The organism is Mesorhizobium sp. A623 (assembly GCF_054489405.1).
Genome location: NZ_JBTMXB010000012.1, coordinates 112,523 through 165,592, shown reverse-complemented (window position 1 = coordinate 165,592; position 53,070 = coordinate 112,523). Strand labels below are relative to the sequence as shown.

The 53,070-nt window shown below is 62.7% G+C and carries 60 protein-coding genes and 1 tRNA gene (1 of these 61 running past the window's edge); 27 read left to right on the top strand and 34 right to left on the bottom strand.

The features are described from left to right. Positions 1-316: 316 nt before the first annotated feature. A complete protein-coding gene (gene rnk / locus ACX3P1_RS14945; RefSeq protein ID WP_459080372.1) occupies positions 317-697 on the bottom strand; it encodes a nucleoside diphosphate kinase regulator in 381 nt (126 codons plus the stop codon). A 366-nt stretch (positions 698-1,063) separates the two neighbouring features. On the opposite strand from rnk, the gene ACX3P1_RS14940 reads away from it, so the two are divergent. The 5 genes from ACX3P1_RS14940 to ACX3P1_RS14920 all read left to right on the top strand — a co-directional run bounded on the left by ACX3P1_RS14940 (position 1,064) and on the right by ACX3P1_RS14920 (position 3,088). Continuing rightward, complete coding sequence (locus tag ACX3P1_RS14940; RefSeq protein WP_459080383.1) at positions 1,064-1,687, top strand: glutathione S-transferase family protein; 624 nt, start codon at positions 1,064-1,066, stop codon at positions 1,685-1,687. Positions 1,688-1,816: 129 nt separating this feature from the next. Continuing rightward, the gene (locus ACX3P1_RS14935) at positions 1,817-2,086 is read left to right on the top strand and encodes a DUF2249 domain-containing protein (RefSeq protein ID WP_459080371.1); all 270 of its coding nucleotides are present in this window, start codon (positions 1,817-1,819) and stop codon (positions 2,084-2,086) included. Next, positions 2,079-2,321, top strand: coding sequence for a hypothetical protein (locus ACX3P1_RS14930; RefSeq protein WP_459080370.1), 243 nt, complete (start codon positions 2,079-2,081; stop codon positions 2,319-2,321). The genes ACX3P1_RS14935 and ACX3P1_RS14930 overlap by 8 nt, the downstream gene beginning before the upstream one ends. After that, the gene (locus ACX3P1_RS14925; RefSeq protein WP_459080369.1) at positions 2,315-2,554 is read left to right on the top strand and encodes a hypothetical protein; all 240 of its coding nucleotides are present in this window, start codon (positions 2,315-2,317) and stop codon (positions 2,552-2,554) included. The genes ACX3P1_RS14930 and ACX3P1_RS14925 overlap by 7 nt, the downstream gene beginning before the upstream one ends. A 186-nt stretch (positions 2,555-2,740) precedes the next feature. After that, complete coding sequence (locus ACX3P1_RS14920) at positions 2,741-3,088, top strand: carboxymuconolactone decarboxylase family protein (RefSeq protein ID WP_459080368.1); 348 nt, start codon at positions 2,741-2,743, stop codon at positions 3,086-3,088. A gap of 192 nt (positions 3,089-3,280) precedes the next feature. On the opposite strand, the gene nirK is transcribed toward ACX3P1_RS14920, so the two are convergent. Together nirK and ACX3P1_RS14910 are read right to left on the bottom strand one after the other, a co-directional pair. Then, the gene (gene nirK / locus ACX3P1_RS14915) at positions 3,281-4,399 is read right to left on the bottom strand and encodes a copper-containing nitrite reductase (RefSeq protein WP_459080367.1); all 1,119 of its coding nucleotides are present in this window, start codon (positions 4,397-4,399) and stop codon (positions 3,281-3,283) included. Positions 4,400-4,536: 137 nt separating this feature from the next. Continuing rightward, positions 4,537-5,238, bottom strand: coding sequence for a Crp/Fnr family transcriptional regulator (locus tag ACX3P1_RS14910; RefSeq protein WP_459080366.1), 702 nt, complete (start codon positions 5,236-5,238; stop codon positions 4,537-4,539). Between the two features lie 242 nt (positions 5,239-5,480). Here ACX3P1_RS14910 and ACX3P1_RS14905 point away from each other — a divergent pair, with 242 nt between their 5' ends. Further along, positions 5,481-6,137 (top strand): alternative oxidase, encoded by a 657-nt coding sequence (locus ACX3P1_RS14905; protein WP_459080365.1) that lies wholly within the window; start codon positions 5,481-5,483, stop codon positions 6,135-6,137. Between the two features lie 49 nt (positions 6,138-6,186). Here the strand turns inward: ACX3P1_RS14905 and ACX3P1_RS14900 are convergent, their stop codons facing one another. The 10 genes from ACX3P1_RS14900 to ACX3P1_RS14855 form a co-directional block, all read right to left on the bottom strand. Then, positions 6,187-7,275 carry a YeeE/YedE thiosulfate transporter family protein gene (locus ACX3P1_RS14900; protein WP_459080382.1) on the bottom strand — a complete coding sequence of 363 codons (1,089 nt, stop codon included), beginning with the start codon at positions 7,273-7,275 and terminating at the stop codon, positions 6,187-6,189. Positions 7,276-7,520: 245 nt separating this feature from the next. After that, positions 7,521-8,660, bottom strand: coding sequence for a c-type cytochrome (locus tag ACX3P1_RS14895; protein WP_459080364.1), 1,140 nt, complete (start codon positions 8,658-8,660; stop codon positions 7,521-7,523). Next, positions 8,644-9,918: a sulfite dehydrogenase gene (gene soxC, locus ACX3P1_RS14890; protein WP_459080363.1), complete on the bottom strand. Its 1,275-nt coding sequence runs from the start codon at positions 9,916-9,918 to the stop codon at positions 8,644-8,646. The genes ACX3P1_RS14895 and soxC overlap by 17 nt, the downstream gene beginning before the upstream one ends. Before the next feature lie 80 nt (positions 9,919-9,998). Continuing rightward, on the bottom strand, positions 9,999-11,690 hold the full coding sequence (soxB, locus tag ACX3P1_RS14885) for a thiosulfohydrolase SoxB (RefSeq protein ID WP_459080362.1): 1,692 nt from the start codon (positions 11,688-11,690) through the stop codon (positions 9,999-10,001). Between the two features lie 132 nt (positions 11,691-11,822). Then, positions 11,823-12,677, bottom strand: a complete 855-nt coding sequence (gene soxA / locus ACX3P1_RS14880) for a sulfur oxidation c-type cytochrome SoxA (RefSeq protein ID WP_459080361.1) — start codon at positions 12,675-12,677, stop codon at positions 11,823-11,825. A gap of 60 nt (positions 12,678-12,737) precedes the next feature. Further along, entirely contained in the window at positions 12,738-13,064 is a 327-nt protein-coding gene (soxZ, locus tag ACX3P1_RS14875) for a thiosulfate oxidation carrier complex protein SoxZ (RefSeq protein ID WP_459080360.1), read from the bottom strand. Between the two features lie 29 nt (positions 13,065-13,093). Further along, the gene (gene soxY / locus ACX3P1_RS14870) at positions 13,094-13,549 is read right to left on the bottom strand and encodes a thiosulfate oxidation carrier protein SoxY (RefSeq protein ID WP_459080359.1); all 456 of its coding nucleotides are present in this window, start codon (positions 13,547-13,549) and stop codon (positions 13,094-13,096) included. Positions 13,550-13,572: 23 nt separating this feature from the next. Beyond that, positions 13,573-14,034 (bottom strand): sulfur oxidation c-type cytochrome SoxX, encoded by a 462-nt coding sequence (gene soxX / locus ACX3P1_RS14865; RefSeq protein WP_459080358.1) that lies wholly within the window; start codon positions 14,032-14,034, stop codon positions 13,573-13,575. Between the two features lie 151 nt (positions 14,035-14,185). Continuing rightward, on the bottom strand, positions 14,186-14,770 hold the full coding sequence (locus ACX3P1_RS14860; protein ID WP_459080357.1) for a SoxW family protein: 585 nt from the start codon (positions 14,768-14,770) through the stop codon (positions 14,186-14,188). Between the two features lie 9 nt (positions 14,771-14,779). After that, positions 14,780-15,514: a cytochrome c biogenesis CcdA family protein gene (locus ACX3P1_RS14855; protein ID WP_459080356.1), complete on the bottom strand. Its 735-nt coding sequence runs from the start codon at positions 15,512-15,514 to the stop codon at positions 14,780-14,782. 114 nt (positions 15,515-15,628) lie between these two features. Between ACX3P1_RS14855 and ACX3P1_RS14850 the strand changes: the two genes are divergently transcribed. The 3 genes from ACX3P1_RS14850 to ACX3P1_RS14840 all read left to right on the top strand — a co-directional run bounded on the left by ACX3P1_RS14850 (position 15,629) and on the right by ACX3P1_RS14840 (position 17,588). Continuing rightward, a complete protein-coding gene (locus tag ACX3P1_RS14850; RefSeq protein WP_459080355.1) occupies positions 15,629-15,991 on the top strand; it encodes a transcriptional regulator in 363 nt (120 codons plus the stop codon). 60 nt (positions 15,992-16,051) lie between these two features. Beyond that, a complete protein-coding gene (locus ACX3P1_RS14845) occupies positions 16,052-16,402 on the top strand; it encodes an ArsR/SmtB family transcription factor (RefSeq protein ID WP_459080381.1) in 351 nt (116 codons plus the stop codon). Positions 16,403-16,490: 88 nt separating this feature from the next. Beyond that, positions 16,491-17,588 carry a YeeE/YedE family protein gene (locus ACX3P1_RS14840; protein ID WP_459080354.1) on the top strand — a complete coding sequence of 366 codons (1,098 nt, stop codon included), beginning with the start codon at positions 16,491-16,493 and terminating at the stop codon, positions 17,586-17,588. Between the two features lie 98 nt (positions 17,589-17,686). Here the strand turns inward: ACX3P1_RS14840 and ACX3P1_RS14835 are convergent, their stop codons facing one another. Further along, entirely contained in the window at positions 17,687-18,628 is a 942-nt protein-coding gene (locus ACX3P1_RS14835; protein WP_459080353.1) for an MBL fold metallo-hydrolase, read from the bottom strand. A gap of 129 nt (positions 18,629-18,757) precedes the next feature. Between ACX3P1_RS14835 and ACX3P1_RS14830 the strand changes: the two genes are divergently transcribed. After that, complete coding sequence (locus tag ACX3P1_RS14830; RefSeq protein WP_459080352.1) at positions 18,758-19,228, top strand: DUF302 domain-containing protein; 471 nt, start codon at positions 18,758-18,760, stop codon at positions 19,226-19,228. Between the two features lie 169 nt (positions 19,229-19,397). Here the strand turns inward: ACX3P1_RS14830 and ACX3P1_RS14825 are convergent, their stop codons facing one another. From ACX3P1_RS14825 to ACX3P1_RS14800, 6 genes are all read right to left on the bottom strand, one after another. Beyond that, entirely contained in the window at positions 19,398-19,685 is a 288-nt protein-coding gene (locus ACX3P1_RS14825; RefSeq protein ID WP_459080351.1) for a metal-sulfur cluster assembly factor, read from the bottom strand. Next, positions 19,682-20,218 carry a DUF2249 domain-containing protein gene (locus ACX3P1_RS14820; protein WP_459080350.1) on the bottom strand — a complete coding sequence of 179 codons (537 nt, stop codon included), beginning with the start codon at positions 20,216-20,218 and terminating at the stop codon, positions 19,682-19,684. Before ACX3P1_RS14820 ends, ACX3P1_RS14825 begins: the two co-directional genes overlap by 4 nt. A gap of 22 nt (positions 20,219-20,240) precedes the next feature. Further along, on the bottom strand, positions 20,241-21,596 hold the full coding sequence (locus ACX3P1_RS14815; protein ID WP_459080349.1) for a hypothetical protein: 1,356 nt from the start codon (positions 21,594-21,596) through the stop codon (positions 20,241-20,243). Positions 21,597-21,699: 103 nt separating this feature from the next. Further along, positions 21,700-21,942, bottom strand: coding sequence for a DUF2249 domain-containing protein (locus ACX3P1_RS14810; protein WP_459080348.1), 243 nt, complete (start codon positions 21,940-21,942; stop codon positions 21,700-21,702). Between the two features lie 241 nt (positions 21,943-22,183). Next, positions 22,184-23,857, bottom strand: a complete 1,674-nt coding sequence (ilvD, locus tag ACX3P1_RS14805; protein WP_459080347.1) for a dihydroxy-acid dehydratase — start codon at positions 23,855-23,857, stop codon at positions 22,184-22,186. 19 nt (positions 23,858-23,876) lie between these two features. Further along, complete coding sequence (locus ACX3P1_RS14800) at positions 23,877-24,248, bottom strand: DUF6522 family protein (RefSeq protein WP_459080346.1); 372 nt, start codon at positions 24,246-24,248, stop codon at positions 23,877-23,879. A gap of 125 nt (positions 24,249-24,373) precedes the next feature. On the opposite strand from ACX3P1_RS14800, the gene ACX3P1_RS14795 reads away from it, so the two are divergent. Both ACX3P1_RS14795 and ACX3P1_RS14790 read left to right on the top strand, forming a co-directional pair. Further along, positions 24,374-24,826 (top strand): hypothetical protein, encoded by a 453-nt coding sequence (locus ACX3P1_RS14795; RefSeq protein ID WP_459080345.1) that lies wholly within the window; start codon positions 24,374-24,376, stop codon positions 24,824-24,826. An 84-nt stretch (positions 24,827-24,910) separates the two neighbouring features. Next, positions 24,911-25,339 (top strand): RrF2 family transcriptional regulator, encoded by a 429-nt coding sequence (locus tag ACX3P1_RS14790; RefSeq protein WP_459080344.1) that lies wholly within the window; start codon positions 24,911-24,913, stop codon positions 25,337-25,339. Positions 25,340-25,372: 33 nt separating this feature from the next. On the opposite strand, the gene ACX3P1_RS14785 is transcribed toward ACX3P1_RS14790, so the two are convergent. Next, entirely contained in the window at positions 25,373-25,951 is a 579-nt protein-coding gene (locus tag ACX3P1_RS14785; protein WP_459080343.1) for an IMPACT family protein, read from the bottom strand. A 293-nt stretch (positions 25,952-26,244) separates the two neighbouring features. Between ACX3P1_RS14785 and ACX3P1_RS14780 the strand changes: the two genes are divergently transcribed. Continuing rightward, the gene (locus ACX3P1_RS14780) at positions 26,245-27,555 is read left to right on the top strand and encodes a hypothetical protein (RefSeq protein WP_459080342.1); all 1,311 of its coding nucleotides are present in this window, start codon (positions 26,245-26,247) and stop codon (positions 27,553-27,555) included. Positions 27,556-27,750: 195 nt separating this feature from the next. Here the strand turns inward: ACX3P1_RS14780 and ACX3P1_RS14775 are convergent. Continuing rightward, positions 27,751-27,824: transfer RNA gene (locus tag ACX3P1_RS14775), tRNA-Gly, on the bottom strand. 128 nt (positions 27,825-27,952) lie between these two features. Here ACX3P1_RS14775 and ACX3P1_RS14770 point away from each other — a divergent pair. Continuing rightward, complete coding sequence (locus ACX3P1_RS14770; RefSeq protein WP_459080341.1) at positions 27,953-28,216, top strand: DUF6460 domain-containing protein; 264 nt, start codon at positions 27,953-27,955, stop codon at positions 28,214-28,216. Positions 28,217-28,252: 36 nt separating this feature from the next. Then, positions 28,253-29,599: an MATE family efflux transporter gene (locus ACX3P1_RS14765; RefSeq protein ID WP_459080340.1), complete on the top strand. Its 1,347-nt coding sequence runs from the start codon at positions 28,253-28,255 to the stop codon at positions 29,597-29,599. A gap of 10 nt (positions 29,600-29,609) precedes the next feature. Here ACX3P1_RS14765 and ACX3P1_RS14760 read toward each other — a convergent pair whose 3' ends face one another. After that, positions 29,610-30,686, bottom strand: a complete 1,077-nt coding sequence (locus ACX3P1_RS14760) for a quinone-dependent dihydroorotate dehydrogenase (RefSeq protein ID WP_459080380.1) — start codon at positions 30,684-30,686, stop codon at positions 29,610-29,612. Next, entirely contained in the window at positions 30,683-31,033 is a 351-nt protein-coding gene (locus ACX3P1_RS14755) for a DUF952 domain-containing protein (protein WP_459080339.1), read from the bottom strand. Before ACX3P1_RS14755 ends, ACX3P1_RS14760 begins: the two co-directional genes overlap by 4 nt. Before the next feature lie 110 nt (positions 31,034-31,143). Here ACX3P1_RS14755 and ACX3P1_RS14750 point away from each other — a divergent pair, with 110 nt between their 5' ends. Continuing rightward, positions 31,144-31,578, top strand: coding sequence for a hypothetical protein (locus ACX3P1_RS14750; protein ID WP_459080338.1), 435 nt, complete (start codon positions 31,144-31,146; stop codon positions 31,576-31,578). Positions 31,579-31,587: 9 nt separating this feature from the next. Here ACX3P1_RS14750 and ACX3P1_RS14745 read toward each other — a convergent pair whose 3' ends face one another. Further along, positions 31,588-32,754 (bottom strand): pyridoxal phosphate-dependent aminotransferase, encoded by a 1,167-nt coding sequence (locus ACX3P1_RS14745; protein ID WP_459080337.1) that lies wholly within the window; start codon positions 32,752-32,754, stop codon positions 31,588-31,590. Positions 32,755-32,832: 78 nt separating this feature from the next. Continuing rightward, a complete protein-coding gene (gene mscL / locus ACX3P1_RS14740; RefSeq protein WP_459080336.1) occupies positions 32,833-33,255 on the bottom strand; it encodes a large conductance mechanosensitive channel protein MscL in 423 nt (140 codons plus the stop codon). A 385-nt stretch (positions 33,256-33,640) separates the two neighbouring features. Between mscL and ACX3P1_RS14735 the strand changes: the two genes are divergently transcribed. From ACX3P1_RS14735 to ACX3P1_RS14720, 4 genes are all read left to right on the top strand, one after another. Next, the gene (locus ACX3P1_RS14735; protein ID WP_459080335.1) at positions 33,641-34,468 is read left to right on the top strand and encodes a ferredoxin--NADP reductase; all 828 of its coding nucleotides are present in this window, start codon (positions 33,641-33,643) and stop codon (positions 34,466-34,468) included. 79 nt (positions 34,469-34,547) lie between these two features. Beyond that, on the top strand, positions 34,548-34,835 hold the full coding sequence (locus ACX3P1_RS14730; RefSeq protein ID WP_459080334.1) for a hypothetical protein: 288 nt from the start codon (positions 34,548-34,550) through the stop codon (positions 34,833-34,835). 141 nt (positions 34,836-34,976) lie between these two features. Beyond that, positions 34,977-35,711 carry an SDR family oxidoreductase gene (locus tag ACX3P1_RS14725; RefSeq protein WP_459080333.1) on the top strand — a complete coding sequence of 245 codons (735 nt, stop codon included), beginning with the start codon at positions 34,977-34,979 and terminating at the stop codon, positions 35,709-35,711. Between the two features lie 13 nt (positions 35,712-35,724). Then, on the top strand, positions 35,725-36,570 hold the full coding sequence (locus ACX3P1_RS14720; RefSeq protein WP_459080332.1) for a fumarylacetoacetate hydrolase family protein: 846 nt from the start codon (positions 35,725-35,727) through the stop codon (positions 36,568-36,570). 284 nt (positions 36,571-36,854) lie between these two features. On the opposite strand, the gene ACX3P1_RS14715 is transcribed toward ACX3P1_RS14720, so the two are convergent. The 6 genes from ACX3P1_RS14715 to ACX3P1_RS14690 all read right to left on the bottom strand — a co-directional run bounded on the left by ACX3P1_RS14715 (position 36,855) and on the right by ACX3P1_RS14690 (position 43,128). Further along, positions 36,855-37,853 carry an ABC transporter ATP-binding protein gene (locus ACX3P1_RS14715; protein WP_459080331.1) on the bottom strand — a complete coding sequence of 333 codons (999 nt, stop codon included), beginning with the start codon at positions 37,851-37,853 and terminating at the stop codon, positions 36,855-36,857. A gap of 10 nt (positions 37,854-37,863) precedes the next feature. Then, entirely contained in the window at positions 37,864-38,925 is a 1,062-nt protein-coding gene (locus ACX3P1_RS14710; protein WP_459080330.1) for a Gfo/Idh/MocA family protein, read from the bottom strand. Further along, positions 38,922-39,761, bottom strand: a complete 840-nt coding sequence (locus ACX3P1_RS14705) for a carbohydrate ABC transporter permease (RefSeq protein ID WP_459080329.1) — start codon at positions 39,759-39,761, stop codon at positions 38,922-38,924. The genes ACX3P1_RS14710 and ACX3P1_RS14705 overlap by 4 nt, the downstream gene beginning before the upstream one ends. Before the next feature lie 10 nt (positions 39,762-39,771). After that, positions 39,772-40,701 (bottom strand): carbohydrate ABC transporter permease, encoded by a 930-nt coding sequence (locus tag ACX3P1_RS14700; protein WP_459080328.1) that lies wholly within the window; start codon positions 40,699-40,701, stop codon positions 39,772-39,774. A gap of 205 nt (positions 40,702-40,906) precedes the next feature. Then, entirely contained in the window at positions 40,907-42,166 is a 1,260-nt protein-coding gene (locus ACX3P1_RS14695) for an ABC transporter substrate-binding protein (RefSeq protein WP_459080327.1), read from the bottom strand. A 56-nt stretch (positions 42,167-42,222) separates the two neighbouring features. Next, on the bottom strand, positions 42,223-43,128 hold the full coding sequence (locus ACX3P1_RS14690; RefSeq protein WP_459080326.1) for an N-acetylmuramic acid 6-phosphate etherase: 906 nt from the start codon (positions 43,126-43,128) through the stop codon (positions 42,223-42,225). 198 nt (positions 43,129-43,326) lie between these two features. Here ACX3P1_RS14690 and ACX3P1_RS14685 point away from each other — a divergent pair, with 198 nt between their 5' ends. The 4 genes from ACX3P1_RS14685 to nagA are packed head-to-tail and all read left to right on the top strand — an operon-like array spanning position 43,327 to position 47,171. Beyond that, on the top strand, positions 43,327-44,205 hold the full coding sequence (locus ACX3P1_RS14685; RefSeq protein ID WP_459080325.1) for a glucosamine kinase nucleotide-binding domain-containing protein: 879 nt from the start codon (positions 43,327-43,329) through the stop codon (positions 44,203-44,205). Next, positions 44,198-44,983 (top strand): GntR family transcriptional regulator, encoded by a 786-nt coding sequence (locus ACX3P1_RS14680; protein WP_459080324.1) that lies wholly within the window; start codon positions 44,198-44,200, stop codon positions 44,981-44,983. Before ACX3P1_RS14685 ends, ACX3P1_RS14680 begins: the two co-directional genes overlap by 8 nt. Continuing rightward, positions 44,980-46,011: an SIS domain-containing protein gene (locus ACX3P1_RS14675; protein WP_459080323.1), complete on the top strand. Its 1,032-nt coding sequence runs from the start codon at positions 44,980-44,982 to the stop codon at positions 46,009-46,011. Before ACX3P1_RS14680 ends, ACX3P1_RS14675 begins: the two co-directional genes overlap by 4 nt. Beyond that, positions 46,008-47,171 carry an N-acetylglucosamine-6-phosphate deacetylase gene (nagA, locus tag ACX3P1_RS14670; protein ID WP_459080322.1) on the top strand — a complete coding sequence of 388 codons (1,164 nt, stop codon included), beginning with the start codon at positions 46,008-46,010 and terminating at the stop codon, positions 47,169-47,171. Before ACX3P1_RS14675 ends, nagA begins: the two co-directional genes overlap by 4 nt. A 4-nt stretch (positions 47,172-47,175) precedes the next feature. On the opposite strand, the gene rpe is transcribed toward nagA, so the two are convergent. Both rpe and ACX3P1_RS14660 read right to left on the bottom strand, forming a co-directional pair. Next, complete coding sequence (gene rpe, locus ACX3P1_RS14665; RefSeq protein WP_459080321.1) at positions 47,176-47,847, bottom strand: ribulose-phosphate 3-epimerase; 672 nt, start codon at positions 47,845-47,847, stop codon at positions 47,176-47,178. A 99-nt stretch (positions 47,848-47,946) separates the two neighbouring features. After that, entirely contained in the window at positions 47,947-48,654 is a 708-nt protein-coding gene (locus ACX3P1_RS14660) for a GntR family transcriptional regulator (protein WP_459080320.1), read from the bottom strand. A gap of 153 nt (positions 48,655-48,807) precedes the next feature. On the opposite strand from ACX3P1_RS14660, the gene ACX3P1_RS14655 reads away from it, so the two are divergent. The 3 genes from ACX3P1_RS14655 to ACX3P1_RS14645 form a co-directional block, all read left to right on the top strand. Next, positions 48,808-50,166, top strand: a complete 1,359-nt coding sequence (locus ACX3P1_RS14655) for a glutamine synthetase family protein (RefSeq protein WP_459080319.1) — start codon at positions 48,808-48,810, stop codon at positions 50,164-50,166. A gap of 1 nt (position 50,167) precedes the next feature. Further along, a complete protein-coding gene (locus tag ACX3P1_RS14650) occupies positions 50,168-51,472 on the top strand; it encodes an NAD(P)/FAD-dependent oxidoreductase (RefSeq protein WP_459080318.1) in 1,305 nt (434 codons plus the stop codon). Between the two features lie 84 nt (positions 51,473-51,556). Continuing rightward, on the top strand, positions 51,557-53,070 hold the 5' portion of the coding sequence (locus ACX3P1_RS14645; protein WP_459080317.1) for an AI-2E family transporter. Its footprint extends 463 nt past the window's final position; 1,514 of the gene's 1,977 nt are visible here — the first part of the coding sequence; it begins with the start codon at positions 51,557-51,559; the stop codon falls past the right edge of the window.

Below are 53,070 nucleotides of genomic sequence, written 5' to 3'. Positions count from 1 at the left end.
AACCAGCGACGCCCACACTCGAACTTCGGCGGCAGGAAGCCCGACGAAGTCTATGCTATGGCGGAAATGACGGAGCAGTTGGCGGCGTAGAAACAACCCGATCCACCTTAGCCAAGCCGCCCGCCAAACTGTCTCAGCAGGCGGGTCCACCTCAATCAAGAGCGACAAGACCGACCATGTAGTGGCTCACAAAGGTGGAGCCTTAACGCTGTCCGGCAGCGCTCTCGGACAGCGTCCGCCTCGGCCTTGATCGGCCGAGCCAGTGGCGTCACCGTGATCGCGGCCACGGCCTTCAATCCGGAGTTTCTTCGGCAGCTTAACCGACGGAGACGACGGTCAGGCGGTGGGATCGCTGGTCGTTGGCGACCCAGTCGATGGATTGTCCGGGGCGAAGACCCAGCAGCGCCGTGCCGATCGGCGTTAAAATGGAGACCTTGCCCTCCGCGATGTCGGCTTCGGCCGGATAGACCAGCGTCACCCGGCGCTTGTGGCCGTCATCGGGTTCGTATTCCAGCGGGGTGCCCATCTGGATGGTATCGGCCGGGATCGCCGATGCCTCGACGACTTCCGCGCGCTCGAGTTCGGAGAGCAGTTCGTCGGCCAGTTCGGGCTTCTTGTCCAGCAGGCCATTGGCGAGCAGGGTCAGGCGGTCATGGTCTGTCTTGCTGACGAGAATAGTGGGTTTGTTTGCAATCATATTCTTTACCCTGCCCGTTTATTCCAAAGGTCGGCATCAAACCGCCTGATCTTCCCTCGCCCAGGAAAGGGGGCAAGGTCAAGGCCGCCGACACCCCGAGCCGTTACCGGCAGTTCGGGGTCGCCCGAAGTCTGGGCTTAACGGGCGGCTTGTCAAGCGATCAGGGCGGGATCGATGGCAAGTGCTCGCCTGAAGATTCCAGTGTTGACATCAGCGAGGCGTCGGAGCCATCTCATGGCGCTCAAGGGTCGGCCTTCGACCCATGCTCGCCCGGCGGACGGATCGCACCTCGCAGCAACAGGCTCACGATCCAACCTCCGTTTAGCAGGGCGACTTGCCGTGGCGTCCTCCAAACCGGTTCAACCCATCAAGCTTTACCGCGCCGAATTGTCGGGCCATTCGCACCGGGTGCAATTGTTCCTCGGCCTGCTCGGTCTGCCCTACACGCTGATCGACGTCGACCTCGCCCATGGTGCCCACAAGCGCCCGGATTTTCTCGCGAAGAACCCGCTCGGCCAGGTTCCGGTGATCGAGGACGGCGATGCCTGCCTCTACGATTCCAACGCGATCCTGACCTATCTGGCCAAGAAATACGATGACGGGCACTGGCTTCCCGCCGATCCGGTTTCGGCGGCCCGCATCCAGCAATGGCTGTCGCTGGCCGCCGGCCAGATCGCCAACGGTCCGGCGGCGGCGCGCATGGTCACCGTTTTCGGAGCGTCAATCGATCACGAGAAGGCCAAGGCGCTGGCCAACCATGTGCTGAAAGTGCTCGACGCTGAACTGGCCCATCGCAATTTCACCGTCGGCGACACACCGACGATCGCCGACGGCGCCGGCTACAGCTACATCGCCAAGGCGCCCGAGGGCGGGGTTTCACTCGAACCGTATCCTTCCGTCAGAGCGTGGCTCAAACGTATAGAAGACCTTCCCGGCTTCGTCCCGTTCAAGGAAACGAAGGCGGGGCTGCTGGCCAGTCAGGCAAGCTGACACCGTGACGGATCAGGCGGCCCAGAGCGACTCGTCCGCCGGCGCTGCTGGGGCAGGAAATGGCGCTTTTCGCCTTGAATCGCCTCGCCCTTAAAGATACATAAATAATGTATCTTTAAGGGCGAGGCGATGATGGAATGGATTCCCGCAGATGAGCGCGTGATCGACGTCAGGCAAATCGATCCGCGACACCGCCACATGGTCATTCTCCAGTTGTTCGAGCATCTGCCGGACGGAGGAACCCTGCAGCTCATAGCCGACCACGATCCAAAACCTTTGCGGTTCCAGCTTGAGACGAAGCACGCGGCGCATTGCCTGTGGGCCTATCTGGAAGAGGGACCGGATGTCTGGCACGTTCGACTTCGCAACAGGCGTGCGAGGGAGACGTCGGATGCGTAGCGCGCTTGCCTCCGCTGCGGCCGCAATGTGGCGGACACTGGACATGCCGCGAGCGATCTTCGCCCCGGTGCGCCACGGGTTCGAACCGTCGCACCCCGAGCAACTCGAGGCGCTCTTGAGGGTCGCCGGCCAATCTCTTGGCGAATGCCTTTCATGGGTGCTCACCGCCATCGAACGGGCCGAGCGTCCCGATATTCATGTCTCCGATGCGGAGGAAAGGAAGCTGTCATGCTGACCAATTCGCATGATTTCGCCAAGCCGGCCGGTGAAGCCGAACGCACATATCTGGAAGCCCTCATTCGAGCAGACTATGACCGGTGCCGCGTCGGCGAGACATTCGACGATATGAAGGGGAGAATGGCGTTCTCGCGGGAGGATCGGGGCCTTTATCGCGACTGGATGGCCATCGCGGTGGCGCGGGCAGAGGCGGAGCGCATCGCCGAACCAGCATTGATCACCGCTGAATGATCGAGTTGCCGGAGACGGAAAAGACTGTCCGGCCGAGATGTCGTCACCGACAACTTGCCGCCTGCATCCCAGCATGCAGGCTTGGTGGCATAGCACCGCATGATCTTGGTGATCTGCGGTAACGGCCGACGCCAAGCGCCGCATGGCCCCGAACTATTCATGGCGCCTTGAAAAGGAGAAATACAAATGTCCGAAGGAATGTATCCGACCGCTACCGCGGAATTTGCCAAGAAGCGCCGCGCGCTTGCGCCGGATACCGAGGCGGCGTTCCAGGCGTTCAGCCAGAAAGTCTTTGCCGAAGGGGCGCTGTCGGTAAAGGTCAAGCAACTCATCGCGGTTGCCGTGGCGCATGTCACGCAATGCCCCTATTGCATCAAGGGACACACCAAGGCCGCCTTGCGCCATGGCGCCAGCGAGCAGGAATTGATGGAAGCGATCTGGATCGCGGCCGAAATGCGGGCAGGGGGTGCCTATGCCCATTCCGCGCTTGCGCTTGAGGAAATGGAAAAAGCGGCGGCACCGAAGGGCGCCTGAGCGCCAGGGTTCACCGAAACCGTCGCAACGGGCGGCACCACTGCCTCTTTCGCGGTTTTGGCCACAGCACCGATGGCCAGTGCCATTGCGGCTGTGCCGCCGCCGCCATTATCGGCAATCGCATGGTTTTGCCCTCAAAAGAACGGCCCGCCGAAATCGACGGGCCGCCATTCGTCTTCGAGCTTTGGCCCGTCAGAGGGAGGCGATCGGGGATGGCGCGCTCACCTGCGCCATCAGGTCGTTGTCCCACTCGCCTTCCACCATGATGTGCGCGGTGGCGCCGAGTTCGGCCGCCTCGATGAGGTTGTGGTTGACATAGGCATAGACGCCCGGCTGCCGGAAAGTGTAGAGCGCCGCTCCCGCAGAGCCGCCGCGCACGAACCAGGTTTCGAGGTCCTTGGCCGGCGGGTTGTGGAACTTGCCCAACTCCCACACATGGTCGCCATGGCCGCCGATCAGGTGCGGGCGGGTGTCGCGGTTGGCCTGCGCATGGACGAACAGGACCGTCTCCCCGACATTGGCCTTGAGCGCGTTGTCGCCGGTCAGCGCACCGACCTTGCCATTGAACACGACATGGGTCGGGATCAGGCCGCGCATCACTTTGAGCGTGTCGTCATAACTCTCGCCAAGCGATGCGTAGTCCTTGAACTTGCCGTTCTCGTCACGCGGGATGTAGAACTCGTTCTCGCCGATGTAGAAGATGCGGTCGTAGTGCAGCGGCTTGCCGTTTTCATCCTTCAACCCCTCGCGCGGCAGCACCATGATGGTGCCGCTCATGCCCGTCACCACATGCCAGGGGATCATGCCGGCCGGCGCGCAGTGATAGACGAAGGCGCCGGCGCGCGTCGCCTTGAAACGCAAAGTCGCCTGTTCGCCGGGATTGACCTCCGTCAGCGCGGCACCACCCAGAGCGCCGGTGGCGGCATGGAAGTCGACATTGTGCGGCATTTCGTTGGTTTCGGGATTGACCAACGTCAGTTCCACATAGTCGCCTTCGTGCACCACCATCATCGGCGCCGGGATCGAGCCATTGTAGGTCATGGCCTGCATGGTCGTTCCCTCGTCGTCGATGATCATGGGCTGTTCCTTCACGGTCAACTGGAATTCGACGATCTTGGGGCCGTCGATAGCGACCTGCCGGTGCGCGTGCACGAAGGGCGGCTTGACCAGCATTATGCGTTCGTGGGGCAGGGTGCTGATATCCGCTATCGGGGGCCGTGCGTTTGCGGGCGTTGCCGCCACCGCCGTCAGGAGGGCCGCCGTGGCCGCTCCGGTCATCGTTCCAAACAGGGCTTCGCGTCTCGTCAACATTTCCACTCTCCTTCGTGGCCTTTGTTGACGCCAGTCCTAAACCGATGCCTGGCGGAATCTTTGCTGCCGGACAAAATTTCGATTCTTCGCCAGGCGGCGGCGCGCCGCCGCACCCCAGGTGAGATGACGAGCCCCGGCTAGGTCACATCCTCCTTGATCTCTTCCAGGACATCGGGCCGGTGGATGACGATATATCGGTGCGTGCTCGAAACGATGCCGTCCTTTTCCCAGGCGCTAAGCGTTCGGCTGACCGTATGCAGCGTCGTTCCCGCCAGTTCGGCAAAATCCTGCCGCGACAGCGGGAAGCAGATTTCGATCCCCTGGGCAGTGCGTCGTCCGGCCTGTTTTGCCAGACGCGTCAACGTATGGGCGATACGGCGCTCGACGGTTTCCGTGGAAAGCTCGCGCAACCTTGTCTGTGTTTCCTGATAACGCGTTCCCAGCACCGCAACCGCGTTTATCGCGATCTGCACATGCTTGCCCATCAACTGCTGAATGGTATGCGTGGACCAGGAAAACAGGTGGGTGTCTTCGACGGCGCTTACCGTGCCGGGATAGGCCGCAATTCCCGCGAGAGCGGCATAGCCCGCCAACTCGCCCGGTCCCAGATAACGCAGCGCGACCTGGCTGCCGTCCGGGGCGGTCTGGACCGCGCGCAGGCGCCCGACAATGACGACGTGGAAACTGTCAACCGCATCGCCCTGGTGGTAAAGCACCGTTCTCTTGGCAATGCGCTTGCGGACGGCCAGGCGGCAGGCCTCCTCGATGGCCTCCATCGGCAGCGAGCGGAAGATTTCGGTACCCGCCAATATGTTCAGGTCCGTTTGTCCGCCCACCATCGCCTGTGTTTCCGATCTCCTGTTCATCCGACGTGGCGGTCACGCGGCCGGCGGGTCTTGCAGCGCTTGCGCAGTTTAATCAGCATATCTTGTTTTGCCGCAAAACCAGATACGCTGCGGCAGCCTAGAACGGCTCGCGACCGGTGCCTTCCACAGATATTGCTGCGGAATTCATTGTCGGCCTTTGTCAGCGATCGATCTGATTATAATGTGAGAGACGCCATAGGATGTTGTTGCGAGCCATGTTGACCATAGACAAGACAGATCTGTCGCGCCACCACGTCCCGCGGACGGTTTCCGATCGCATCGCCTATCGTCTGGTCGGCATGGTCCAGTTCGTTGCCGGCGCGTTGTTTGGCCGGCGTTATCGCCACCGTACGATCGTGCTTGAGACGATTGCGGCGGTTCCCGGCATGGTGGCGGCAACGCTGCTTCATCTCAAATGCCTGCGTCTCATGATCGACGATCGCGGCTGGATTCGCGCCTTGCTGAACGAGGCCGAGACCCAGCGGGCGCATTTGATGGTGTTCGTGGCAATCGACCGCCCGAACGTGTTCGAGCGTTTTGTCGTGCTGATCGCGCAAGGGCTTTTCTACAATGCCCACTTTCTGCTCTATCTTTTTTCCCCGCGCACCGGCCACCGCATTGCCGGATACTTCGCCGAAGATGCCGTGCGTGGTTACGGACAATATCTCGATGAAATCCAGGATGGCCGGCAGGACAACCCGCCGGCGCCGGCATTGGCGATTGCCTATTGGAACCTGCCGCCCGACGCGCGGTTGAGCGATGCCATTGCTGCGATCCGGGAAGACGAAGCCCTGCACAGGGACATCAACCACAGCTTCGCCGATGCCTTGGACGGCGGGGACAATCTCCCCGGGCCGCCGTCTCTCAGCTGAAATTCTCGTCGTGGCGACCTTGGGTTGTCAGGCGGGCGCTGCGCCGCCGCTACTCGGCCGGTACCGCTGCTCCTCCAACGGTGGCGGCCTTGTTGACGCGGCCGTCGACCAGACGGTCGGCGAGCGCCGCGCCGGCCATCATCGCGGCAAGCGCCAGAAGAGAGGTGGCGGCAAGCACCGCGCCGCCGGTGAAGCCTGCGCCGATGGTGCAGCCGACCGCGAGAATGCCGCCAAATCCCATCAGCACCGAGCCTGCCGCATAGCGCAGGATCGACGGCGCGCCGGGTTCGGCGAAGGTGACGATCCGGAACTCTCGAAACAGGATCGCCGCCAGGAAAGCGCCGACCAGCGTTCCCGCCAGCAGGCCCTGATCGAGCCCGAAGCCCGACGCCGCGTCGGTTGCCAGGCTCGCGCTGGTCGCCAGCGGTCGGATGAAGGACAGGCTTTCGGCCTGGATAGGCTCGAACACCTGTAGCGAAAGCTGATAGGTGAAGTACCAGCCGCCCACCACCGTCAGGCCGACTCCGACGCCGCCCGCAACGCGCCACAGGGCAGGCCGCGCCTTGAGGGTGACAGCCAGCGCGACAATGGCGAGGACGCCGCCGATCGCCACGCCCGCGCGCTGGTCGAGACCGCCAAGGGCCAGCAGGTCGTTACCGCCGATCAGCCCGGTTCTGGCGAGAGACGAGAGCCAGTCGCGCAGCGGCACGAGAATGCCGTCATAGGTCGCCCAACTGACAAGGCCGGTGACGAGGATGCAGAATACGGCGCGCAGATTGCCCGAAGCACCAAGCACCAGCAGGCGCGACACGCAGCCGCGCGTCAGCGCCATGCCGACGCCGAAGACGAGGCCCCCGGCAAGCGCGCCCGACAAGCTCTGCGGCGTGCCGAAGAAGCGCGTGTCGACGGCGGAGAGCACGCCGCCATAGAGCAGAAACTGCACGCCGAGGATCGCAGCGGCGAAGCCGGCCGACCAGACGGCGAGCGCCTTCAAGTCGCGGCCGCGCGTGATGTCGAGAACGGCCGAGCGGGTGCAGAAAGCGCTGCGCTGGGCGAAAAAGCCGAAGAGAAGCCCAAGTACGGCACCGCCTATGGCCGCGGCCTGCGTTTCGCCAAAGGCGTCGATAAGCGGGACCATATCCACGGCAATCTCCTACGTTCCGACGCAGGATAGTCATGGCTGGCGTGCCGGGGCAGGTATGGATTTTCGAAATACGCGCCACGGCGATAAAGATAATGCCGATCCTGCCTATTTCGTGGAACGGGCTCCTATCGGCGGCGAGTTTTGGAATTTCGTTCCCGCGCGAAGCGGGCGCAAGCCCGCCCGGCTTTGCTCAAAATGAACGAGCGGACACCAATGCCGTCGCGGACCCAGCCTCGGACCTATTCGATCCCTGCGCTCGGCTTCTTGTCGTCGCCTTCCTGGACTTCCGGGGTAACATCCAGCACCTCGGCGTGCATGGTGATCCTGGCCCCCCCCGGAACGCAGTCCGTCATGCAGGGATTGTTTTTATTGGCGAGATATTCCGGTTCCTCGGCGCGATCATCGGCGATGAAATTCTGCTTGTTGGGCATCTCGATCGTACCGAAATTGGCTTTCGACAACTCGAAATCCTCATCCGTCACGATGTCGTTGAGATAGAGCACATAGGCCGTCAGCGCATAGACGTCGTCGTCCGACAGCGAGCGCGCATTGCCGAACGGCATGGCGCGGCGGATGTAGTCGTAAACCGTCGAAAGATACGGCCAGTAGGAGCCCACGCTCTTGACCGGGCGGTCGTCCTTCAAAGAACCCTGGCCGCCCGCCAGCGCCGGCCAGCGGCCGACCGCCTCGCCGAAATCACCGTGGCACGACGAACAATTCTCGTCGAAAAGCTTTTCGCCCTGGGTCACGGTGCCGTGGCCTTCCGGCAGGCCAACGCCATCCGGGCGCACGTCGATGTCCCAGGCGGCGATCTCGCCGGCGGTGGCGACGCGGCCGAGATGATAGGTTAATCCGGCGCCTTCGCCGGCTGGCGTCGCGACTACGGCGGGCTTGCCGGGTTCGGCCTCGACGCTCGCCTCTTTCGGTTCCGCCGGCGTCGTTTCAGTCTTCTTGTCCTCGGGCTTCGGCGCTGTCTCGCCCGCATCGGCCGGCTTCGAGAAGGTTGCGACATAGGCGATCACATTGTCGATGTCGGCCTGTTTTTTCAGCCCGGCGAAGGACATTTTCGTCCCCTTCACCATGCCCTTCGGGTCGTCGAGAAACTGGGCCAGCGTTTCCGCGTTCCACACCAGCCCGCCCGCGCCGGCCTTCTCCATGGCCGACGAATAGCGGTAGCCTTCGGCGGTGCCGGCCATGCGGCCGATCAGGTCGTTAAGCTCCGGCCCGACGCGGTGTTTCGCGCTTTCGCCGACGGCGTGGCAGGCTTTGCACCTTTTGAACACCTGCTCGCCGGCGGCCGGATCGCCGGCGAAAGCCGTTCCGGCCAGGCAGAACGCCGCCAGCGCGGCAGCGAGCGCGCTTTCAGGAAATCTCGACATTTTCGGCCGCTCCGTTCTTGTCCACGTACCAGGTCTGAATGCCGTTGTTGTGATAGATGGAGTTGGCGCCGCGCACTGCCCTGAGTTGCTGTTTTGTAGGCTGGACAAAGCCCTTCTCATCCATCGCGCGCGACTGCAGGAACATGTCGGACCCGTCCCAATCCATCTCATAATAGAAGCGGTGCAGCGCCATCGGCAGGCTCGGCCCGTCGATGCGGGCCGGCTTCCAGTTGCGGCCGCCATCGGTCGAGACGTCGACGCGCGCGACCGTGCCATTGCCCGACCAGGCAAGCCCCGACAGCACCAGCCGCCCCTTGCCATGGGTAATCGGCGCTTGCGGGCTGGGATTGGTGATGACCGACTTCACGTCCATCCCCCAGGTGAAATGCCGCGCCTTTCCGTTGGCCAGAAGGTCGGTGTATTTCGAGGTTTCCTCGCGCTGCTCCCAGGGTTCGTCGCCGACTTCCAGCCGGCGCAGCCATTTCACCCACATATTGCCTTCGAAGCCCGGTACCACCAGCCGCACCGGATAGCCCTGCTCGACGCGCAGCGCCTCGCCGTTCATGGCGAAGGCCACCATGCAGTCGTCCAGCGCCTTTTCCATGGGGATCGAGCGCGTCATGGCAGCCGAATCCCCGCCCTCGGCCAGCACCCATCTGCCAGCAGCCTTGACACCGGCCTCGGCCAGAATGTCCTTCAGGAGCACGCCGGTATATAGCACGCAATGCACCATGCCGTGCGTGAACTGGCAGCCGTTCAACTGCGCGCCGCGCCACTCCATGCCGGAATTGGCGGCGCATTCGAGGAAGTAGATCTTGTTCACGCGCGGGAAGCGCCGCAAATCGTCCATGGTGAAGACCAGCGGCTTTTCGACCAGCCCGTTGATCATCAGCCGGTGCTTTGCCGGATCGACCACCGCCGCGCCGCCGTGGTGGCGCTCGAAGCAGAGCCCGTTCGGGGTGATGATGCCGTCGAGCTTGTGCAGGGGCGTGAAATTGACCGAGGAGATCGGATCGGCCGTCAGCCAGGGCACGTTGCGGCGCACCGCATCCTTCTCGAAGGGCGAAGGCATGCCGTAGGGATGCGCGTCCACCCCGTCGCCGGAATAGCGGTTCCAGTCCTGGATTTGCGTGATCGCCGGATCGTCGGCGGCTAGCGCTCGGCCGGACGCCAGCCCCCCCGCAAGCGCCGCCCCGCCGGCCAGCCCGGCTTTCAGGAAGCCGCGCCGCGACTGCCCGCTCCCGCTCCGCTCCGCCATCGCCGCCTCCACATTCATAGATACATATGATTGTTTATATGTATCAGGGCGCACCTGCGCTGTCTACCGGTTGCAGCGGCTCAGCCGGCCACTTTTACCGACCGGTTTTCTTCGAGTTGGACGGTGGGATGGCGCGTCAGGTACTGCTCCACCACGTCCCAGATCGGCGGGCCTTGCGTTTCTTCGTTGACCGAGGCCCAGCCGGCCACCTGGTATTCCTTGGCGGGGTCGATCGCCTCGCCGGTTTTCAACAGCGTCATGTCGGAGATGCGGCCGCCCATCTCGCCGTTCGGGTCGATCGCGTAGCCCATGCCGCCGACGCGCACCATATCGCCGCCCTGCTGGTAATAGGGGTCCTTGTTGAAGAGGTTGTCGGCGACGTCTTCCATAATGGTCTTCAGCGTCGCGCCGGTCATGGCCGAGCGGTAGGCGGCCGGATAGGTCATGCCGCAGGCATTGTAGAGGTCCTCCACCGTGATCGTTTCGCCCGGCAGCACCGACGTGCCCCAGCGGAAGCCGGGCGAGAGCGCGATGTCGGCCTCGCGCACTTCCATGAGCGCTGCGCAGATCAGGTCGTCGAAGGTGCCATTGAAATTGCCGCGCCGGTAAAGCAGCGCCTCGGTGGTGGCCAGCTCGCGCTTGAGTTCCACCGCGTAAGGCGCACGCAGATCCGTGACCAGTTTTGTCATGTCGGCGTCAGGTGCGATCACGTCGGAAAACACCGGGATCAGGCGGTGGCGGAAGCCCTTCACCGCGCCGTCCTGCACGTCGAGATCGAGGCGGGTAATGAACTTGCCGTGCGATCCGGAGGCGATCAGCAGCGTCTTGCCGACCAGCACCGGCTCGGGCAGCGCATCATGCGTGTGGCCGGTCAGGATCACGTCGATGTCCTCGACGCGCGCGGCCAGCGAGCGGTCCACGTCGAAGCCGTTGTGCGACAGCAGCACGACGAGGTCGGCCCCCTGCTTGCGCGCCGCCGCGACGTTCTTCGCCACCTCCTCCTCGCGGATGCCGAACGACCAGTTGGGGAACATCCAGCGCGGATTGGCGATCGGCGTATAGGGGAATGCCTGGCCGATGACGGCGATCTTCACCCCGCTTTTCTCGAACATCTTGATGGCGTCGAAGGCCGGTTCGTCCCATTCGGTGTCGAAGATGTTGCCGCCGAGGAAGGAGAACGGCAGGCCGTCCACGATCTCCTTCACCCGGTCCGTGCCGTAGGTGAATTCCCAGTGGCCGGTCATGGCGTCGGGGGCGAGCGCGTTGAAGGCGTCCACCATGTCTTGCCCCTTGGTCTGGAGCGAGGTGTAGCTGCCTTGCCAGGTGTCTCCGCCGTCGAGCAGCAGCACCTTGTCGCCGCGCTCGGCGCGGATGCGCTTGACAATCGCGGCGATGCGGTCCAGCCCGCCCATCCTGCCGTAGGTCTTGGCCAGCGCCGAAAAGTCCTCGGAGGTCAGCGCATAGGCGTGCGGGCTACCCGGTTCAATATTGTAGAGTTTTAGAAAATCCGCGCCGGTGACATGCGGCGGCAGGCCGGCCACCGCGCCGACGCCGAGATTGGTCGACGGCTCGCGGAAATAGATAGGCATGAGTTGCGCATGGATGTCGGTGATGTGGACAAGCGTGACATTGCCCATCGGCTCGAAGTCGAGCAGGTCGCTTTCCTTCAGCGCTTGTGCTGCGGCCGCGCGCGACCAGCGGCCGACCAGCCCCGGCCCGGCGATCGCCGAAAGCGCGGTCGCGGCCATCAGGAATTCGCGGCGTGAGAACATGGGGCTTCCTTGTCGATTTAAGGGTATGGCGCGGGGTAAACAACGCCTTCCCCACTCCCCGTTTGCGGGGAGAGGGTGTCACCCAGTGACGGATGAGGGGGGGCAGCGTGAACTTTCGCGGGCAGGGGAGAGCTACTGCCTCACCGCCGGCGTTTCCACCGACAAGCCCGTGCCGCGCCAGGTCACATAGACCTCCAGCGCCATCAACTCGTCCGAGAACGCCTTGGGCATTTCGGCGCGCGTGTCGCGAATGCAGCCGCGCAGGCGGTTGTGCAGCGACACCATGTCGGCCTGCTTGAGCCGATAGGTCGGGAAACCGTTGGCCTGGCCCTGGCTCAGATGGTCGGCGCGGATGTGCTTGCCCATGCTGGCCTCATGGCAGGAGGCGCAGGCGAGGTTCAACTGACCGGTGCGGGTGTAGTATTCGGTTTTGCCCTTGTCCCACCAACTCTGCATGTCGCCCTGCTTGAGGTCGACCGACATCGGCGTGCCGAGAGACTGGTATTTGATGAAGGTGGTCAGCGCCTTCTGGTCGGCGGTGTCGAACTTGTAGGCTTCGGCGCCCATGTGCTCGGTGCGGCACTTGTCGATCTGCAGCTCGATATTGACCGGCCGCTTGGCATCGTCGTCCCACTTCGGGTAGTGCGCGGCGATGTCCTTCATCATCTCGGCGGCGTCATTGTGGCAGGACGCGCAGGACTTGCCCATGGTTCCGTCCACCGTGTTCCAGATATCCTGCCCGCGCTCGACATAGAGCATGCCGGGGTTGGCGAAGGAATCGGCCTCCAGCGCGCGAGTCTCGGCTTCGCGGAACAGCCAGCCGGAATAGACGGTGTCGATCGGATAGCCCTCCGGCGCCTTCGTCTTGGTGATCATCTCCTTGCCGTCGATGACCAATTGATCGTCGACCGGATCGGAATAGGCGACGGCGACAAGGCCGGTCGTGAATATCGCCGCGGCCGCGATTGCCAGCACTGTCTTGTTCAACTTGCCTTCCCTCCCCAGTTCCCTGTCAACCCGCTCCGGCAGTCGGCCGGTGCTGCCGTCTCAGCTCACTTCGATCTTCTGCTCGTCGGTGTAGATCGAGCCGTTGTCGTCCACCCAGGTGAACTTGAACGTGCCGCTCTCCGTTACCTTTGCCTTGAACTCGAAATACGGGTTGGCCGAGACAGCGGGGTCTATGTCGCAGGAAAACACCGGCGTTCCGTTGAATTCGCAAGCGAACTTGTTGATGATCTCACGCGGGATCACCTTGCCGTCCTTGTCCTTGCGCTGACCGGATTCCATCGTGTGGCTGATCAGCGTCTTGATGACGATGATCTCATCCGCCTTCGCCGTTTTCGGCACCTTGACGCGCGGTTTGGGTGTTGCCATTTGTCAATGCTCCTAAAATCTTGCCGCCGTCAGCCGCCGCAGCCGCCGATGGTGACCTTGACTTCCTTCTTGTCCATGTAGACGGAGCCGTCGGCCATCCTGGCGACGGCGATCACGTTCTGCGTCTTGGCCAGCCGCATGCGCGTTGTCGCCTCCGCGGCCCCGCTCATGGCGGTAAAGTTGAATGTCGCGACGGCCGGATTGGGATTGCCTTCGGCCAGGATGATGACCGACTGCACCATGTCGTCGCCGCTCATCACGCTGTCGACGCTGACCGAGATCGGCACCGTGTTGCCGTTCTCCGCGATTTCCGGCGCGGTAAGCGTGAGCTTGCCTGTTTCCGGCGTCTTGCCGCCTGCGAAGTCGGCGATCGCCTTGGCTGTGGCCTCGGGCGTCGCGCTGGCGGGATCAACCCGCGCGCCCGCGAGGACGAACGCCGCCGCGCCCGCCGAAACCGCCAATGCCTGCCGTCTGTTCAAATTCATGTCCGTCTCCCGCGCTTGCCGCGCTAGTCCTTCAACGTCGCCACATAGGCGACCACGTCCTCGACCTGCTCGGCGGTCAAAATGGTCTTGCCGACGAGATCCTTGCTAACGTTCACGCCGACATTGAGCGAATAGAAGCCCGGCATCACCGTATCGGGGCCGAACACATGCTTGGAATCGGTGACGATGGCGCGAAGTTCTTCCGGCTTCCAGCGACTTCCCGCGCCGTCCAGGGACGGACCGAGATCGCCGTGAAAGAGTTCCTTGTTCAGCGCGCTTACCTGGTGGCAGGCGAGGCAGTTGCCGAGTTTGCGGCTGACGAGAACTTCCGCGCCCTTGGCGGCGTCGCCGGGCTTACCGGTCAGCGACTGAGAAACCGCATTGTCGACGAACTTCACGTCGTTCGGTGCCGCGTCGGCGGCCCAGGCCGCGCCCGCCAGCATCGACAGGGTCGCTGCGACGACAATAACCTTCCCCGCTTGCATAACGGCAGTCCCTCCCATGTCGCGTTCAATATTTTTGCGGAACCGCGCGCGGTTCCATCCCTCCGGTTCGCAAGATAAACGCCGACCGGGAAAGGTCAATCGAAAAATATGAATTTCTGCATATATGCCGACCGACCGGGCCGGCGGAAGGCTATTCCGCGTCCAGCTTGCCGGCGGCGCGTGCCTCGGCGATGTGGCGCGAGTGATAGATCTGGAACGGCTCGTCTGTCTCATAGCCCTTCTCGCGCACCCATTTGAACATGTCGAGGAAGGTCCATTTGCCGAAGGCGCCGGGCATGACCGCAACCGCCGCCTGCGCGACCGACTTGTCTTGCGGCGCGTCCTCCGGCAGGAACACGATGGTCGGCGTGAACAGATAGCCCCATTTGCGCGTGGCCGTCTTTTCGGTCAGCACCGCGCCGTCCGTATCGGTGACCTCCTCGTCGCCGAACATATTGTATTGCACGACCATGTAGTTGGCCTTGATGTAGTCGCGCACCTCCGGATCGCTCAACAGCTTTTCGTGCATCTGCCTGCAATAGATGCAACCGCGCTGTTCGATGACGATGGCGAGCCGCTTGCCCTGCGACTTTGCCTGCGCGATGTCCTCGCCTACGTCGCGGAAGGTCAGGCTGAACCAGTCCTCCTTGTGCAGGCCGTCGTCGCCCGTTTCGGCAAAGGCCGGGGCGGTGCCGACGATCAGGAGCGCGAGAAGGGCGAATGCGGCTTTGAGCATGACGAAATCCTATCCGATCGACTGGAATATGGGGAATGTTTCGAGCAGCCAGTAGGATATCACAGACATCTTTCCGGTCACGAACAGGATGCCGGTTATCACCAGCAGCCCGCCCATCGCCTTCTCGACCTTCTCCATGTGACGCCTGAATCCCGTCGCCCAGCGCAGGAACGGGCCGGCGAAAGCGGCTGCCAGAAGGAACGGGATGCCGATGCCGAGCGAATAGACGGCGAGCAGCATCGCGCCCTTGGCCGCCGTGCCGGCCGAACCCGCCACGAACAGGATCGCTGCCAGCACCGGCCCCACGCACGGCGTCCAGCCGAAGGCGAAGGCAAGGCCCACCACATAGGCCCCAACCAGCCCGACCGGCTTGCGCGCGACCTGAACCCTCGCTTCGCGAAACAGCAGCGCGATGCGGAACACGCCCATGAAATGCAGCCCCATGACGATGAGGACGACGCCGGCGATGATGGACAGCGTATCGAAATACTGCGCGACCGCCTTGCCGACGAAGCTTGCGGTTGCACCCAGCGCGACGAAGACCGTGGTGAAGCCTAGCACGAAGGCCAGCGCGGAAAGCAGAATCTTTTGCCGCTGCGCAGAGGCCTGCTTGTCGGCCTTGAGCTGGTCGAAGCTTACCCCCGCCAGCCATGCCAGATAGGGCGGCACGATCGGCAGCACGCAAGGCGATACGAAGGACAGCAGACCGGCCAGGAAGGCGCCGCCAATGGTGACGTTGAGCATTTTTCTTCCCCGCGGTCCGGCGCGCTTTCCCCATATCTCAAGCGCGCACTGCAATGGGCTACCAAGATATTCAGAAATGACTATATATTGCAATCGACAAACTGGTTCCCTGCCGTGCGCGCACTCAAACTTGTCATCTGCTGGTTCGCTTTCATGGCCCTGCCGGGCATCGCCGGCGCGGCCGAAATGCTCATGCTGGTCCAGCCCGGCTGCCCGTGGTGCGCGCGTTTCGACGCCGAAATAGCGCCGACCTGGCCGAACACGCCGGAGGGGATGCGCGCGCCGCTGCGGCGCGTCGACATCACCGCCCCCTGGCCGGAGGAACTTGCGGGCATTTCGGCCGAACGTTTCACCCCCACCTTCATCCTGCTGGACGAGGGCAGGGAGGTCGCCCGCCTCAGAGGCTATCCGGGTGACCAATTCTTCTGGTATCTTGTCAACGACATGCTCGCCAAGCTGCCGCCAGGCAATGGATAGGCCCCTGCCAATGCCGTCATGGACCGACACGATTTTTACCCGAACAGTGGCCGCGCCATGCTGAACCTGCCGAAACTCAGTCCCGACCAATCGCAGGAGGAATTCGACCTCCTGCTGGCGCAGGCGCGCAAGGCCAGCGACCTTCTGAAGGCGCTGTCGCATGAAAGCCGGCTGCTCATCCTGTGCATCCTGTCGGAGGGCGAAAAATCGGTGACGGACCTCGAAAACATCATGCGCCTGCCACAGGCGGCGGTGTCGCAGCAATTGGCCCGGCTGCGCTTCGACGGGCTGGTCAAGACCAGGCGTGACGGCAGGGTGATCTACTATTCGATCGCCGGCGCGGAGGTTTCGGCCATTATCGGGTCGCTCTACCAGCTGTTCTGCGCGCCGGTGCGCGGCGAATTGGGCTAGAGCATGTCGAGAAAACAAGGACCAAAAGCGCGGCAAGCGACTATGAAAAATCGCGACGGGCTTTAGGACGCACCACGGGGAGGAAGCCTTGGAATTCATCGCCTCGTCTTGGTTCCTCCCGCTCGCCGGGCTTGTGGCCGGAATTTGCATGGGCTTCGTCGCGCGCTGGCAGCACTTTTGCACCATGAGCGCGCTGGAGCGGCACTGGCACGCCGACGACAGTTCGGGCGTGCGCACCTGGGTGCTTGCGGCGGCGGTTGCATTGGTCGCGACCCAGGCGCTGCAACTTGCCGGCCTCGCCGACACAAGCGCCAGCTTCTACCTGTCGCCAAACCTTGCCTGGACGGGCGCGATCATCGGCGGCCTAGGCTTCGGCTTCGGCATGGCGCTGGCGGGAACCTGCGGCTTCGGCGCGCTGGTGCGGCTTGGCGGCGGCAGCCTGCGCTCGCTGGTGGTGCTGACCGTTCTCGGCCTGTCGGCGCTGTCGGCGCAGCGCGGTCTTGTCGCGCAGGGACGGGTCGAAATCGTCGACCGTCTGGCGGCCGACCTTTCCTTCGCCGGCGACCAGTCGCTCGGGTCAATCCTGTCAAACCTTGCCCGCGTCGACATGCGCCTGGTGGTCGCAGCAGTGGTCGCCGTGGCGATGCTGGCATGGGTGTTTGCGGCGCGCTCCTACCGCGCCCGGACGGGCCTGATCGCGACCGGAACGACAATCGGCCTGGTGATCGCGTTCGGCTGGCTGGCGACGACACTGGCGAGCCGCCATTCCTTCAATCCGGTACAGATCGAATCAGCCTCCTTCGTCGCCCCGGTCGCCGATTCCATCCTGCAGATTGTCGCCTTCACCGGCGTTCTGCCGGACTACGGGGTTGGCCTCGTCGTCGGCGTCATTCTCGGCGCGGCGCTGTGCGCGTGGCGCCGCCGCGACATCCGCTGGGAAGCCTGCGACGATGCCCGCGAACTCGGCCGCCATCTGGTCGGTGGCTTCCTGATGGGCGCGGGCGGCATCTTCGCCATGGGCTGCACCATCGGCCAGGGCATCAGCGCGGTGTCGGTGCTGGCCGTCTCCGCGCCACTCGCCATGGCCTCCATCGTGCTCGGCGCGCGCATGGGCCTCGCCTATCTGCTGGAAGGCTCGCCCTTTGCCGCCTTCGGCGGCCTGGCGGCGCGGTTCAGGAATTCCTGAAGCCCGTCGAGATTTTTCAAATTCTTGCCGAGCTTCAGGTCCTTGTTTTCTCGCATGTCTTTACCCCGAAACCGGTTCCCACTTTCGGGAGACATGCTTTAACCCGCGACAAACCGGTAAGCGCCGCCGCCGCGTTCCACCATGCCCGTCGCCGGATGCGGGAAATGATAGCCGACGACGCGCGAGCGGTCTCCGGCCAGCCGGTCGAGCAGCGCCTTTCGTGTTTCGATCGCGAGTGTCGGGTCCTGGTCGGCGCCGGCCGGCCATTCGGGATGCGCGAACGAGACGATCGATTGGGTGATCGCGTCGCCGATGACGACAAGCTGGTCGGCCCCGCTATGGACGATGTAACTCATATGGCCGGGCGTATGGCCGGGCGTCGATACGGCCTCGACGCCGGGCAGAACCTCGGCTCCGGCCTTCAGGAAAGTCAGCCGGTCGCGGATTGCCTCGAAGCGGGATTGGGCGCCGACGACGAAGGTTTGCCGGTCGGCGGGAACCGTCTGCAGCGCGTCCGGCGACGACCAGAAATCATGTTCCTCCTGGCCGATGTGATAGCTTGCATTGGCGAAAACCAGCTCGTCGAAATCGTCGGTTACGCCCCAGATATGGTCTGGATGCGCATGGGTGAAGACGACATCGGTGACGTCGGCCGGGTCTATTCCCGCCTCGGCGAGATTGGCGACGAGCCGGCCGGCGGTGGCCATGAAATTCGGCCCGGAACCGGCGTCGAAGACGGCGACGCGGTCGCCGCGTTTCAGGATCGTCACGTTGCAGTCCGGCCGCAAGGTGTCCGTCGGCATGGCGTTGTCGGCAAGCAGGCGGACAAGTTCCGGTTGCGGCGCGTCGCCGTAGGAATAGCTCATCGGCAAGGTCAGCGTGCCGTCATTGACGGTGACGATTTCCGCGTCGCCCAGCGTCAGCCGGCCGACGGCCAGCGCCCGGCCGGCAAATGCCAGCGATGCGGCCGCCGCGCCCGCCAGCTTGAGCACGTCCCTGCGCCCGAAGGCGCGCCTGAATTGCGTCTGACGATTTTTCATAGGCGCTCCTCTCGGCCGCGACCGTTAAAACAGGCGGCGTACGATATTAGGTCTAAACATAGCGACTCTTCTATGTATAATCGCGAGACCGGTGCCAAAAGCAAGCCGGGCAGTGCTTAGGAGGACGAAATGACCAGACTGAGGATCGCGGCCCTTGCCGCCACCGTGTTTGCCGGTTCGTTGCTCGGACTTGCCGGTGCTGCCAATGCCGATGAACTGGTCACGACCTATGAGACGGACGTCCCCTTCGCCGATGTGACGGCGGACATTCAGGACGCCATCATCAATCGCGGCTACAATGTCGATTATCACGGCCATATCGGCGAGATGCTGAAGCGCACTGCCGGCGATGTCGGCGCGGCCAAGGCGCTCTACAAGAACGCCGAGTTCATGCAGTTCTGTTCGGCGGTGGTCTCGCGCGCGGTGATGGAGGCCGATATCGGCAACATCGCCTTTTGTCCCTACATCGTCTTCGCCTATGAGGCGCAAGCCAAGCCCGGCACGGTCGTGGTCGGCTTCCGCCGCCTGCCCAAGGGCGATGGCCGCGACCAAGTCAACGACCTGCTGGACGGCATCGTCAAGGAAGGGGCAGGCCAGTAGGTTCGTTGCGACGAACTTTCGGACGGCCGCACCCGCGTTGACGAGCCTGTGTGAACCGCCAACCCCTCATGAGTTTGCCATGCGGCGAATATGGCCGCTCATGCTTGGTCAGACGGGCGCGTCAACCGGTGCAACAGAACGTCGAAGCGGCGCGCTGTCCACGGCTCGCTCAGCCGCAATGCGACATAGGCGCGGCCGGCGAGCCGGCAAGCGCGATCGACGTTTCCGCTGGCCGCCAAGGCCGCGACGCTTCGCGGGCGCCGTTCTTGAGATATTCGGTCGTCGGGCATCCGCGCGTGGTCGTCGTCATGACGATATTGGCGACGCCGCCATCCTGCACCGCGACATAGTAAACCAGGCCCAGTTCGATGATGTTGTCGCCAAGCTCGGGATCGATCACCAGGCGCAGCGCTTCCCTGATCTGGTCGGTGAGGCTGTCGGTTGCCTCCACGGTCATTTGGCCACTGCCTCCGTCGCCCCGATCCGGACAAGAAGCTTGTAGCTCGTCGCGTCGGGTTCGAAACCGCCGTGCCATTCATGGCCGCGCTTGGCGAGTTCGGGCAGCAGAAAGATCGGCTCGCGACACAACAGCGCCGACAGGACTTCTCCCTGTTTCATCGCCTCGACCGCCGCCAGAATGCGCACCATCGGCTCCGGCGGGTCGAGATCCCGGTTGTCGAGGTGGCGGGCGGGTTCGGGCCAATGGCCGCTATCGGAAGCTTCGGCGGAGACCGGTGGTGTGTCGGCTGGCTTGGTCTGATTTGTGGGCGTGAACAGGACTTCCCAATCCCCGCCGCCGATCTCCCGCGATTCATGCGAAAAGCCCTTGGAGCCCAGCACCTGAAACAGCGGCACCGGCTTGAATGTCGCCAGAAGCCGCAGACCTTGACCGGGCGAAAGCGCCGAGGCCGCCGCCATGATCTGGCCGAAAGGTTCTTCGCCCGCCTTCAGCGCGGGGCGGACATCGAGATCCACGAATGTCGTCGTCATGGTTGCGTCATCCTCTTTCACATCATGGTTTGCTTGCAAAGGAATACAGCAGCGCCGGCCTGGGCGCCTCGTTGGCCAGACGGCTTTCCGCCTTCACGTCGGCGAGCATGCGGGCGCGCACGAATTGCACGACGATCCCCAGCGCCGCGACCAGAATAACGCCAACGGCAAGCTGGAACGCCAGCGGCTGCCCACACAGAAGGGCAATGGTGCCGGACCAGACGGCCAGGAAATAAAGGTAGAACCACTTTCGCGCCCGCTTCTCCACCACAAGGTCCTGGACGCGTGGCGTCGGCTTCTTGCCGAGGATCGGCCCGTAGCATTCCAGCCAGGTCATGAACGGTATGATCTTGTAAAGTTTGGCCAGCCCCAGCCCCGACAGCCAGCCGAAAGCGATCAGGAAGACGAGCGCGCCGACCTGTTGTTGAAGGCTGTTCAGAACCAGCAGGACGATTGCGAGCAGGACAGCAAGGCCAAGCGAAGCGAAAGCCAGCACGGCCATCCGGGCGTTCAGCTCGATGACGCGCCGCCTGCGCTGGCGATAGAGGCTGAGCATATCCCGGCCATAGAGCGCCAACGCCCCGAGCGCCGGCACGCCGGCGACAAGCAGGAAGGCGTTGCGGTTCCAGCCGAGGCAAATGGCGGCAATTCCGCCAAGAATGGCGATGGCGAGCGCACCCGTTCCAAGATGCAGCGCCGCGCGGCTGCCCCGCCGGTCAAGCTCCGGCGCCAGCATGAACATGGCCAGCAGGCGGTAGCTGACGCCCATCGCCGCGAAGGTGAGCCAGCCGCCAAGGCCGGCAATTGCGTGAACCGGTACGCCTGACACGGCAAGATCGACCAGGTGCGGTGCGACCGGCATGCCGCCGCGTACCAGTGCAAAGACGATGCCAAGGGCCGCAGTCAGCGCTACGCTGACCAGCGCGATGCCGACGAACCGCGCCGGCAAGGGCAGCGGCCGGGCCACTATCAGCGTATGCGCGAGGCTCCACAAGACAAGCGCGAAGCCGCAACCCAAAAGCGCTGCGGCGATGGGAAACAGGGGCAGCGCCGTATCGATCGTTCCGCCGAGCCACAGAAAACCGCAAAGCAGCGCGGCAAGCCCGCAAAGCAGACAGGCGAGCGCCGGCAGGGGAAGTCGGTCGTAGATGAGCGGACGGGCGATCAGGACCGGCACGAACTGGAACATCGCACCGCACATGAGCAGGCTCAACCAGCCGATCGCGACAAGGTGCACGACGACGAGCGTTTCGGGCGCGTCGATGGGTGCGTGGGGGAAGCCAAAACCCGCCGCCATCAGGCTCAAGGCGGCGATGAGAGAAACGACCGCCGCGGCGAAGTAAGACATTGTCCAGCGGGACAGCGAGACGCCGTTCAACGGAGGTTCTCCTTGGGTTGGGGCTTGGGACCGATCGACATTCGGCAATCGGAGCGCTGCTGAGCGTGCGCCGCCGTTTCGGCACGCCCGCTCGGCGGCGCTTTCAGGCGGCGAGCTTGCCTATCGCGACCCGCCACACCTGCGGACCGCGCTCCAGATAGGTCCATGAGAACTGCTTCGGATGCTCGGCCTCCAGCTGATAGTAAAGCGGCTTCGGATCGTGGTCGTTCACCAGAGTGAAAGACGCTCCCGCCGCGAGGTCGTCGACGAGCTGGAAGATTTTGGCGTGGCGCTGCGCCGGCACCAGCATGCGCACATCGACAATGGTTTCGGTGGCATCGGACATGGGTTTGCTCCTTGATTTAGGTCGGCCAGAATCCTTCGTAGGCGCGGCCCAGATCGGATTGCTCACACGAGAAAGGACGTTGGAAAAAGCTCTACAGGGCCAGCCGGTGGCTGGTGATTTTGTCTACGCCTCAAAAGAGGTATCGTCAATGTATGTTTTAAGAGAAGCGACGGTCCTGCCTGAAAATAGTACGGCGCGGTCCGGAAGATAGAGGCCGGTCCGGCCGTCGGGCAGGGTGGGCCTAGCCGGTGATGGCGCCCTCGTTGGCCGGGCGAGCCAGCGCGGAAAATTTGGCCAGAACCCCTCGCTTGTAGCGCGGTTCCGGCTGCACCCATGCCGCCCGCCGGCGGGCGATCTCGGCTTCGTCTACGTCCAGTTGCAGCAGGAGCCTGTGCGCGTCGATGGTGATCTGATCGCCCTCCTCGACCAGCGCTATCGTACCGCCCTCATAGCCCTCCGGCGCGACATGGCCGACCACCATGCCCCAGGTGCCCCCGGAAAAGCGCCCGTCGGTGATGAGGCCGACGCTTTCGCCGAGGCCGCGCCCGACCAGCGCGGAGGTGGGCGCAAGCATCTCCGGCATGCCCGGTCCGCCTTTCGGCCCGAGATAGCGCAGAACCAGCACATCGCCCGGCCTGATCCTGTCGGCAAGGATCGCCTCCATCGCCGATTGCTCGTCGTCGAAGACGCGCGCCGGGCCGGTGATCACCGGGTTTTTCAGGCCGGTAATCTTGGCGACCGCGCCATCCTTGGCAAGGTTGCCTTTCAGGATGGCGAGATGACCTTCGCGGTATAGCGCTTCCGAGATCGGCTTGATGACATGCTGATCCGCGCGCGGTACGTCGGGCACGTCGGCCAGTTCCTCGGCCAGCGTGCGGCCGGTGATGGTTATACAGCCGCCGTGCAGCAGTCCGGCGTCGAGCAACAGCTTCAGCACCTGCGGGATGCCGCCGGCCCGGTGCAGGTCGACCGCCATGTATTTGCCGGACGGCTTCAGGTCGCACAACACCGGCGCCTTGCGGCGCACGCGCTCGAAATCGTCCAGCGTCCATTCGATTTCGGCGGCATGCGCGATGGCGAGATAATGCAGCACTGCGTTGGTCGAGCCGCCGATCGCCATGATCAGCGCCACCGCATTCTCGATGCTTTCGCGGGTGACGATATCGCGCGGCTTGATGTTCTTCTTCACCGCCTCGACCAGTACGCGGCCGGATTCGGCGGCACTTTCGAGCTTCTCATGGTCGGGGCTGGCCATGGTCGAGGAATACATGAGCGACATGCCGAGCGCCTCGAACGAGGAACTCATCGTGTTGGCGGTATACATGCCGCCGCACGAGCCGGTGGAGGGACAGGCGTTGCGCTCGATGCCATCGAAATCTTCCTTGCTCATCGTGCCGGCCATGAAAGCGCCGACCGCCTCGAACGACGAGACGATGGACAGGTCCTGCCCTTTCCAGCGGCCGGGCTTGATGGTGCCGCCATAGACGTAGATGGCCGGCGCGTTGGCGCGCAACATGCCGATCATGCCGCCCGGCATGTTCTTGTCGCAGCCGCCCAGCACCAGAACGCCGTCCATCCACTGGCCCTGCACTGAAAGCTCGACGCAGTCGGCGATAACCTCACGCGACACAAGCGAATATTTCATGCCTTCGGTGCCCATCGACATGCCGTCCGAAATGGTCGGCGTGCCGAACACCTGCGGGTTCGCGCCCGCGTCCCTGATGGCGGCGATGGCCGCATCGGCGAGCGGCTGCAGGCCGGCATTGCAGGGCGTGATGGTGGAGTAGCCGTTGGCGATGCCGATCATCGGCTTGTCGAAATCGGCCTCCTCGTAGCCGAGCGCGTAATACATGGCCCGGTTGGGCGAGCGTGCCACGCCTTGCGTGATGTGTTTGGAACGTTCGTTGAAAGGCATGACGGATCCTCGTTTTGCGTCAGGGCATGAACCGGCCAGGCCGCTCAGCTACCCACGCTGTGCAATTGCCGCCGAAATCGATGACCGAGCGGCGAAGGACATTGCCCTTGCCGTCGATTGTGAGGCGTGCGCGGCGATTTTGAAAGAAAAAGCTCAGGCGGTATTCGCCTTCATGGTCGTCGATGCCGCGTTCGCAGATCGACGTGATGGCCTTGCTCCGCATCAGTTCGGGAACATCCTGCGGGGCAAGTTTCAGCAGGCTTGCGACAAGCGTCGCGTCCACGACGATGTCTTCGGTGGCGAATTCTATCGTCGCGCCGGGTGCAGCAGTTACTGGCGACGGCATCGGGCTAGCGTCCTCGACCGTTTTCAGGCGAACGTTCGGTGCCATCGTTTTATCCTCCTGTAAGACCTCGACAATCGTCGGCAACCGCGCTCCGGCCATCGAGGGTTCCTTGCGTGCCTCCATAAAAAGATATATTTAACATACATATTATTATCGGCAAGGAAATTGCAATGGCGGATCGGGTCGACAAGCGCGGTCGTTTGGTGCTCGAATTGGTGGTGGCCATGCTGTGGATCGGTCTCCTGCTCGGCGTCTCGTTTCTGGCGACGCCGGCGAAATTCCTGGCGCCCAGCCTGTTGCTCGCCGTTGCGCTCGACGTCGGACGTCAAACCTTCGGCGTCTTCAACAAGGTCGAATGGGCGCTGGCCATCCTGTTGCTTGCTCTTGTCGTGAGCGGGCCAAGAGCATGGCTTTCGCTTGCCGTCGCGGTCGTCGTGGCCGCCATGGTCGTGGTCGAAACGATTTGGCTGCTGCCGGTTCTCGACCAGCGCGTCGGCTTGATCATCACCGGGCAGCAGCCGCCCGAATCCAGCTTGCATGTCGTCTATATCGCGCTGCAAATCGTCAAGCTGGCGGTGCTTTGCGTGCTGGCTGCAGCGGCGGCGCGCCGCCTTGCGCGTTGAGCGAGGCATGTTTGATCGGAGCGCGACCTGCCGTTATTGGCTATGGTCTATTGTCGAGCAGCACCCGTTGCCAAGGAATTCAAGATGCGATTGACCGATTTTTCAGACTACGCGCTGCGTCTGCTGATGTATGCCGGCGCACGGGGCGACAGGCTGGTCACGATCGAGGAGACTGCGAAACTCTACGGAATTTCGCGCGCCCACTTGATGAAGGTCGCCAATCAATTGACGCGCGGGGGCTTTTTGAGGGCAGTGCGCGGCCGCTCTGGCGGCCTTACTTTGGCGATGGCGCCGGAGAGGATTTGCCTGGGCGACGTCTTGCGGGCGACCGAGCCGGATTTCGCGCTGGTCGAATGTTTCCGCAGCGACGACCGCTGCCTCATCTCGCCGCGCTGCCGCCTGCGCGGCGTTCTATCAGAGGCGCTTGCGGCCTTCACGGCCACGGTCGACCGCTATACGCTGGCGGACCTTATGCTCAGTCCTGAAGAGTTCGGCATTTTGCCGGCGGCATAGCCCGACTGTCGATTGGCCGCGAAGTCTGGTGCCCTACAAGACCCGCGCGCGACCGCTGGTAAGATCGACGATCATTTTTAAGATGGACGAGGCCTCGGCTTCGGGGAGCGCAACCGTCAGTTCCGCGCCGCTCGCGACGAAATTCTCGGATAGAATCCGGACATCGGGCAAGGTCGATAGCCGTGCCTGGACCATTGCCAGATCGGAAAATCCACACATGAACGACGTGTCGACGGTCACGACGATCGGGATTTTTTGGGCGGCCCGCAGGCAAGCCGCAGCGGTTCCACCATAGGCGCGCATGAGCCCGCCGCTACCGAGCAGGATGCCTCCGAACCAGCGCGTGACCACGACGGCGAGATTGTCGAGCGACTGACCGTCCAGCGCCTGCAAAATGGGCTTGCCAGCGGTGCCTCCTGGCTCTCCGTCATCGCTGAAGCGGTAGTTCTGGCCGACACGCCATGCCCAGCAATTGTGGTTCGCCGCCGGATCCGAGTGTGCGGCCACGAACTGCTTTGCGGTCTCTTCGCTCGACACAGGTCCGGCAACCGCCAGGAACCGGCTTTTCTTGACCTCTTGCCTGAACGTCGCAAGCGCCTCAATGGTGAACATGACGCCCCTTTCATCCCATGAGCACCCCGGCATACCAACAGTCTCGTGCCAGGAAAAGTATGCCTGTGAGGCATCCGGTAGCATCGCTGAATTTATGAGTGTGAAGAGAATCGACCTTACTCGCCAATACTAATTTTCAGATTTAGGAAAAATAGCATAAATTTGAACGATCATATTAACTACGACATTAAACATCCCTGTGAAATAAAGATTACATGCTTTACACAACGTAAACAGTTCGACGAGAGATGTGATGAAAGCTCCCGTTAATTGAGTAGAGCGGAGGCAGTTGCATGTTCGGCATGACGAAATACAAAGCCACGGTATCCCACGAAGAAATTCGAGTTCCAGAGATGGAATTTGCCAGCTTCGAAGACGAGCTGGAAGATGTACTGGAGGATAATGTTACGGAAGAACTGCCCGGTGACTGGGAACGCATTCCCGATCTGGAACCGGCTGGAGACGACGTGACGGATGCAGCCCCGACTGAACCAAAACATACCTCCATCACCCAGGCCAGCCTTGCCGCACTTGCCGCTTTCGAGGGCGAGATGCGCGCTTCCGCCTCAGGCCTGGAAGTCCTCGACACGACGCTGGCCGCCATAGGGGCCGCTCACGTGACAGCGAACCGCCTTCTCGGCAGCCTGCGGTCAGGCGTTCTCAGGGCGAATGATTTCGAAGAGGCGAACGACGCCTTTTCGAGCGAAAATCGTCGCCTGTCGGAACAACTCGAACAGGCAAAACACGCGCAAAGCCAGTTGGAAAGCGCGGAGGAAGCCAGCAAGCGCCGGATAGAACTTCTGATCAAGGACTATGACGACGTGAAAATTGCGCTCGGCCGATCCCAGATCGAAGCCGTTGAGATACGCGACGCACTTGCGCAGGCAGACAGCGAGAAGACGACGCTCATCTACGAACTCGCCACAAAGACAACCACGGTCGACCGCTATGCCCGCGAAAACGAGTTGCTGCGTCAGAAATGCGTGAACCAGCAAATCAGCTTGGCGGCGGTCGAGCAGCGTTATTCCGAACTCGAGATGAAACTCAACGAAACCACCGCGATTCGTAAAGCCGAAGCAGCCGAAATGGCGGATTTGCGCATGCGCCACGACAACACCGAGAAAGAATGTCGGCGCCTGCAGAAGCAGTCCGAGCACTCCCAGGTGCGGTTGGCTGAAGGCCAGGAGCGCATGATGACCCTGGAAGCCGATCTCGAAGAAGTACAGAACCGCCACGTAGCTACGAACGAGCGCTTCAGGGCGGAGGCCGAAGTCATGAAGGCTAAGCTCGAAACCGCAGTCAGGAGGAACATCGCGGAGGCCGGCGAGGTCGCCGCGCTGAAACAGCAACTCGGAAGTGCGGTGGCAGCGACGGGCGTGGCGGAAGCGCAGTTGGCGTGCGCAAACGGCCAGATCGCCTCCAGGCAGCCGAAAGACGGCCGCGAAGATGGTCCCCGAACCTCGAGCGTGATCGGGATCACGTCATATGGCCGTGAGCGCCAGGAAAAGAAGATCAAGGCACTGGCGGAACCAAGCCGGCTGAACGGTGACGGCGCAAGGCCGGGCCGGAGCCGACAAAAAGCACTGGTTGCCGTTTCAAAATGATCGGCGCGCTTCCGGCGAGCCTTCGAGCCGGAAGCCCCACTCTGCAAATGAAGACCCGTACCTTGGCTCGACCGCATCCCCGGTGATTCCGGTAAGGTGCGGATCGCACGGTTCGATCGATAGAGCGAATCAGCAAGCTTGATCGGGCCAGAAAGTGAATGCGCCCTGTGAAAACGCGCACTTTTCGAGTGCGGCTGGAGCGGGTAGCGGGAATCGAACCCGCGCGTTCAGCTTGGGAAGCTGACAAGCTACCATTACATCATACCCGCGCAGCAGCCTCGTTATCATGAAGCAGGGTCGCCGGGCAATCGCAAAGCCGATGGCTTGAAGCGCCGATGGCTTGAAGCATTGTCTGCACGTGCTATTTGACACGATCGGAATAATTTGGAGCCGCGCCTTGTCCGCATTGAACCGCTTTCTCGGCGACAGTCCCATCAAGGTGCTGCTGAAACTCATCGTCATCTCGTTCCTCGTCGGGCTGGTGATGAGTGCCTTCGGATGGTCGCCACTCGACGTGCTCTACCGCATCAAGGAATTTTTCCTCGACATCTGGAACATGGGCTTCCGCGCTCTCGATCATTTCCTCGGCTATATCCTGCTGGGGGCCGCGATCGTTGTTCCGGCCTTTCTCCTGCTGCGGCTTGCCAGTTTCCGGAAATAGCACCACCGGCCGCATATTTCGGTTGATCGACACTTCTTGAGGAAAGCCGCCCTGGATCAGGCTTCGACATTGGCTGCCCGACCGTTCACGGTTTCGAACCGATCGGTACTGGCGATCGCCGTACCGATGACGCTTGCCTATCTGACGACGCCGCTGCTTGGCCTAGTCGATACGGCCGTGATCGGTCAGTTCGGCGATGCGGCCCTGCTTGGCGGACTTGCTGCCGGCGCTCTTGTCTTCGACGTGGTCTTCACCACTTTCAATTTCCTGCGCTCCGGCACGACAGGGCTGGTCGCGCAGGCTTTCGGGCGTGGCGATGCGCTGGAAGAACAGGCGGTGTTCTGGCGCGCCGTGCTCATCGCGGTCGTGGTCGGCCTGGTGCTGGCGGTATGTGCGCCGCTCGTGTCGCTTGGCGGGCAATGGTTCATGGGCGCCGAACCACGCGTCAACGAAGCCATGGATACCTATATCCGAATCCGTCTCCTCGGCGCGCCGTTCTCGCTTATCAATTATGCCGTCCTCGGCTATGTGCTGGGCCGCGGCGAGGGCAGGCTCGGCCTGCTCCTGCAACTCGTTCTCAACGGCATCAACATCGTCCTGTCCATCGTGCTCGGCCTGAAACTGGGCTGGGGCGTCTCAGGCGTCGCCTGGGGAACCGTCTCGGGCGAATTCATCGCCGCGCTGGCCGGGCTGGTCATCCTCAGCCGCCGCTTTGCGAGTATGCCGCGCGTGTCGAAAGCCCGCCTGCTCAACATGCGCGCCTTCGTGGCCACCATGGCGCTCAACCGCGACATCATGATCCGCTCGTTCTCGCTGCTGGCGGCCTTTGCCCTGTTTACCCGCCACGGCGCGCAGTTCGGCACGGTGACGCTGGCCGCCAATGCGGTGCTGATGAATTTCTTCATGGCCGCCAGTTTCTTCCTCGATGGCTTCGCCACCGCCGCCGAACAGCTGGCGGGGCGGGCCATCGGTGCCCGTGCGGAGGCCGCATTCCGGCAGGCCGTGCGCCTGACGCTGATCTGGGGGTTCGCACTGGCGGCAGCGGCCATGTTGGTTCTGCTGCTGGCGGGCGACAGCCTGATCGGCCTCATCACCACGTCGCCGGACGTACGCGCCGTCGCCTCGACCTATCTGCCATGGGCGGCGTTTACGGCGCTGAGCGGCGTGCTGGCGTTCGAGATGGACGGGATATTCATCGGGGCGACATGGTCGCGCGACATGCGCAACATGATGCTGCTGTCCCTGGCGGCCTTTGTGATCGCAATGCTGGCGCTGACGCCTTTCGGCAACAACGGCCTGTGGATGGCGCTGCACATCTTTTTGCTGATGCGCGGGTTCGGCCTGCTGGCTATATTGCGCCTGCGCGTGCGAACCGCCTTTTAAAGCCACCCTTCTAAAGCGGCTTGGCCGCCCAGAGATACAGGTCGCTGTCGCGTAGGTCGCGGATCGACGGCAGGCCTTCCTTGCCGACGAATTCGGCCATGCCGGAAACGATGCGCGCCGGCAGGCCCGGCCCGGCATAGATCATGCCCGTATAAAGCTGGACCAGATCGGCGCCGGCCCGGATTTTCTCCAACGCCGCTTCAGTGGAGCCGACACCGCCTGCGCCGATGATGGCTCTGTCGGGACCGAGCAATTTGCGCATTTTGGCCAGCACGATGGTCGAGCGCTCGAACAGCGGCTTTCCCGAAAGGCCACCGGCTTCACTGGTAGCGCTCCTGCTGCGAAGGTCCTGCCGCGCCAGCGTGGTGTTGGAGACGATGACGCCGTCCACCTGCTTGGCCGTCACCTCGGCGGCGATGGCTTCGAGTTCCGCTTCGACAAGGTCGGGCGCGATCTTGAGGAAGATCGGCGGCTGCGCGGAAGCTTCCGCTCTCGCCGTCATGACGCGCACGAGCAGTTCGGCAAGCTGCTCTTGCCCCTGCATGGCGCGCAGGCCGGGCGTGTTGGGAGACGAGATGTTGACCGTCAGATAGGACGCATGCGGGGCGAAACGGCGAATGCCGAGTTCATAGTCACCGATCCGATCGGCGCTATCCTTGTTGGTGCCGATATTGACGCCGACGATGCCGCCTCGTCCTTTGCGGGCGACCAGCCGGCGCTCCATCGCCTCGTGTCCCTCATTGTTGAAGCCCAGCCGGTTGATGACGGCCTCGTCTTCGACAAGCCGGAAGATGCGCGGCTTCGGATTGCCGGCCTGCGCCAGCGGCGTTACCGTGCCGACTTCGGCAAACCCGAAGCCCAGGCCCAGCAGGGCGTCGGGCACTTCCGCATTCTTGTCGTAGCCGGCCGCCATGCCCAGCGGATTGGGAAAATCGATGCCGCACAGGCTTGTCTTCAGCCGGCTGTCGGCGGGTCTGCCGGTCCTGATTGGAAGCCCGCTTTTCAGCGCGGCGATGGACAGGCCATGCGCCGTTTCCGGGTCCAGCGCGAACAGGATTTTCTGGCCGATTTTATCGAGCACGCTTATTGGCCATCCATTTCAGGAAATTCATGTAGGCCGTCGGCGGCAAGCGGCAAGGCGCGAACCCAACTTACGGCGTCGAGGTCGAGAACGCCGTAAAGATGAGGAAACAGCGCGCCGCCCCGTGACGGCTCATATTTCAACGCATCGCCCAGGCGGTCGCCGTCGACGGCGACCAGCAACAGGCCGTCCTGCCCGGAAAAATGCTTTGCCGCCGTTTCCCGCGCTTGCGCCGCTGTGGAGAAATGAATGAAGCCGTCGGCGATGTCGACCGGCGCGCCGAGGAAGCGGCGTGTCTTTTCCGCTTCGCGCCAAAGGCTTGCGGGGCATATCTTGTAGATGGTCTGTGCCATGCCTGCGCTATAGTCTCAATGCGGGCTGCGGGAAAGGGCAGGGCAAAGGTCTTCCCCATTTCAGCCGGAAACATGCGATAATCTCGACCGACCGACCGATGGAGGAAGAGATGCGTCTTCAACACCTCATTGTTCCTGCCGCGACTGCCTTGCTGGTCACGGCATCGGCACAGGCCGACGACAGCGGCCGTTACCGGTTGGAGAAATCGGCTGACGGCTATGTCCGCATGGATACGCAGACCGGCGCCATGTCGACATGCAAGGACCAGAACGGCCAGTTGGTCTGCCGCACGGCCGCCGACGAACGCGCTGCCTTTCAAGATGAGATCGACCGCCTCCAGACATCGGTGAAGGCGCTCGACACGCGCGTGGCGACGCTGGAGAACTCGTTATCGGCACGCCTCGAATCGAAACTGCCCAGCGAGGAAGAGTTCAACAAGACGATGGGTTATATGGAGCGCTTCCTGCGCAGTTTCATGGGTATCGTCAAGGACATGGAAAACAACGATAGCGGACCCGCCAAACCGGCCCCGGAAAAAACCTGAGGTAGCGGATTACGTCGTCCGCATCCATTTCGCCAGCCGCTCGGCGGCCTCTTCCAACTGGTCGAGGCGTCGATTGAAGCACAGGCGGAAATAGGGCTCGCCGCCTGTGCCGAATGCCGATCCGGGCGCAAGGCCGACATTGGCGCGGTCGACCATGTCGAAGGCCGCGGCCCGCGAGTCGGTAATGCCATCGATCGAGAAGAACAGGTAGAACGCCCCCGGTGGCACCGTGAAACGGGCGCGCCCGGTGTCGGCAAGGATCGCGCAGACCAGATCGCGCGCCTTTCTTGCCCGGTCCACCTGCTCGGTGACGAAGGGATCGCCCTTGTCGAGGGCGGCGACCGCGCCGCGCTGCATGAACTGCGCCACGCCCGACGTCGAATACTGGATCAGGTTTTCGAAAACGGATTGAAGCGCCGGGTGTGTCTTGACCCAACCCACGCGCCAGCCGGTCATCGCCCAGTTCTTGGAAAAGCTGTTGACGAAGAGGATGCGGTCTTCCTCGCCTGCGATGTCGAGGAAGGAGGGCGCCCGTCCGCCGTCGTAATAGAAGCGCGAGTAGATTTCGTCGGCGATGATCCAGAGCCCCTTGCGCCGGGCAAGGTCGAGGATCGCCTGCAGTGTCTGCCTGTCGGCGGTCCAGCCTGTCGGATTGGAGGGAGAGTTTACAAAGATCGCCCGGGTGCGCGGCGTAACCGACGCCTCGATCTTTTCGACATCGCAGGACCAGCCATTGTCGGAACAGTCGAGTTTGACCGCAACCGCCCGCGCACCCGCCAGCTCGGCGGCGGCAGGAAAATTCGGCCAGGACGGCGACAGATAGACGACCTCGTCATCCTTGCCGGCGATCGCCGCCAGCGCCAGCTGGATCGCGTGCATGCCTGAGCCGGTAACAATGAATTCGTCTTCGCTGAAACCCCTGCCGAAATGCCGCTGATAGTAGCGGGCAAGCGCCTGGCGCAAATCGGGAATGCCTTTTTGCCAGGTGTAGAAGGTTTCGCCACCCGTCAGGGCTGCTGCTGCCGCGTCGGTGATGAACGCCGGCGTCGGCAGGTCGCCTTCGCCGACCCAAAGCGGGATCAGCCCCTCGCGGCCACGGCCATGGTTTGCCACGGCGACGATGCCGCTTTCGGGGGCAGCGCGCGCTTCCGCGCGCAAAGTCTCGATCAGGTTCATGCGTTCGATCCATGAGGCGGCAAAAGCAGAAACCCCGGCCGCAAGCGACCGGGGTTTTGATCCAGTCAAAAGCAGCGATTACTTTCTGGCAAGCAGATCACGGATTTCCGTGAGCAGCGCAACGTCGGCGGGCGGCGGTGCTGCCGGGGCGGCAGGCTTTTCGCGCTCGAGACGCCGGCGCATATTGTTGACGCCCTTGACCATCAGGAAAATGATCCATGCGAGGATCAGGAAGTTCAGTACCACGGTCAGGAAGCTGCCATAGGCCAATACCGCGCCTTGCTCCTTCGCCGCGGCCAGCGAAGTTGCAGTAACGGTCGACGAAAGCCCAAAGAAGTAGTTGTTGAAGTCCAGTCCGCCGAAAATCGCGCCGACGATCGGCATGATGATGTCGTTGACCAGTGAATCGACGATCTTGCCGAATGCGGCGCCGATGATGACACCGACCGCCAGGTCCATGACGTTGCCCTTGGAGATGAATTCTTGGAATTCTTTAAGCATGGGCCGTTCCCCTTGGCTGTGCAGTTGTCGTTCAAATCCAGCCGTGGATCGGTCTGGAATCGTCTGACAATAGCAAAAACATCGGTTTAGAACACAGGAATTTTCAAATGAACGGTGGATGGATACGCCCCCGTCGCCTTCAGGAATTTTCGTGGTGTTGAGGCAGGATCGTACCGTAGGATCGTCGAATTCTCTTTCGTGCCCGAAGATTGAAACAGTTCGACTGTTGGAGCGGCCCAAATTGGAAAGCCGTTTCCGGGCGCGATCTTGACCCAATTATCGGATATGGACTAATTACAAGGGCAGGTTGCCCTGCCAGAACGCGTCCGTTTGTGGCAGTTGAAAGTCAGGCGGCCTTTCGCCGGCACCAATCAGGAAATGGTACATGCAGCATCTTTCGGCGGTCGAAGCGGCTGAGGCTGATGCCTCGAACTATCCGGTCCCGGCCAATGTTCACGCCGAGAAGGTGGTGTCCGTGCGGCACTACACCGACCGGCTGTTCTCGTTCCGCATCACCCGGCCGCAATCGCTGCGCTTCCGCTCCGGCGAGTTTGTCATGATCGGCCTGCCCAACGCGGAGAAGCCGGTTTTTCGGGCCTATTCGATCGCCAGCCCGAATTGGGACGAGGAACTCGAATTCTTTTCGATCAAGGTTCCGGACGGTCCGCTGACCTCCAAGCTGCAGAAGATCAAACCCGGCGACACCGTGATCATGCGTCAGAAATCGACCGGCACCCTGGTGCTGGATGCACTGACGCCCGCAAAGCGCCTGTTCATGATCTCGACCGGCACCGGCATCGCGCCCTTCGCCAGCGTGCTGCGCGACCCCGATACCTATGACAAATTCGAGCAGGTGGTTCTCACCCATACCTGCCGCGACAATGCCGAATTGACTTATGGGCAGGAACTGGTCGCCGCGTTGGAAAACGATCCGCTGATCGGCGAACTCGTTCATGGCCGCGTCACCCTCTACAATTCGACGACGCGCGAGGCTTCCCCCCGCATGGGCCGCATCACCGCGCTGATCGGGTCGGGACAATTCTACGCCGACCTCGGCATTGAAAAACTCGATCCGCAAACCGACCGCATCATGATCTGCGGTTCGATGCACATGCTCAAGGACGTCAAGGAAATAGCGGAAGGCCTGGGCTTTCGCGAGGGTTCGCTGGCCAATCCGGCAAGCTTCGTGGTCGAGCGCGCCTTCGTCGGCTGATCCCACCACCAGACCCGGCTTTTCTGCTGGTTCAGGCAACTAAGCGCCCTATTTCCTCGCGAGGAGACGGGAGACGACGGTGCTGGCCAGCGACACCATCTGCCAGGCGATCAGGAACCGGCGGGTCCTGTCCTTTGTCTACAAGGACGGCACCCGCACGGCCGAACCCTATATACTGGGCTACGACACATCCGGAACGCTCATGCTGTCGGCGGTGCAGATATCCGGCGGCAGCGGCATGGGCTTTCGTACATTCATCGTCGCACATCTGTCGGTCATAACCGTCACGCAACAGCACTTCATCGGCGTGCACCGCGACTACAACCCGCGTGATCGACTGTTCACGCAGGTGCTGTGCCAATTGTAGGACGGCACTGTCCCTGGCTCGCGCTGGAACATCGGTTGACGCCGCCCAATATGTTCTTTAACCAGAAAAAACAAATATGAGCGCCGCTGTGCCATGAACCCATGCGCCGCGACGCCAGCGCGCGATCCGGGAGGCAGCGGAATGACGGCTCATCTGGCAGGCAAGACGGTGGTGATTACGGCGGCGGCGCAGGGCATCGGCCGCGCCAGCGCGCTTGCCTTCGCGGCGGCCGGCGCGAAGGTCCATGCCACCGACATCAACGAGCCGCTGCTTGCCGAATTGGGCAAGACGGCCGGCGTTGCAACGCGAAAACTCGACGTTCTGGACGACGTCGCCGTCAGGTCGGCCTTCTCGGACATCGGCAGGATCGACGTCTTGTTCAACTGCGCCGGCTTCGTTCATTCCGGATCGATCCTCGAGATGAAGGATGCCGACCTCGACTTCGCGCTCGACCTCAATGTGCGCGCCATGGTGCGGACCATTCGGGCGGCGCTGCCCGGCATGCTGGAGCGCGGCGATGGCGCGATCATCAACATGTCGTCGGTGGCAAGCTCGCAGAAAGGCGTGCCCAATCGCTTTGCCTACGGCCTTACCAAGGCGGCCGTCATCGGTTTGACCAAGGCGGTTGCGGCCGATTTCATCGGCAAGGGCATCCGCTGCAACGCCATTTGCCCCGGTACCGTCGAAAGTCCGTCGCTGGAAGGCCGCATGCGCGCCGCCGGCGACTACGAAACGTCCCGCGCCGCCTTCATCGCGCGCCAGCCCATCGGGCGTCTCGGCACGGCGGAAGAGATCGCCGATCTCGCCGTCTATCTCGCCGGCGCGGCCTATACGACAGGGCAGGCCTATAATATTGATGGGGGCTGGTCGCTCTAAAAGGGAAAAAAACATGAAATTGCTACGCTACGGCGATGTGGGTGCCGAAAAGCCCGGCTTGCTCGATACGGATGGGGTGATCCGCGATCTGTCGAAGCACGTGCCCGACATTGGCTGCAAGGCGCTGGATCCGGCATCGCTTGGCGCGCTTGCGAAACTCGATTCGGCATCGCTGCCGGCGGTCTCGGGTAGTCCGCGTATCGGCGCCTGCGTTGCCAGTGTCGGCAAATTCATCTGCATCGGCCTGAATTATTCCGACCATGCCGCCGAAACCGGCGCGGCCGTCCCGTCCGAGCCGGTCGTGTTCATGAAGGCGTCCTCGGCCATCGTCGGCCCGAACGACGCCGTGCTGATCCCGCGCGGTTCGGAAAAGACCGATTGGGAAGTTGAGCTTGGCGTCGTCATCGGCAAGACGGCCAAATACGTCTCCGAGGCCGAGGCGCTCGATTACGTAGCTGGCTACTGCGTGTCGCACGACGTTTCCGAGCGCGCCTTCCAGACAGAGCGGCAGGGCCAGTGGACCAAGGGCAAATCCTGCGACACGTTTGGGCCTATCGGACCGTGGCTGGTGACAAAGGACGAGGTGGCCGACCCGCAGAACCTGAAGATGTGGCTGACGGTGAACGGGGAAATCCGGCAGGACGGCTCGTCGAAGACGATGGTGTACAACGTCGCCTTCCTCATTTCCTATCTCAGCCAGTTCATGAGCCTGCATCCGGGCGACGTCATCTCGACCGGCACGCCGCCCGGCGTCGGCATGGGCATGAAGCCGCCGTGCTATTTGAAGGCCGGAGATATCGTGGAATTGGGTATCGAGGGGCTGGGCACGCAAAAGCAGACGTTCAAGGCGGACGTTTGAGCTGACGGCCAAGCTGCCCGCTTGGGCTGACGGCCCAAGCTGACATTCAAGTCTGGCGTGTAGAACCACCACCGCCGTCATCCCGGAAGCCTGCGTCGGAGCGTAGCGACGGCGCGGTTGTCCGGGATCCACGCCGTTACGGCAACAATTTGCATTGCGCGTCGACGCGCCCCATCCGGCCAAGTCACGGCATGGGTCCCGGGTCTCACGGAGCTTCGCTCCGATCGCCGGGGATGACGCCTGCATCGCCCGCCTTATCCTCCCGGATGGCAGTCAAATGCCTTTTACTTCACCGCCATGCCGTCCGCCCCGAATCTGTATGTCCGGTCAGGGTCTGGCGTCGCGTAAAGCGTCGCCCCTGGCTCGGCGTCATAAACGCCAAACAACCGCACCGTGATCAGCCCCGTCTTCTCGCAATCGAGATAGAGGTTGGTGTCGGCGCCGAGATGCTCGGCATGGACGACCGTGCCTTTCCACGCGCCGCTGTCTGGGCTGACGATGATGTGTTCCGGCCGGACCCCCACCGTCTTGACGCTTTCACCCAGGCGTTCGCCGTCGATGAAATTCATCTTCGGCGAGCCGATGAAGCCGGCGACGAATTCGTTTGCCGGTGAATTGTAAAGCTCCATCGGCTTGCCGATCTGCTCGATTCGGCCGGCATTGAGCACGACGATCTTGTCGGCCAGCGTCATCGCCTCGACCTGGTCGTGGGTAACGTAAATCATCGTCGCCTTCAGGCGGCGATGCAGTTGCGCGATTTCCAGCCTTGTGTTGACGCGCAGCGCGGCATCGAGGTTCGACAACGGCTCGTCGAACAGGAACAGTTTCGGTTCGCGCACGACGGCGCGGCCGATGGCGACGCGCTGGCGCTGGCCGCCGGAAAGTTCGGCCGGACGGCGTCCGAGATAGGGCTCGAGCGATAGCATGGTGGAAGCCGCACCGATGCGCTTGTCGATCTCGGCGGCCGGCGTGCCGGCCTGCTTGAGGCCGAGACCCATATTGTTCTTTACCGTCAGATGCGGATAGAGCGCGTAGGTCTGGAACACCATGGCGATGCCGCGCTTGGCCGGCGGCGTCGAACTGACATCGTCGCCGTCGATGACGACGCGGCCCGAACTCGAATCCTCCAACCCCGCGATGACGCGCAGCAGCGTTGATTTTCCGCAGCCGGACGGGCCGACGAAGACGACGAACTCGCCGTCCGTCACCTCGAGGTTGATGCCCTTCAGCACCTCGATCGGGCCGAACGCCTTTTTCACATTCTCGATGATGAGTGAGCCCACGGCATGTTCCCTATAGTTTGACGGCGTTGCCGGTGCGCACGCTTTCATCCGCGGCGAGACAGACGGCGAGCGAGCGCACAGCGTCGTCCATATGGCGCGAAAGATCGATGTCCTCGCGGATCGCGCGCAGCAGGAACGCCTGTTCGAGGTCGCATAATTCCTGATGGCCGGGTTCGCCCTGCATGGAAAGCAGTTCGTCCGGCTTGGTGAATTTTCCGTCCGCCCCGGTGGCGGCGCTATGCAGACGGATGGTCGAGGTTTTCGTGTGCGTGTCGATGTCGTCGGACTTCGCGCCCTCCGTCATGACGATGGAAACGCAGCCATTGGGCGAGATCACGTCCTTCACGAAGAACGCGGTTTCTGAAATCATCGGCCCCCAGCCGGCCTCGTACCAGCCGACCGAGCCGTCATCGAACAACACCTGCAGATGGCCGTAATTATACATGCCCTCGGCAATCTCGTCGGTAAGGCGAAGCCCCATGCCGCGAACCTCGACCGGCTTGGCGTCGGTGATCTGCAGCATCACGTCGAGATAATGCACGCCGCAATCGACGATGGGCGAGGTGGTCTGCATCAACTGCTTGTGCGTTTCCCAGGTCGCCCCCGAGGACTGTTGGTTGAGGTTCATGCGGAACACGTAGGGACCGCCGAGTTTTCGGGCTTCGGCGATCAGCCGCATCCACGACGGATGGTGGCGCAGGATGTATCCGATCACCAGTTTCTTGCCGTTGGCCTTGGCCGCATCGACCACGCGCTGGGCGTCGGCCACGGTCGTCGCCAACGGCTTTTCCACGAAGACGTGGCAGCCTGCTTCCAGCGCCCGCACGGCATAGTCGGCGTGACTGTCGGAATAGGTGGCGATGCAGGCGACGTCCGGTTTTTCATCGCGCAGCGCGTCATCGAAGGAGTGGCGGATTTCGTAGCCTGACAGTTCGGCCGGCAAGGGCACGTCGGAACGGTTGACCAGTGCGGCAATGCGGAAACCGGGATTGGCTTCATAGGCGAGCGCGTGGCTGCGCCCCATATTGCCCAGGCCGGCCACGACGACGCTGACGGGCTTTTGCTCGCTCACTTGACTGCTCCTGCGGTGATGCCGCGGATCAACTGCCGCGAGAAGATGAAATAGAGGATCATGACCGGCAGGATGGCGAGCGAAAGTGCGGCCAGCACGGCGTTCCAGTTGGTGACGAACTGGCCGAGGAACAATTGCGCCCCGAGCGTCACCGTCTTGGTGCTTTCGGACGGCGCCAGGATCAGCGGAAACCACAGATCGTTCCAGATCGGGATCATGGTGAAGACGGCAACGGTAGCCATGGAAGGCCGGACCAGCGGCAGCACCAGCCGGAAGAAGATCCTGTATTCGGACAGGCCGTCTATCCGGCCGGCGTTTTTGAGGTCGTCGGAAACCAGTTTCATGAATTCCGACAGGATGAACACGGCCAATGGCAGGCCTTGCGCGGTATAGACGAGGATCAGCGCCGTCAGCGTGTTGACCAGGCCGCTGGCCACCATCAACTGCAGGATGGCGACGGTGGCAAGCCGGATCGGGATCATGATGCCGAGCGCCAGATAAAGCCCCATCAGCGTGTTGCCGCGAAAGCGGTATTCGGACAGCGCAAACGCCGCCATCGCGCCGAACAGCAGCACCAGCGCCAGCGAGACGACCGTGACCACCAGGCTGTTCCAGAAATAGAGCGGGAAGTTTCCCTGCGAGAGAACGGTCGCGTAGCCGATGAGATCGAACGTCTCCGGGCCGGGCAACGCCAGCGGCGTCCTGAAGATCGCGCCGCGCGACTTGAACGAGTTGACGACGATGACCAGCACCGGAAACAGCGCGATGACCGTATAGGCGATCAGCACCGCATGGGCAGCGGCGGTGCGCGGCAGGGACTTTGTTGCGCGGCTCATCTTCGCCCCCTCAGAACTGATACCGACGCAGGCGCGTCTGGATGCCGAACAGATAGATCGCGACGCCGATCAGGATGATGAGGAACATCATCGTCGCGATGGTCGCGCCCATGTTCGGATCGCCGATTTGCAACTGGAAGCCGAAGAAGGCGCGGTAGAGGAAAGTGCCCAGGATGTCGGTCGAATAGTTCGGGCCGGCAAGCGCGCCCTGCGCCGAGTAGATCAGGTCGAAGGCGTTGAAATTGCCGACGAAAGTCAGGATCGAAATAATGCCGATGGAGGGCAGGATGAGGGGCAGCTTGATCTTCCAGAACTGCGCCATGCCGGTGACGCCGTCGCATTCGGCGGCCTCGATCACCTCCTCGGGGATGGTAAGTAGCGCTGCGTAGATCAGCATCATCGGGATGCCGACGAACTGCCACACCGAGATCAGCGCCAGCGTCGTCAGCGCATAGGCCTCCTTGCCGAGCCACGGCGCGAACAGGCTTTTCATGCCGATCAGATCGAGCAGGTTGGGCGCAACGCCCCACAGCGGCGACAGGATCAGCTTCCAGGCGAAGCCGACAATGACGAAGGACAGGATGGTCGGCACGAAGATCGCGGTGCGGTAGAAGGCTGAAAAGCGCAATCTCGGGCTGGCCAGAAGGGCGGCCAGCACCACCCCGATCGGATTTTGCACCAGCATGTGGACGATGAAGAACCAGGTATTGTTTCGAAGCGCGTTCCAGAACCCGGTCGACCAGCGCGGGTCGCCGAACAGCGTTCGGAAATTGTCGAAGCCGACAAATACCTGCGATTGCTCGACATTGCGAAACAGAGAGAATTGCAGCGTGCCGGCCAGCGGCAGGATCATGATGGCGGTGTAGATCAAAACCGCTGGCGCCAGGAACACGGCGATGTGCCAGCGGAACGGCCTTTTCGGTTTTGTCGCTGCGGCCATCGGTCGGTCCCATCCGGTCAATTCAGGCTTCTTGCGCGCCGGAGCCATCGGCTTGTACCCCTCCCATTGTGGGGCGGCGGCGAGCAAACGAAATAGAGTGTAGCTTGCAAAACGGGGTGGAGGTCAATGCCGAGAAGTCCTCGACCCCCACCCCGTTCGCTTCAGTTGCGACCCTCCCCGCGAGGGGGAGGCAACACGCTGACGGCTACTTGGCCGGCTTGTACCAGCTGTCGAGACCGTCCTGCAGTTTCTTGGCCGCGGCTTCCGGCGTCTCCGTGCCGTTGATCACGTTGGCGGCGGCTACCCAGGTTTCGTTTTCGAGGTTGGGCGTACCGCGCGACAGGATCTGGTAGGTCGAGCGCATGGTCGGCTCGCAGCTCTGGCGCCAGCTCAGGAATTCCTTGGCCAGCGGGCCCTTCAGTTCCACCGTCTCGCTGGTTAGCGGGAAGAAGCCCGGCAGCGCGTTGCCGTAGATCTCGGCGAATTCCTTGGAAGCCACCCAGGCCAGGAATTTCTTGGCTTCTTCAGGATGTGCCGACTTGGCGTTGATGCCGATCGCGTGGTCCGGCTGGTCGGAGAGGTAGCACTTGTCGCCTTCCTTGGGCAGCGGCGGCGGGAAAGCGCCCATCTTGAACTGCGCCTGCGTGTTGAAGACGGAGATTTCCCACGAGCCGGCCGGGTAGATGGCGGCGCGGCCGAGCGTGAACAGGTTCTGGCTGTCCGGATAGGCCTGCGCCTGGAAACCGTCGCCCATGAACGGACCCCACTTGGCCAGTTCCGTGAACGGCGCGACCCAGTCGGCGTCGGTCAGCTTCTGGGTGCCGGCGATCAGTGCCTTGCGGCCTTCCTCACCGTGCCAGTAGTTGGGACCGATATTCTGGTAGGCCATGGTGGCGGCTTCCCACTGGTCTTTGGTGCCCATGGCGAGCGGGATGAAGGTGCCGTCGTCCTTGATCTTCTGCAGGGTGGCGAAGAACTCGTCGCTGGTCTTCGGCGGCGTGATCTTGAGCTGGTCGAAGGCATCCTGGTTGTAGATGAAGCCATGGATGACCGAGGCCATCGGCACGCAGAACGTGGTCTTGGCGTCGTCCGTCTGCCATGCCGCCTTGGCGACATCGGAGAAATTCTTCATGCCGTCGATGTCGTCGACCGGGCTGAGATAGCCCTTGTTGAAGAGATCGAGCGAAGCGTCGAACGGGCGGCAGGTGATGAGGTCGCCGGCCGAACCGGCGGCCAGCTTGGCGTTGAGCGCGGCGTTGTATTCGGTGGGGGCTGCGGCGGCGAACACCACCTTGATGCCCGGATTGGCCTTTTCGAAAGCCGGGATGATCTGGCTCTGCCAGATCTGGGTGTCGTCGTTGCGCCAGCTTTCGATGGTCAGCGTCACGTCCTCGGCGTAAGCCGTGCCGGCCGAACCCAGAATGCTGGAACCCAGCAAAACTGCCGTCAGTAGTTTCGGTGTCATGTTCATTCTCCCTGTTGACCTTTGTCAGGTTCGGTTTTGATGAGGATCGCGGCTTGCTACCGTCTGCTCCCCTCGACAACGGAAAGGGCAGGCCGCAATCTGTGGCCAGTTCCTTCCAGTATTTTCTCGGCCGCCTCGGCGTCGGGCGCGCCCGCCGCCAGCAGCACGGCAATCTTGACCGCGCCGCCGCTGGTGTCGAGCAGGCGGCGGGCTTCATCGCCGTCACGTCCGGTAATGGCCGAAACGATGCGTGCGGCGCGCTCGCGCAATTTGATGTTGTCGGCGAGGAGGTTGACCATATGGCCGTCATGGACATGGCCGAGATGAATGGCGGCGAGCGTCGACAGCATGTTGAGCGCTATTTTTTGCGCGGTGCCGGCACCCATTCGGGTCGAGCCCGCGATCACTTCCGGCGGCGTCTCCAGCAGGATGGCGACATCGGCTAGCTCCAGCAGTGGCGTGCCGGCATTATTGGCGATGGCGATGGTCGCTGTACCCCGGCGCTTGGCTTCTTCCAGCGCCCGCACCGTATAGGGTGTGGTCCCGCTGGCGGAGATGGTGATCAGGCAGTCGTTTGCCCCCAAAGCCGCCTCGGCGACGGCCCGCGCCGCTTCGTCGACATCGTCCTCGGGTCCGCCCGCAAGCGTCTTGAACGCCTGGTCGCCGCCAGCGATCAGGATGGCGATGCGGTCGCGCGCTATGCCGAACGTACCCGGCAATTCAAGCGCATCGGCCAGCGCCATCAGGCCGGAACTGCCAGCGGCGGCGTAGGCGACCCTGCCACCACGCCGGAGTTTTTCGGCGACGATTTCGGCAGCGGAAGCGATGGCTGGAATGGCGTTGCGAACGCTCGCAGCCGCCTCGATCTGGCCGTTGGCCAAGGCGGATAAAATAGCGTCGGGGGTCTCGGTGTCCAGTCCTGTCGCATTCTGGTGCGGCGCTTCGGTGCGCGGTTCAGCCATCCTGGTTTCTCCTCCTCCAAAACAATACCAAAAAAATACCACTTGTCCACACGCATTAACGAATTGACGTGCAGAAAATGTCGAAAACTAAAAATACATAATGTTATCAATAAAATACGTATTAACTTTTTTGCAGCAGAAATTAAGCCTTGGATATTGGTACTTTATTGGTATCATCAAACGAGAGGAGAAATCGCTTTGAATTTCGTGCTTGGCATCGACGGTGGTGGCACCAGCTGCAGGGCGGCCCTTGCAACCGCGGACGGCGTCGTGGTCGGTCGTGCCAAGGGCGGAGCGGCCAATATCCGTACCGATCTGACCGGCGCGCGCGCCAACATCGCCGAATCCGCCCGACTAGCCTTTATCGACGCCGGCCACGACCCCGCTCTTGTGTCGAAGACGCCCGCTGTCCTGGGCCTCGCCGGCGCCAATGTCGGCACCTACCGGCAGCAACTGGAAGCGATCCTGCCGTTCAGCCAGAGCCGCGTCGAGACCGATGCGGAGATCGCATTGGAAGGCGCGGTCGGCCCGCATGACGGCGCCATGGCGATCCTGGGGACCGGCTCCGCCTATATGGTAAGACGGGGCGGCAGCATGCGCGCCATCGGTGGCTGGGGCTTCCAGATAGGCGATCAGGGTGGCGGCGGCCGCATCGGTCGCGATCTGCTTGAACAGACGTTGCTGGCCCATGACGGCATCCGCCAGGGTTCGCCGCTGACGGACGAGATCCTCGGCGTGTTCCGCAACCATCCAGAAGACGTGGTGGAATTTACTACCAACGCCAAGCCCGGCGATTTCGGCGGCTTCGCGCCAAAGGTGTTCGAACACGCCGGCAAGGGCGATGCCGTCGCCACGTGGATCGTGGACCGGGCTGTCGCCGACGTCGAGGCAGCGCTGGCAGCGCTCGACCTTGCCGCCGATGCGCCGCTCTGCCTGCTCGGCGGGTTGGCACCCCTTTATGCGCCGCGCCTGTCGGCGCGCTATCGTTGCCTGCTTCGCGAACCGCTCGGCGATGCGCTTTCAGGTGCTGTGCAAATGGCGGTTCGCGCTTTCGCAGGCGAGGCGACCAATGGTTGAGGCCACCGACCAGATATTCGCTTCGCTCCGGCAATCCACTCGGCGCGGCGCACCGCTTTACCTGCAGTTGAAGAAAAACATCGAGGACGCCGTCAACCGTGGCATTATCGGCCCCGGCGATGCGCTGCCTTCCGAGCGCGACATTGCCGTCAAGGCTGACATTTCGCGCGTTACCGTGCGCAAGGCGGTGCAGGATCTGGTCAAGGGCGGCATATTGGTGCAGCGCCATGGCTCCGGCACGTTCGTCGCGCCGCGCATGGAGCGGGTCGAGCAATCGCTGTCGCGGCTGACGTCTTTTACCGAGGACATGGCGCGGCGCGGCATGAATGTACGCTCGCAATGGCTTGACCGGGGGCTTTACACCCCATCGCCCGAGGAGATGATGGTGCTCGGCCTGTCGTCCAGCGAGCGTGTGGCGCGTGTGGCGCGCCTGCGCATCGCCAATGAAACGCCGCTGGCCATTGAGCGCGCCGCCCTGTCGGCCAGCGTTCTGCCCGATCCGGCCGCCGTCGATTCATCGCTCTATACGGCACTTCAGGCAACCGGGAGCCGGCCGGTCAGGGCGGTTCAGCGCATATCCGCGGCGAACCTTGCCGAAGCGGACGCGTGCCTGCTGGAAGTGGCGCCCGGCTCGGCCGGCCTGCACATAGAGCGAATCTCGTACCTCGCCAGCGGCAAGGTCATCGAATTCACCCGCTCGATCTATCGCGGCGACGCCTATGATTTCGTTGCCGAACTGAGACTGACCGGGCCAAGCGACATCGGAGACGGACAATGACGGCGACAATCACGCATATGCGACGCGAGATCGAGGAAATACCCGAGGCGGTGGCCCGGCTTCTCGACCGCTCGGGGTCGGCGCTGAGCGAAGCCGGACGCGGCATAAGCCAGCGCAACCCGCATTTCGTGGTGACGGTGGCGCGCGGTTCTTCCGACCATGCGGCGACCTTCATGAAATATGCGGTCGAACTGACCGCCGGGCTTGCCGTTGCGTCGGTGGGGCCATCCATCGCCTCCATCTACGGCACCAAACTCAAGCTCGCCGGAGCGGCCTGCCTTGCCATCTCGCAGTCGGGCAAGAGCCCGGATATCGTTGCGCTGACGCAAACCGCCAGGGCCGGCGGCGCGCTGACGGTCGCGCTGACCAACACGGCAGACTCGCCGCTCGCCCGCGCATCCGACTACTCTATCGACATACTGGCCGGGCCGGAGCGCAGCGTCGCGGCGACGAAAACCTTCGTCAATTCGGCTGTCGCGGGCCTCGCCCTGATGGCGCATTGTACCAACGACACCGCGCTTTTGGAAGCGCTGGCGCGCCTGCCGGAGCATTGCCGCAAAGCCATCGATTGTGACTGGATGCCGTTCGCCAGTTCGCTAGTGCAGGGCCAGTCGTTGTTCGTGCTGGGGCGCGGCCCGTCCTTCGCCATCGCCAGCGAAGGCGCGCTGAAGTTCAAGGAGGTCTGCGGCGTTCACGCCGAGGCCTATAGCGCGGCCGAAGTCATGCACGGGCCGCTGGCGCTGGTCGGGCCGGGTTTCCCGGTGCTGGCGCTGGCCGCGCGCGATGCAGCGGAGGCCTCCATCGTCGACGCCGGCGATCGGCTGGTCGCCAAGGGCGCATCGGTCTTCGTGACCAGCGATGCCGCCGGCAATGCGCACAAACTGCCATTCGTGGCGACCGGCCATCCCCTTACCGATCCGCTGGCGCTGATCGTTTCGTTCTATGCGTTCGTCGAGGCCTTCGCCCGTCATCGGGGCCTCGACCCGGATGCGCCGCGTAACCTCAACAAGGTGACGGAAACCCTATGAGCGATCGTTTCGGCCTGATCGGCGCGCGTATCTTCGACGGCGATGCCTGGCATGACGATGCGGCGCTGATCGTTCGCGGCGGCGAGATCGAGGGCATCATTACGGCAGATGCCGTGCCCGCCGACCTGGAAACGGTCGAGACGAGCGGCATGCTCGCCCCCGGTTTTGTCGACCTTCAGGTCAATGGCGGCGGCGGCGTCATGCTGAACGATCACCCCGATATTGCCTCCATCGAGCGCATCTGTCGGGCGCATGCGCCGTTTGGCACCACGGCACTTTTGCCGACGCTGATTACCGACACGCCTGAAATCACGGCCGCCGCCCTTTCGGCAGGCGCTGAAGCCGCGCAAAAGAAGGTGCCGGGTTTCCTAGGCTTGCACATAGAAGGGCCGCATCTGTCGCTGGCACGCAAGGGCGCGCACGACCCAAGGCTGATCCGGCCGATGACGGATGCCGACCAGGCGGCGCTGATCGCCGGGCGCGCGCATATGCCGGTGCTTTTGACCACCGTCGCCCCGGAATCGGTCGATACGCAGCGTGTCGCGGCGTTGGCGCAGGCCGGAGTCGTCGTCAGTCTTGGCCATTCCGATGCCGGCTATGCGACGGCCGGCGCTTTTGCGGCAGCCGGCGCCTCGATGGTGACGCATCTGTTCAATGCAATGAGCCAGATCGGCAACCGCGAGCCGGGCCTGGCGGGGGCGGCCATCGATAATGGAAGGTTGTTTGCCGGCTTGATCGCCGATGGCTTCCATGTCGACGCGGCCACCATCGGCATCGCCCTGCGGGCCAAGCGGGGGCCGGCGCACATTTTCCTCCTCACCGACGCGATGGCGACAATCGGCACCGACATGGCGTCGTTCACGCTGAACGGGCGCACCATCTACCGCAAGGATGGCAAGCTGACGCTGGCCGACGGCACGCTGGCCGGTGCCGACCTCGACATGATCTCGGCCGTTCGTTTCATGCACCGGGTTATCGGTCTCGACCTTGCAGAAGCGCTGCGCATGGCATCGGCCTATCCCGCCGAGGCGGTCGGCCAGTCGCACCGGCTCGGACGGTTCACCAAGGGGGCCGCGGCAAATATCGTCGCGCTGTCCGACGAACTTGACGTCAATGCCGTGTGGATCGACGGCAAGCAGGTGTTTGCCGCCGAAAGCTGATGGCTTACCGCGCGTCGGCTGCGGAGCGAATGGCCGCGATGTTGCTTCTGTATGCTTCGACGCTGTCGCCCTTGAAAATCGCAGCACCCGCCACGAGGACGTTCGCGCCTGCTGCCGTAACCAGCGGCGCGGTCTCCGGCGAGACGCCGCCGTCGATCTCGATATGGATCGGCCTGTCGCCGATCATCGCCTTCACGCGAGCCACCTTTTCGACGAGGGCCGGGATGAAGGCCTGGCCGCCGAAGCCCGGATTGACGGTCATGATCAGGATGAGGTCGAGCCGATCCAGCACATATTCGATCGCGCTTTCCGGCGTCGCCGGATTGATCGCCACGCCCGCCTTCTTGCCCAAATTGCGGATCGTCTGCAACGAACGGTCGAGATGCGGCCCGGCCTCGGCATGGACAGTGATGCCGTCGCAACCGGCATCGGCGAAGGCCGCCAGATAGGGGTCCGCGGGAGCGATCATCAGATGGCAGTCGAAAAACGCCTTGGTGCGGGCGCGGATCGATTTGATGACGGCCGGCCCGAAGGTGATGTTGGGCACGAAATGCCCGTCCATCACGTCGAGATGGATCCAGTCCGCGCCGGCCAGCGATACCGCTTCGACCTCGTCGCCGAGTTTCGAAAAGTCGGATGCCAGAACCGACGGCGCGATCAGGGTCTTGCCGGTCATCTTTGTCTCTCGCTGCTCGAGTCCAATGTCGTTGGTGGCCCTAAATGCCCAAGGCGCGTTTGTCGACAGGAATCCTGCCTTCGACGCGGTTCGCGACCTTTAGCGCTGCCCGCGTTGACGCCACTCGACTTCCAGGAAGCGCTTGCGGCCAAGATGGCCGGCACCTTCCTGGATGTCGGCGCAGATGGCGTCCTTCAACGCCTGCGCGTCCTTGGCGCGGATCGCCTCCAGCGCCTCAAAGTGCCGGTCCACCCGATAGCTTTCATCGAGGTTTTCGGTCGCTTCGCGCATGAAGGGTCCAAGCCGCAGCCACACCGATTCGATCAGCACGAGCAGGACCGATGAACGGACCTCGTACAGGCATCGGTGAAAGGCGAAGTTGCGCTCGATGCCGAGTTCGATGTCGCCGGCCGCATAGGCGGCGTCGATCAGCCCGTCCAGGTGCTGCAGTCGGTCGAGCCGCAGATAGTCGATATGCGGAAGCGCACGTTCGGCGGCCAGCGTTTCAAGCGCGATGCGCGTCGCGATGATTTCGTCGAAACGCTCCGGCCCGATGTCGGGCACGCGCACGCGCCGGTTGTCGAGATATTCCAGCGCGCCATCGGCGATCAATTGGTGCAGGGCCTCGCGCACCGGGGTGGCGCTGACCTCCAACCCTTCGGCGATGCCGGCAATCGTGATTGGAAGGCCGGGGGGAAAGCGCCCTGTCATCACCGACTTGCGCAGACACCGGTAAACCCACTGCTTCATGGGCTCGGCGGCGAGCTTTTCTTCGCGGGCGATCGAGGTCGCTTTTGGTTCTGGCACTGGCCTTAACCTCAAATTTGGCGCTCTTTAGCAAAGCGCACCGCGCAAGCCTTTACATATATGATCATATTACCTTAGATTGTGATCATAAAATTTCCAAGTGCGGCAATACAGGCCAGATAGCGGAACTATTTTTCGCAACCACGGTGGACCATGATTGATGAGCAAGAAGCCCGCGATTTCCTAGACAAAAACCCTGATATCGAAGTGCTGGAAGCCTTCGTTATCGACGTCAACGGCGTGCCGCGCGGCAAATGGATTCCGCGCGAGCGTTCGGTGGAGGTGTTGACCAACGGCATGGCGATGCCGCGTTCAGTCTATGCACTCGACGTCTGGGGACGCGACGTCAATGCGGCCGGTCTTGCCGAAGGAACCGGCGACCCCGACGGCCTGTGTGTTCCTGTTCCGGGAACGCTGGCCCGCATAAGCTGGCTGAAGCGGCCGACGGCGCAGGTGATGTTGAGCATGAACGGCCCGGACCGGGGCCATTTCTATGCCGATCCGCGCCAGGTGCTGGCGAAAGTCCTCGACCGTTTCCATCAGATGCGGTTGACGCCGGTGGTCGCCACCGAGCTTGAATTCTACCTGATCGACCCTGTTCGCTCCGCGCTCGACCCGGTTCGTCCACCGCATACGCGAGAGGGCCGTTGGCACACCGGCCAGACGCAGGTTCTGTCGATTGCCGAATTGCAGGATTTCGAGGACGTCTTTCACGAGATCGATTCGACCTGCCGCGAGCAGGGCGTGCCCGCCGACACCACGCTGCGGGAGAACGGGCCGGGCCAGTACGAAATCAACCTCAACCACGTGCCGGATGCGCTGCGCGCCGCCGACTACGCCGTGCAGTTGAAGCGGATCGTCAAGGGCGTGGCGCGCAAGCACGATCTGGACGCCACCTTCATGGCCAAGCCCTATGGCATGCAGGCCGGCAACGGCATGCATGTGCATTTTTCCATGCTGGACGAGAACGGCAACAACGTCTTCGTCGATGAAAATGGGCCGTCCGACCTGCTCATGCAGTCGGTCGGCGGACTGCTGCGCTACATGGGCGAAAGCACCGCGATCTTTGCGCCCCATGCCAATTCCTACCGCCGGCTCAAGCCCAGCGAGCACGCGCCGACCTTTGCTTCGTGGGGCTTCGACAACCGTTCCGCGGCGGTGCGTGTCATCACGGCGAGCAGGCCGGCCACCCGCATCGAGCACCGCGTCGCCGGCGCCGACAGCAATCCCTATCTCGTGCTCGCCATGATCTTGCAGGCTGCCTATATGGGCATGAAGGAAAGACTGGATCCGGGCGGGCCGATCAGCGGCGACGAACATGCCATCGACAACGAGCCGCTGCTGACGAGTTGGGACAGCGCCGTCCAGCGCTTCGCCACTTCCGGCTTCGCCTATGGTGCGGTCGGTCCGGAATTCCGTTCGCTTTACTCTGCCTGCAAGCGCCAGGAACTGGATGAATTCTCGATGCGCGTCACGGACGTCGAATACGACGCCTATATCAGGACCGCTTGAAATGGCCGCCCATATTTCGCCCGTCCCCAATCCGGGGCACGCCGACTCCTGGTACGCGGCGTCTGCCAACGACCGTCGCGTGCGTGAAACCCTGACCGAGGCGTTGAGCGCCGACATCTGCATCGTCGGCGCGGGCTTCACCGGCATATCGGCCGCCCTTGAGCTGTCCGAGCGCGGCTACAGCGTCGTGGTGGTCGAGGCCGAGCGCATCGGCTTCGGCGCGTCCGGCCGCAATGGCGGCCAGATCGTCAACGGTTATAGCCGCGACCTGGATACGATCGAGGGCCGCTATGGCCGCGACAAGGCGAACGCACTGGCGGCAATGTCACGCGACGGCGGCGACATCATTCGCGCGCGCATCTCAAAATACGGCATCGACTGCGACCTTCGCCATGGCGGCTTCTTCGCTGCCTTCACGCCCAAGCAGTTGCGCTATCTCGAAACGGTCAAGCACGGCTATGAGGCGCATGGCCTTGACGGAATGGAAATGGTGGCGCGCAAGGACGTCGGCCGCTATGTCCGCTCAAGCCGCTATGCCGGCGGCATGATCGACAGGCGCGGCGGCCATATCCATCCTTTGAACCTCGTGCTCGGCGAGGCCAGGGCGGCCGAAAGCCTGGGTGCGCGCATCTTCGAGAATTCCCGTGCTATCCGTGTGGAAACCGGCGGCAAGCCCACGGTCCATACCGACAAGGGAAGCGTTACCTCCTCCTATCTGCTGATTTGCGGCAATGCCTATCTCGGTGGCCTTGTTCCATCCGTGACCGACCGCATGATGCCGGTTTCGAGCCAGGTGATGGCGACCGAACCGCTTGATCCGGCGTTGCTGCGCGAATTGCTTCCGGCCGACTATTGCGTAGAGGATGCAAATTACGTTCTCGATTACTATCGGCGCACCAGCGACAATCGGCTGCTCTATGGCGGCGGCATCGGTTATGGCGGACAGGACCCGGCGAATCTCACCGCAATCATACGGCCGAACATGGCCAAGACGTTTCCCGAACTTGCAAGCGCGCGGATCGACTATGCCTGGAGCGGCAATTTCGCCCTGACGCTGACACGTATCCCGCATGTCGGGAGGCTCTCGGACCACGTCTATTTCTCGCATGGCGACAGCGGGCATGGCGTGACGACCACCCATTTGCTCGGAAAGCTGCTGGGAGAAGCGGTGGCGGGCCACGCGGAGCGGTTCGACGTCTGGGCATCGCTGCCCAGCCTTCCTTTCCCGGGCGGCAAGACCTTTCGCGTTCCGCTCACGGCACTCGGCGCATGGTGGTACGGCTTGCGCGACAGGCTGAGCCTGTGAACTGACATCTTGGAACCTTTGGGGTGTCATGTTTGTTGAGGGCAGCAGGCACGTCGATACCGATGGCGGGATGGGGATACCGGAATGAGTGCTGATCGCGATACCGCCTCGAAGTCCGGCTACGGCTCTTCGGTGACCGCTGACGGTATCGCCGCCCCGAGAATGGCCTTGCCGGGCGCGGTAACGCTGGTCGGGGTCACCGCCATTCTTTACCTCGGCCGGGACGTCTTTCTTCCGCTGGCGGTGGCGCTGCTTCTTACGTTCGCTCTGGCGCCGATCGTTTCGTTCTTGCGCAAGAGATCGCTGCCCAAGCCCATTGCCGTCGTCCTGACCGTGTTTATCGCGTTCGCCGCCATTGCCCTTTTGGCTACATTGGTTGCCACGCAGGTGACCAATCTCGCGCAGAACATCCCGACCTATCAGTCGAACATCGTCGCCAAGGTGCATTCGCTTAAGGAAATGGGCGCCGATGGCGGCATTATCGATCGGCTGAGCGGCGCGGTCCAGCGTGTCGGCGCCGAATTGCAAACGAGCGCGCAGCCTGCACAACCTGCCCATATTGCCCCCAAGGCAGAACCGCTGCCGGTCGAAATCGTGTCGCAGGAAAGCACGATCGAGACGTTGAAGAACGTCATCGTGCCGCTAGTCAGTCCGTTCGCCACGGCCGGTCTCGTCGTCGTGGTCGTCATCTTCATGTTGCTTGAGCGCGAGGACCTTCGCGACCGCTTCATCCGGCTTGTCGGCTATGGCGACGTTCACCGGACTACGGAGGCCTTGCAGGAAGCCGGAAAGCGGGTAGGGCACTATCTTCTCATGCAGTTGGTGGTCAACACGCTCTATGCCGTGCCCATTGCTGCCGGCCTTTGGCTGCTCGGTATCCCCAACGCTCTGCTGTGGGGGCTGCTGACGCTGGTTCTTCGCTTCGTGCCTTATATCGGGCCGGCTATAGGCATGTTGATGCCGCTGTTCCTGGCACTTGCGGTGGCACCCGGATGGTCGCTCGTCCTGTGGACCGGAGCGCTGTTCCTCTTCATGGAACTGGTCAGTGGAAACATTCTGGAGCCGCTGCTTTATGGCTCGAGAACCGGCCTGTCACCCTTGGCGATCATCGTGGCGGCGATCTTCTGGACGTGGCTGTGGGGGCCGCTCGGGCTGGTTTTGTCCACGCCGCTGACCGTGTGCATGGTCGTGCTTGGCCGCTATGTGCCGCAGTTCGAATTCCTTGAAGTGCTTTTCGGCAACGAGCCGGTGCTCGACCCGCATACGAGGCTGTACCAGCGCTTGCTGTCGGGCAATGTCGACGAGGCCACGGACAATGCCGAGGAGTTCTTGGAGAAGAAATACCTCGTCGACTACTACGACACGATCGGCATTCCAGCCCTGCTGCTTGCGGAGCAGGACCGGCAGCGCGGTGCCCTGCGCGATGAGCAACGCAAGCGCCTGGCACTGACCGCCCAGACGCTCATCACGAACCTCGAAGACATCGCCGACGAAGAAGAAAATGAAGAAGATGGGAGCGAGGAAAATGCAAAGCCTTCCGACGCAGCGGGGGAGGACGACGACGACACGGCGGTCGACCTGCTGCCCGACGGCGAAGG

Bases quoted from the DNA above. Each gene is read 5' to 3' on its own strand.
- rnk (WP_459080372.1), bottom strand. From the start codon at position 697: ATGATTGCAAACAAACCCACTATTCTCGTCAGCAAGACAGACCATGAC.
- ACX3P1_RS14935 (WP_459080371.1), top strand. From the start codon at position 1,817: ATGATGGAATGGATTCCCGCAGATGAGCGCGTGATCGACGTCAGGCAA.
- ACX3P1_RS14930 (WP_459080370.1), top strand. From the start codon at position 2,079: ATGCGTAGCGCGCTTGCCTCCGCTGCGGCCGCAATGTGGCGGACACTG.
- ACX3P1_RS14925 (WP_459080369.1), top strand. From the start codon at position 2,315: ATGCTGACCAATTCGCATGATTTCGCCAAGCCGGCCGGTGAAGCCGAA.
- ACX3P1_RS14920 (WP_459080368.1), top strand. From the start codon at position 2,741: ATGTCCGAAGGAATGTATCCGACCGCTACCGCGGAATTTGCCAAGAAG.
- nirK (WP_459080367.1), bottom strand. From the start codon at position 4,399: ATGTTGACGAGACGCGAAGCCCTGTTTGGAACGATGACCGGAGCGGCC.
- ACX3P1_RS14910 (WP_459080366.1), bottom strand. From the start codon at position 5,238: ATGGTGGGCGGACAAACGGACCTGAACATATTGGCGGGTACCGAAATC.
- ACX3P1_RS14905 (WP_459080365.1), top strand. From the start codon at position 5,481: ATGTTGACCATAGACAAGACAGATCTGTCGCGCCACCACGTCCCGCGG.
- ACX3P1_RS14900 (WP_459080382.1), bottom strand. From the start codon at position 7,275: ATGGTCCCGCTTATCGACGCCTTTGGCGAAACGCAGGCCGCGGCCATA.
- ACX3P1_RS14895 (WP_459080364.1), bottom strand. From the start codon at position 8,660: ATGTCGAGATTTCCTGAAAGCGCGCTCGCTGCCGCGCTGGCGGCGTTC.
- soxC (WP_459080363.1), bottom strand. From the start codon at position 9,918: ATGGCGGAGCGGAGCGGGAGCGGGCAGTCGCGGCGCGGCTTCCTGAAA.
- soxB (WP_459080362.1), bottom strand. From the start codon at position 11,690: ATGTTCTCACGCCGCGAATTCCTGATGGCCGCGACCGCGCTTTCGGCG.
- soxZ (WP_459080360.1), bottom strand. From the start codon at position 13,064: ATGGCAACACCCAAACCGCGCGTCAAGGTGCCGAAAACGGCGAAGGCG.
- soxY (WP_459080359.1), bottom strand. From the start codon at position 13,549: ATGAATTTGAACAGACGGCAGGCATTGGCGGTTTCGGCGGGCGCGGCG.
- soxX (WP_459080358.1), bottom strand. From the start codon at position 14,034: ATGCAAGCGGGGAAGGTTATTGTCGTCGCAGCGACCCTGTCGATGCTG.
- ACX3P1_RS14860 (WP_459080357.1), bottom strand. From the start codon at position 14,770: ATGCTCAAAGCCGCATTCGCCCTTCTCGCGCTCCTGATCGTCGGCACC.
- ACX3P1_RS14855 (WP_459080356.1), bottom strand. From the start codon at position 15,514: ATGCTCAACGTCACCATTGGCGGCGCCTTCCTGGCCGGTCTGCTGTCC.
- ACX3P1_RS14835 (WP_459080353.1), bottom strand. From the start codon at position 18,628: ATGAAAAATCGTCAGACGCAATTCAGGCGCGCCTTCGGGCGCAGGGAC.
- ACX3P1_RS14830 (WP_459080352.1), top strand. From the start codon at position 18,758: ATGACCAGACTGAGGATCGCGGCCCTTGCCGCCACCGTGTTTGCCGGT.
- ACX3P1_RS14825 (WP_459080351.1), bottom strand. From the start codon at position 19,685: ATGACCGTGGAGGCAACCGACAGCCTCACCGACCAGATCAGGGAAGCG.
- ACX3P1_RS14820 (WP_459080350.1), bottom strand. From the start codon at position 20,218: ATGACGACGACATTCGTGGATCTCGATGTCCGCCCCGCGCTGAAGGCG.
- ACX3P1_RS14810 (WP_459080348.1), bottom strand. From the start codon at position 21,942: ATGTCCGATGCCACCGAAACCATTGTCGATGTGCGCATGCTGGTGCCG.
- ilvD (WP_459080347.1), bottom strand. From the start codon at position 23,857: ATGCCTTTCAACGAACGTTCCAAACACATCACGCAAGGCGTGGCACGC.
- ACX3P1_RS14800 (WP_459080346.1), bottom strand. From the start codon at position 24,248: ATGGCACCGAACGTTCGCCTGAAAACGGTCGAGGACGCTAGCCCGATG.
- ACX3P1_RS14795 (WP_459080345.1), top strand. From the start codon at position 24,374: ATGGCGGATCGGGTCGACAAGCGCGGTCGTTTGGTGCTCGAATTGGTG.
- ACX3P1_RS14790 (WP_459080344.1), top strand. From the start codon at position 24,911: ATGCGATTGACCGATTTTTCAGACTACGCGCTGCGTCTGCTGATGTAT.
- ACX3P1_RS14785 (WP_459080343.1), bottom strand. From the start codon at position 25,951: ATGTTCACCATTGAGGCGCTTGCGACGTTCAGGCAAGAGGTCAAGAAA.
- ACX3P1_RS14780 (WP_459080342.1), top strand. From the start codon at position 26,245: ATGTTCGGCATGACGAAATACAAAGCCACGGTATCCCACGAAGAAATT.
- ACX3P1_RS14755 (WP_459080339.1), bottom strand. From the start codon at position 31,033: ATGGCACAGACCATCTACAAGATATGCCCCGCAAGCCTTTGGCGCGAA.
- ACX3P1_RS14750 (WP_459080338.1), top strand. From the start codon at position 31,144: ATGCGTCTTCAACACCTCATTGTTCCTGCCGCGACTGCCTTGCTGGTC.
- ACX3P1_RS14745 (WP_459080337.1), bottom strand. From the start codon at position 32,754: ATGAACCTGATCGAGACTTTGCGCGCGGAAGCGCGCGCTGCCCCCGAA.
- mscL (WP_459080336.1), bottom strand. From the start codon at position 33,255: ATGCTTAAAGAATTCCAAGAATTCATCTCCAAGGGCAACGTCATGGAC.
- ACX3P1_RS14735 (WP_459080335.1), top strand. From the start codon at position 33,641: ATGCAGCATCTTTCGGCGGTCGAAGCGGCTGAGGCTGATGCCTCGAAC.
- ACX3P1_RS14725 (WP_459080333.1), top strand. From the start codon at position 34,977: ATGACGGCTCATCTGGCAGGCAAGACGGTGGTGATTACGGCGGCGGCG.
- ACX3P1_RS14720 (WP_459080332.1), top strand. From the start codon at position 35,725: ATGAAATTGCTACGCTACGGCGATGTGGGTGCCGAAAAGCCCGGCTTG.
- ACX3P1_RS14705 (WP_459080329.1), bottom strand. From the start codon at position 39,761: ATGAGCCGCGCAACAAAGTCCCTGCCGCGCACCGCCGCTGCCCATGCG.
- ACX3P1_RS14700 (WP_459080328.1), bottom strand. From the start codon at position 40,701: ATGGCCGCAGCGACAAAACCGAAAAGGCCGTTCCGCTGGCACATCGCC.
- ACX3P1_RS14695 (WP_459080327.1), bottom strand. From the start codon at position 42,166: ATGACACCGAAACTACTGACGGCAGTTTTGCTGGGTTCCAGCATTCTG.
- ACX3P1_RS14690 (WP_459080326.1), bottom strand. From the start codon at position 43,128: ATGGCTGAACCGCGCACCGAAGCGCCGCACCAGAATGCGACAGGACTG.
- ACX3P1_RS14680 (WP_459080324.1), top strand. From the start codon at position 44,198: ATGGTTGAGGCCACCGACCAGATATTCGCTTCGCTCCGGCAATCCACT.
- ACX3P1_RS14675 (WP_459080323.1), top strand. From the start codon at position 44,980: ATGACGGCGACAATCACGCATATGCGACGCGAGATCGAGGAAATACCC.
- nagA (WP_459080322.1), top strand. From the start codon at position 46,008: ATGAGCGATCGTTTCGGCCTGATCGGCGCGCGTATCTTCGACGGCGAT.
- rpe (WP_459080321.1), bottom strand. From the start codon at position 47,847: ATGACCGGCAAGACCCTGATCGCGCCGTCGGTTCTGGCATCCGACTTT.
- ACX3P1_RS14655 (WP_459080319.1), top strand. From the start codon at position 48,808: ATGATTGATGAGCAAGAAGCCCGCGATTTCCTAGACAAAAACCCTGAT.
- ACX3P1_RS14650 (WP_459080318.1), top strand. From the start codon at position 50,168: ATGGCCGCCCATATTTCGCCCGTCCCCAATCCGGGGCACGCCGACTCC.